General features: G+C 71.7%; 60 protein-coding genes and 1 tRNA gene (1 of these 61 cut by a window edge). 36 read left to right on the top strand and 25 right to left on the bottom strand.

From position 1 onward, the window contains the following. Positions 1-37: 37 nt before the first annotated feature. Positions 38-1,396 carry a 6-phospho-beta-glucosidase gene (locus BIU90_RS05575; RefSeq protein ID WP_071299260.1) on the bottom strand — a complete coding sequence of 453 codons (1,359 nt, stop codon included), beginning with the start codon at positions 1,394-1,396 and terminating at the stop codon, positions 38-40. Next, on the bottom strand, positions 1,393-2,172 hold the full coding sequence (locus BIU90_RS05580) for a DeoR/GlpR family DNA-binding transcription regulator (RefSeq protein ID WP_071299362.1): 780 nt from the start codon (positions 2,170-2,172) through the stop codon (positions 1,393-1,395). Before BIU90_RS05580 ends, BIU90_RS05575 begins: the two co-directional genes overlap by 4 nt. 199 nt (positions 2,173-2,371) lie before the next feature. Here BIU90_RS05580 and BIU90_RS05585 point away from each other — a divergent pair, with 199 nt between their 5' ends. The 6 genes from BIU90_RS05585 (at position 2,372) to BIU90_RS05610 (ending at position 8,174) form a co-directional block, all read left to right on the top strand. Then, on the top strand, positions 2,372-3,325 hold the full coding sequence (locus BIU90_RS05585) for a carbohydrate kinase family protein (RefSeq protein WP_071299261.1): 954 nt from the start codon (positions 2,372-2,374) through the stop codon (positions 3,323-3,325). A 66-nt stretch (positions 3,326-3,391) separates the two neighbouring features. After that, a complete protein-coding gene (locus BIU90_RS05590) occupies positions 3,392-4,750 on the top strand; it encodes an extracellular solute-binding protein (protein WP_071299262.1) in 1,359 nt (452 codons plus the stop codon). Positions 4,751-4,760: 10 nt separating this feature from the next. After that, positions 4,761-5,717: a carbohydrate ABC transporter permease gene (locus BIU90_RS05595; protein WP_083403737.1), complete on the top strand. Its 957-nt coding sequence runs from the start codon at positions 4,761-4,763 to the stop codon at positions 5,715-5,717. Next, complete coding sequence (locus BIU90_RS05600) at positions 5,714-6,538, top strand: carbohydrate ABC transporter permease (RefSeq protein WP_071299263.1); 825 nt, start codon at positions 5,714-5,716, stop codon at positions 6,536-6,538. Before BIU90_RS05595 ends, BIU90_RS05600 begins: the two co-directional genes overlap by 4 nt. A gap of 97 nt (positions 6,539-6,635) precedes the next feature. Then, on the top strand, positions 6,636-7,673 hold the full coding sequence (locus tag BIU90_RS05605) for a phosphotransferase enzyme family protein (RefSeq protein ID WP_071299264.1): 1,038 nt from the start codon (positions 6,636-6,638) through the stop codon (positions 7,671-7,673). 57 nt (positions 7,674-7,730) lie between these two features. After that, positions 7,731-8,174, top strand: coding sequence for a hypothetical protein (locus BIU90_RS05610; protein WP_139195130.1), 444 nt, complete (start codon positions 7,731-7,733; stop codon positions 8,172-8,174). On the opposite strand, the gene BIU90_RS05615 is transcribed toward BIU90_RS05610, so the two are convergent. Continuing rightward, complete coding sequence (locus BIU90_RS05615) at positions 8,171-8,941, bottom strand: SDR family NAD(P)-dependent oxidoreductase (protein ID WP_071299266.1); 771 nt, start codon at positions 8,939-8,941, stop codon at positions 8,171-8,173. The two genes, BIU90_RS05610 and BIU90_RS05615, sit on opposite strands and share 4 nt — an antisense overlap. Before the next feature lie 69 nt (positions 8,942-9,010). On the opposite strand from BIU90_RS05615, the gene BIU90_RS05620 reads away from it, so the two are divergent. Continuing rightward, positions 9,011-9,664, top strand: a complete 654-nt coding sequence (locus BIU90_RS05620; RefSeq protein WP_071299267.1) for a TetR family transcriptional regulator — start codon at positions 9,011-9,013, stop codon at positions 9,662-9,664. On the opposite strand, the gene BIU90_RS05625 is transcribed toward BIU90_RS05620, so the two are convergent. Next, positions 9,597-10,484: a helix-turn-helix domain-containing protein gene (locus BIU90_RS05625; protein ID WP_254786952.1), complete on the bottom strand. Its 888-nt coding sequence runs from the start codon at positions 10,482-10,484 to the stop codon at positions 9,597-9,599. The two genes, BIU90_RS05620 and BIU90_RS05625, sit on opposite strands and share 68 nt — an antisense overlap. A 113-nt stretch (positions 10,485-10,597) precedes the next feature. Here BIU90_RS05625 and melA point away from each other — a divergent pair, with 113 nt between their 5' ends. From melA to BIU90_RS05645, 4 genes are all read left to right on the top strand, one after another. Continuing rightward, the gene (melA, locus tag BIU90_RS05630) at positions 10,598-12,022 is read left to right on the top strand and encodes an alpha-galactosidase (RefSeq protein WP_071299268.1); all 1,425 of its coding nucleotides are present in this window, start codon (positions 10,598-10,600) and stop codon (positions 12,020-12,022) included. An 83-nt stretch (positions 12,023-12,105) separates the two neighbouring features. Continuing rightward, complete coding sequence (locus BIU90_RS05635; protein ID WP_254786953.1) at positions 12,106-13,410, top strand: ABC transporter substrate-binding protein; 1,305 nt, start codon at positions 12,106-12,108, stop codon at positions 13,408-13,410. Then, complete coding sequence (locus tag BIU90_RS05640) at positions 13,394-14,350, top strand: carbohydrate ABC transporter permease (RefSeq protein ID WP_071299269.1); 957 nt, start codon at positions 13,394-13,396, stop codon at positions 14,348-14,350. The genes BIU90_RS05635 and BIU90_RS05640 overlap by 17 nt, the downstream gene beginning before the upstream one ends. Beyond that, on the top strand, positions 14,350-15,222 hold the full coding sequence (locus BIU90_RS05645; RefSeq protein WP_254786954.1) for a carbohydrate ABC transporter permease: 873 nt from the start codon (positions 14,350-14,352) through the stop codon (positions 15,220-15,222). Before BIU90_RS05640 ends, BIU90_RS05645 begins: the two co-directional genes overlap by 1 nt. 16 nt (positions 15,223-15,238) lie before the next feature. On the opposite strand, the gene BIU90_RS05650 is transcribed toward BIU90_RS05645, so the two are convergent. From BIU90_RS05650 to BIU90_RS05675, 6 genes are all read right to left on the bottom strand, one after another. Further along, positions 15,239-16,081: a hypothetical protein gene (locus tag BIU90_RS05650; RefSeq protein ID WP_071299271.1), complete on the bottom strand. Its 843-nt coding sequence runs from the start codon at positions 16,079-16,081 to the stop codon at positions 15,239-15,241. Further along, positions 16,078-16,896 (bottom strand): heavy metal-binding domain-containing protein, encoded by an 819-nt coding sequence (locus tag BIU90_RS05655; RefSeq protein WP_071299272.1) that lies wholly within the window; start codon positions 16,894-16,896, stop codon positions 16,078-16,080. The genes BIU90_RS05650 and BIU90_RS05655 overlap by 4 nt, the downstream gene beginning before the upstream one ends. 24 nt (positions 16,897-16,920) lie before the next feature. Then, complete coding sequence (locus tag BIU90_RS05660; protein ID WP_139195131.1) at positions 16,921-17,964, bottom strand: heavy metal-binding domain-containing protein; 1,044 nt, start codon at positions 17,962-17,964, stop codon at positions 16,921-16,923. A gap of 292 nt (positions 17,965-18,256) precedes the next feature. After that, a complete protein-coding gene (locus tag BIU90_RS05665) occupies positions 18,257-18,661 on the bottom strand; it encodes a hypothetical protein (protein WP_139195132.1) in 405 nt (134 codons plus the stop codon). Positions 18,662-18,763: 102 nt separating this feature from the next. After that, positions 18,764-19,588 (bottom strand): hypothetical protein, encoded by an 825-nt coding sequence (locus BIU90_RS05670; protein WP_071299275.1) that lies wholly within the window; start codon positions 19,586-19,588, stop codon positions 18,764-18,766. A 119-nt stretch (positions 19,589-19,707) separates the two neighbouring features. After that, positions 19,708-19,962, bottom strand: coding sequence for a hypothetical protein (locus tag BIU90_RS05675; RefSeq protein ID WP_139195133.1), 255 nt, complete (start codon positions 19,960-19,962; stop codon positions 19,708-19,710). A 71-nt stretch (positions 19,963-20,033) separates the two neighbouring features. Here BIU90_RS05675 and BIU90_RS05680 point away from each other — a divergent pair, with 71 nt between their 5' ends. Beyond that, the gene (locus tag BIU90_RS05680) at positions 20,034-20,246 is read left to right on the top strand and encodes a hypothetical protein (protein WP_071299277.1); all 213 of its coding nucleotides are present in this window, start codon (positions 20,034-20,036) and stop codon (positions 20,244-20,246) included. Between the two features lie 98 nt (positions 20,247-20,344). On the opposite strand, the gene BIU90_RS05685 is transcribed toward BIU90_RS05680, so the two are convergent. Continuing rightward, positions 20,345-21,238, bottom strand: coding sequence for an NAD-dependent epimerase/dehydratase family protein (locus tag BIU90_RS05685; RefSeq protein ID WP_071299278.1), 894 nt, complete (start codon positions 21,236-21,238; stop codon positions 20,345-20,347). A 107-nt stretch (positions 21,239-21,345) separates the two neighbouring features. Then, positions 21,346-21,870 carry an ATP-binding protein gene (locus BIU90_RS05690; RefSeq protein ID WP_071299279.1) on the bottom strand — a complete coding sequence of 175 codons (525 nt, stop codon included), beginning with the start codon at positions 21,868-21,870 and terminating at the stop codon, positions 21,346-21,348. 343 nt (positions 21,871-22,213) lie between these two features. On the opposite strand from BIU90_RS05690, the gene katG reads away from it, so the two are divergent. Then, positions 22,214-24,583, top strand: a complete 2,370-nt coding sequence (gene katG / locus BIU90_RS05695; RefSeq protein ID WP_217640899.1) for a catalase/peroxidase HPI — start codon at positions 22,214-22,216, stop codon at positions 24,581-24,583. 75 nt (positions 24,584-24,658) lie between these two features. Here the strand turns inward: katG and BIU90_RS05700 are convergent, their stop codons facing one another. Next, the gene (locus tag BIU90_RS05700) at positions 24,659-25,396 is read right to left on the bottom strand and encodes an alpha/beta hydrolase (RefSeq protein WP_071299280.1); all 738 of its coding nucleotides are present in this window, start codon (positions 25,394-25,396) and stop codon (positions 24,659-24,661) included. Positions 25,397-25,484: 88 nt separating this feature from the next. Between BIU90_RS05700 and BIU90_RS05705 the strand changes: the two genes are divergently transcribed. Continuing rightward, the gene (locus BIU90_RS05705; RefSeq protein WP_071299281.1) at positions 25,485-26,060 is read left to right on the top strand and encodes a TetR family transcriptional regulator; all 576 of its coding nucleotides are present in this window, start codon (positions 25,485-25,487) and stop codon (positions 26,058-26,060) included. A gap of 36 nt (positions 26,061-26,096) precedes the next feature. Here BIU90_RS05705 and BIU90_RS05710 read toward each other — a convergent pair whose 3' ends face one another. Then, complete coding sequence (locus tag BIU90_RS05710) at positions 26,097-27,140, bottom strand: NAD(P)-dependent alcohol dehydrogenase (RefSeq protein ID WP_071299282.1); 1,044 nt, start codon at positions 27,138-27,140, stop codon at positions 26,097-26,099. A 139-nt stretch (positions 27,141-27,279) separates the two neighbouring features. Between BIU90_RS05710 and BIU90_RS05715 the strand changes: the two genes are divergently transcribed. Next, positions 27,280-27,636, top strand: a complete 357-nt coding sequence (locus tag BIU90_RS05715) for a hypothetical protein (protein WP_071299283.1) — start codon at positions 27,280-27,282, stop codon at positions 27,634-27,636. Positions 27,637-27,725: 89 nt separating this feature from the next. Here the strand turns inward: BIU90_RS05715 and BIU90_RS05720 are convergent, their stop codons facing one another. After that, the gene (locus BIU90_RS05720) at positions 27,726-27,995 is read right to left on the bottom strand and encodes a GlsB/YeaQ/YmgE family stress response membrane protein (protein ID WP_071299284.1); all 270 of its coding nucleotides are present in this window, start codon (positions 27,993-27,995) and stop codon (positions 27,726-27,728) included. 225 nt (positions 27,996-28,220) lie between these two features. Between BIU90_RS05720 and BIU90_RS05725 the strand changes: the two genes are divergently transcribed. Further along, the gene (locus tag BIU90_RS05725; protein WP_071299285.1) at positions 28,221-28,766 is read left to right on the top strand and encodes an ATP-binding protein; all 546 of its coding nucleotides are present in this window, start codon (positions 28,221-28,223) and stop codon (positions 28,764-28,766) included. After that, positions 28,763-29,704, top strand: a complete 942-nt coding sequence (locus tag BIU90_RS05730) for an alpha/beta hydrolase fold domain-containing protein (RefSeq protein ID WP_071299286.1) — start codon at positions 28,763-28,765, stop codon at positions 29,702-29,704. The genes BIU90_RS05725 and BIU90_RS05730 overlap by 4 nt, the downstream gene beginning before the upstream one ends. A gap of 48 nt (positions 29,705-29,752) precedes the next feature. Here the strand turns inward: BIU90_RS05730 and BIU90_RS05735 are convergent, their stop codons facing one another. Further along, a complete protein-coding gene (locus BIU90_RS05735; RefSeq protein ID WP_071299287.1) occupies positions 29,753-31,474 on the bottom strand; it encodes an AMP-binding protein in 1,722 nt (573 codons plus the stop codon). A gap of 193 nt (positions 31,475-31,667) precedes the next feature. Here BIU90_RS05735 and BIU90_RS05740 point away from each other — a divergent pair, with 193 nt between their 5' ends. After that, positions 31,668-32,039, top strand: coding sequence for a hypothetical protein (locus tag BIU90_RS05740; RefSeq protein ID WP_071299288.1), 372 nt, complete (start codon positions 31,668-31,670; stop codon positions 32,037-32,039). A gap of 99 nt (positions 32,040-32,138) precedes the next feature. Here the strand turns inward: BIU90_RS05740 and BIU90_RS05745 are convergent, their stop codons facing one another. Then, positions 32,139-32,333, bottom strand: coding sequence for a hypothetical protein (locus BIU90_RS05745; RefSeq protein ID WP_139195134.1), 195 nt, complete (start codon positions 32,331-32,333; stop codon positions 32,139-32,141). A 142-nt stretch (positions 32,334-32,475) separates the two neighbouring features. On the opposite strand from BIU90_RS05745, the gene BIU90_RS05750 reads away from it, so the two are divergent. The 8 genes from BIU90_RS05750 (at position 32,476) to BIU90_RS05785 (ending at position 43,138) form a co-directional block, all read left to right on the top strand. After that, complete coding sequence (locus tag BIU90_RS05750) at positions 32,476-33,975, top strand: MFS transporter (protein WP_071299290.1); 1,500 nt, start codon at positions 32,476-32,478, stop codon at positions 33,973-33,975. Beyond that, entirely contained in the window at positions 33,968-34,945 is a 978-nt protein-coding gene (locus BIU90_RS05755; RefSeq protein ID WP_071299291.1) for an alpha/beta hydrolase, read from the top strand. The genes BIU90_RS05750 and BIU90_RS05755 overlap by 8 nt, the downstream gene beginning before the upstream one ends. 212 nt (positions 34,946-35,157) lie before the next feature. Further along, entirely contained in the window at positions 35,158-36,531 is a 1,374-nt protein-coding gene (locus BIU90_RS05760) for a cytosine permease (RefSeq protein ID WP_071299292.1), read from the top strand. A gap of 144 nt (positions 36,532-36,675) precedes the next feature. Continuing rightward, the gene (locus BIU90_RS05765; protein ID WP_071299293.1) at positions 36,676-38,232 is read left to right on the top strand and encodes a hydantoinase/oxoprolinase N-terminal domain-containing protein; all 1,557 of its coding nucleotides are present in this window, start codon (positions 36,676-36,678) and stop codon (positions 38,230-38,232) included. Next, positions 38,229-39,371 carry a DUF917 domain-containing protein gene (locus BIU90_RS05770; RefSeq protein ID WP_083403738.1) on the top strand — a complete coding sequence of 381 codons (1,143 nt, stop codon included), beginning with the start codon at positions 38,229-38,231 and terminating at the stop codon, positions 39,369-39,371. Before BIU90_RS05765 ends, BIU90_RS05770 begins: the two co-directional genes overlap by 4 nt. Next, positions 39,368-40,483 carry a DUF917 domain-containing protein gene (locus BIU90_RS05775; protein WP_071299294.1) on the top strand — a complete coding sequence of 372 codons (1,116 nt, stop codon included), beginning with the start codon at positions 39,368-39,370 and terminating at the stop codon, positions 40,481-40,483. The genes BIU90_RS05770 and BIU90_RS05775 overlap by 4 nt, the downstream gene beginning before the upstream one ends. 28 nt (positions 40,484-40,511) lie before the next feature. Further along, a complete protein-coding gene (locus BIU90_RS05780) occupies positions 40,512-41,609 on the top strand; it encodes a DUF917 domain-containing protein (RefSeq protein ID WP_083403739.1) in 1,098 nt (365 codons plus the stop codon). Further along, complete coding sequence (locus tag BIU90_RS05785) at positions 41,606-43,138, top strand: CdaR family transcriptional regulator (RefSeq protein ID WP_083403740.1); 1,533 nt, start codon at positions 41,606-41,608, stop codon at positions 43,136-43,138. Before BIU90_RS05780 ends, BIU90_RS05785 begins: the two co-directional genes overlap by 4 nt. Before the next feature lie 13 nt (positions 43,139-43,151). Here BIU90_RS05785 and BIU90_RS05790 read toward each other — a convergent pair whose 3' ends face one another. From BIU90_RS05790 to BIU90_RS05800, 3 genes are all read right to left on the bottom strand, one after another. Further along, positions 43,152-43,565, bottom strand: a complete 414-nt coding sequence (locus BIU90_RS05790) for a DUF2087 domain-containing protein (RefSeq protein ID WP_071299295.1) — start codon at positions 43,563-43,565, stop codon at positions 43,152-43,154. After that, entirely contained in the window at positions 43,562-44,023 is a 462-nt protein-coding gene (locus tag BIU90_RS05795) for a VOC family protein (protein WP_071299296.1), read from the bottom strand. Before BIU90_RS05795 ends, BIU90_RS05790 begins: the two co-directional genes overlap by 4 nt. 130 nt (positions 44,024-44,153) lie before the next feature. Continuing rightward, positions 44,154-44,753: a hypothetical protein gene (locus BIU90_RS05800; protein ID WP_071299297.1), complete on the bottom strand. Its 600-nt coding sequence runs from the start codon at positions 44,751-44,753 to the stop codon at positions 44,154-44,156. A gap of 91 nt (positions 44,754-44,844) precedes the next feature. On the opposite strand from BIU90_RS05800, the gene BIU90_RS05805 reads away from it, so the two are divergent. Together BIU90_RS05805 and BIU90_RS05810 are read left to right on the top strand one after the other, a co-directional pair. Further along, the gene (locus BIU90_RS05805; RefSeq protein WP_254786955.1) at positions 44,845-45,081 is read left to right on the top strand and encodes a hypothetical protein; all 237 of its coding nucleotides are present in this window, start codon (positions 44,845-44,847) and stop codon (positions 45,079-45,081) included. A 163-nt stretch (positions 45,082-45,244) separates the two neighbouring features. Then, positions 45,245-46,501 carry an MFS transporter gene (locus tag BIU90_RS05810; protein ID WP_071299371.1) on the top strand — a complete coding sequence of 419 codons (1,257 nt, stop codon included), beginning with the start codon at positions 45,245-45,247 and terminating at the stop codon, positions 46,499-46,501. A 30-nt stretch (positions 46,502-46,531) separates the two neighbouring features. Here the strand turns inward: BIU90_RS05810 and BIU90_RS18610 are convergent, their stop codons facing one another. Then, on the bottom strand, positions 46,532-46,708 hold the full coding sequence (locus BIU90_RS18610) for a hypothetical protein (protein WP_175470143.1): 177 nt from the start codon (positions 46,706-46,708) through the stop codon (positions 46,532-46,534). A gap of 132 nt (positions 46,709-46,840) precedes the next feature. Here BIU90_RS18610 and BIU90_RS05815 point away from each other — a divergent pair, with 132 nt between their 5' ends. Further along, on the top strand, positions 46,841-47,548 hold the full coding sequence (locus BIU90_RS05815; RefSeq protein WP_071299298.1) for a DUF6584 family protein: 708 nt from the start codon (positions 46,841-46,843) through the stop codon (positions 47,546-47,548). A gap of 353 nt (positions 47,549-47,901) precedes the next feature. Here BIU90_RS05815 and BIU90_RS05820 read toward each other — a convergent pair. After that, positions 47,902-47,974 (bottom strand) — tRNA-Val (locus BIU90_RS05820). Between the two features lie 31 nt (positions 47,975-48,005). Further along, a complete protein-coding gene (locus BIU90_RS05825) occupies positions 48,006-48,590 on the bottom strand; it encodes a hypothetical protein (protein ID WP_071299299.1) in 585 nt (194 codons plus the stop codon). A gap of 85 nt (positions 48,591-48,675) precedes the next feature. Here BIU90_RS05825 and BIU90_RS05830 point away from each other — a divergent pair, with 85 nt between their 5' ends. The 7 genes from BIU90_RS05830 (at position 48,676) to BIU90_RS05860 (ending at position 54,268) form a co-directional block, all read left to right on the top strand. Next, a complete protein-coding gene (locus tag BIU90_RS05830) occupies positions 48,676-49,143 on the top strand; it encodes an HD domain-containing protein (protein WP_071299300.1) in 468 nt (155 codons plus the stop codon). Beyond that, positions 49,140-49,517, top strand: a complete 378-nt coding sequence (locus BIU90_RS05835; protein WP_071299301.1) for a holo-ACP synthase — start codon at positions 49,140-49,142, stop codon at positions 49,515-49,517. Before BIU90_RS05830 ends, BIU90_RS05835 begins: the two co-directional genes overlap by 4 nt. A 114-nt stretch (positions 49,518-49,631) precedes the next feature. After that, the gene (locus BIU90_RS05840; protein WP_071299302.1) at positions 49,632-49,922 is read left to right on the top strand and encodes an acyl carrier protein; all 291 of its coding nucleotides are present in this window, start codon (positions 49,632-49,634) and stop codon (positions 49,920-49,922) included. Then, a complete protein-coding gene (locus BIU90_RS05845) occupies positions 49,919-51,184 on the top strand; it encodes an acyl-CoA dehydrogenase family protein (RefSeq protein ID WP_083403742.1) in 1,266 nt (421 codons plus the stop codon). The genes BIU90_RS05840 and BIU90_RS05845 overlap by 4 nt, the downstream gene beginning before the upstream one ends. Beyond that, a complete protein-coding gene (locus tag BIU90_RS05850; RefSeq protein ID WP_071299303.1) occupies positions 51,181-52,128 on the top strand; it encodes an amino acid--[acyl-carrier-protein] ligase in 948 nt (315 codons plus the stop codon). Before BIU90_RS05845 ends, BIU90_RS05850 begins: the two co-directional genes overlap by 4 nt. Next, a complete protein-coding gene (locus tag BIU90_RS05855) occupies positions 52,125-53,711 on the top strand; it encodes an alpha/beta fold hydrolase (protein ID WP_071299304.1) in 1,587 nt (528 codons plus the stop codon). Before BIU90_RS05850 ends, BIU90_RS05855 begins: the two co-directional genes overlap by 4 nt. A gap of 17 nt (positions 53,712-53,728) precedes the next feature. Beyond that, positions 53,729-54,268, top strand: a complete 540-nt coding sequence (locus tag BIU90_RS05860) for a hypothetical protein (protein ID WP_139195135.1) — start codon at positions 53,729-53,731, stop codon at positions 54,266-54,268. Between the two features lie 20 nt (positions 54,269-54,288). Here BIU90_RS05860 and BIU90_RS05865 read toward each other — a convergent pair whose 3' ends face one another. Both BIU90_RS05865 and BIU90_RS05870 read right to left on the bottom strand, forming a co-directional pair. Further along, the gene (locus BIU90_RS05865) at positions 54,289-54,660 is read right to left on the bottom strand and encodes a hypothetical protein (RefSeq protein WP_071299306.1); all 372 of its coding nucleotides are present in this window, start codon (positions 54,658-54,660) and stop codon (positions 54,289-54,291) included. Positions 54,661-54,662: 2 nt separating this feature from the next. Beyond that, a protein-coding gene (locus BIU90_RS05870; RefSeq protein WP_083403743.1) for an alpha/beta fold hydrolase crosses the window boundary here: on the bottom strand, positions 54,663-54,898 show its final stretch. The gene runs 727 nt beyond the window's last position; 236 of the gene's 963 nt are visible here — the last part of the coding sequence; its start codon lies off the right edge, out of view; it ends in the stop codon at positions 54,663-54,665.

The following is a 54,898-nucleotide window of genomic DNA, read 5'->3' on the forward strand; positions in this document are numbered from 1 at the left end:
CCGGTGCCAGCTGGCACCGGCCCTCCAGTCCGTCTCGCTACTTGGTGAGGACCGCCGCCACCTCGGGGATGCGGTCGACGTAGCCGCGCACCAGGTCGCGGGCGACGCTGACGCTGTCGACCAGGGGGTGCAGCGCGAACGCCTTGAGGGCCTCGTCCTTCGACCCGGTGAGCGCCGCCGCGATGGTGTGGCGCTCGACGGCCTTGACCTGGGACATCAGCCCGATCTGGTGCAGGTCCGGCTGGTCGGTCGTCATCGGGTGCACGCCGTTCGCGTCCACCATCGTCGGGACCTCGACCACGGCATCGCGCGGGAGCCCGGCGATCGTGCCGTTGTTCCGCACGTTGAGGATCATCGTCTGACGCTCGTTGCGGCTGATCGCGGCCATGACGCCCAGCGCCACCCCCGCGTAGCCCTGGTGCGACGGGTCGGTCTCGCGCTCCTTCGGGTCGAGCGGTTCGTCCTGCGTGCCGCCCTTCGCCTCGGCCATGTACGACGCGCTGCGCCGCTCGACGGTCTCGCGCCAGAGCTCGGCCACGCCGTTGCCCGCGGCGCTCGCCCGGTCGTAGAACGCGGACTGGCTCTCGGCGAGGAAGTCGCCGCGCGTCTTGCCGGACCCGACGATCGAGCGCACGGCGTCACGGTTGAAGTAGTAGTAGAACAGGTACTCGTTCGGGATCGAGCCGAGCGAGCGGATCCAGTCGAGGCCGAAGACGTGCCCCTCCTCCATCGCTCCCAGTCGCTCGTCGTCCGCCATCAGCTCGGGCAGGACGTCGCGGCCGTCGTACATCACCCGGCGCATCCAGCCCAGGTGGTTCAGGCCGACGTAGTCCATCTGCACGCGGGTGTGGTCGAGCCCGAGCATGCCGGCGACCCGACGCCCGAGTCCCGACGGGGTGTCGCAGATGCCGAGGACCCGGTCGCCCAGGACCGTCTGCATGGCCTCGGTGATGATGCCCGCGGGGTTGGTGAAGTTCATCACGTAGGCGTTCGGAGCCAGGTCGCGGATGACCTTCGCCGCCTCGACCATGACGGGCACGGTGCGGATGGCGTACGCGAGCCCGCCGGGGCCGGTGGTCTCCTGCCCGAGCACGTTCAGGTCGAGGGCGACGTGTTCGTCGCAGCGACGTCCTTCGAGGCCACCGACGCGGAGCGCTGCGAACACGTAGTCGCTGCCCTCGACCGCACGGTGCAGGTCGGTGGTGGGCTTGAGGACCGGCGCGTCGGGGAAGTCGGCGGCGAGCTCGGTGAGGATCGCGACCATGGCGTGCAGCCGGTCCTCGTCCACGTCGTACAGTGCGACCTCGTCCACCCGCGGCGACCCGGTGTCGCGGAGCAGTGCCTGGTACACGTACGGCGTGCGGAACCCGCCGCCTCCGAGGATGCAGAGCTTCATGTCGTGATGACCTCTCCGCCGGCGTTCCGGCTGTGTGCGAGTGTTTCGTCGGGGGCGCCGGTCGTGGTGATGACCACGTCGACGTCGGTCAGGGAGCAGAGCCGGAGGGCACCGCTGCCGGGGAACTTGGCCTCGGACGCCAGCAGGACGACGCGCTCGGCAGCGGCGATCATCGACTGCTTGATCGGGGCCTCCACCGCCATGTTGTCCACCACGTGTCCGTTGGCCCGGACGCCGGTGCACGACAGGAAGAGCAGGTCCGCGCTGACGTGCTCGAGCGCTGCCTCGGCCAACGACCCGACGAGCGTGCGGTAGTTGCGGCGGACGACGCCGCCGAGCAGCACGAGCCGGACGGCCTCGTCGTCGCGCAGCACGTCGAACACGGCGAGGTTGGTCGTGATCACGGTGATGTCGCGCCCCCGCAGGAGCTCGGCGATCTGCGGCGTCGTCGTGCCGATGTCGAGGATGACGACCTGGCCGTCCTGCACCATCGCCGCGGCCGCCACCGCCATCCGCCGCTTCAGGTCGAGGTCGCCGGCGGCCTCGAACGGGGTCTCGATCGGTTCGCCGTCGTCGCCGTCCTGCGCGGTCTGCCGGGGCGCGAGCACGGCACCGCCCCAGGTCCGCACGAGTTCGCCGTTGCGGTCGAGCATCTCGAGGTCACGGCGGATCGTCGCGGCGCTGACGGAGAGTGCGTCGGCGAGCTCCTGCACCGAGGCGGCACCGTCGGCCCGCAGCGCCTTGATGATGCGGTTCTGCCGCTCTCGCAGGATCATGGCGCCACTGTAGCCGAACTCGCGCACACTCACGCAAGATCGCGCATCCAAATCGTGATCTGGAGCAGACTTAACAAATCTGGTGCAATCGAGTAACGTCCTCGCAACACCAAGCACGCAGGCTTGAGCATCACCAGCGGATCCGTCCCGGAATGCGCACGACCTGCGCAGGCACGATCCGCAATGACGAGGAGCCGCCGTGACCGACGCAGAACCGACCGCCCTGCTGTTCGCCGGGGACGTCTTCTGCGACCTGGTGTTCGCCGGCGTCACCGCTCCGGAACAGGGAGCGGAGGTCTTCGCCGACGCGTTCACCGTCACGCCCGGCGGTGTCGCGAACCGCGCGGTCGCAGCTGCTCGTGCCGGTGCCCCGACGCGCCTGCTGAGCCGACTCGGGGACGACGTCCTGGGCCAGCACGTGTACCGCACCCTCACCGCCGAGCCGCTGCTCGACACCACCCTGCTCGCGGTCGTGCCCGGACACCAGAGCTCGGTGTCCGTCGCACTCACCGGCCCCGAGGACCGCAGCTTCATCACCTACGAGGAACACCTCGACGCCCTGACCGTGCCCGACGACCTCGGGCCGATCGCCGCCACCCACGTCGGCATCGCCCACGAGCTGCCCGCCTGGGTCGCCGAACTCCGTGCTGCCGGAACCACAGTGGTCGGCGGCGTCGGCTGGGACCACACCGGCGCGTGGTCCGGCGGCGTGCTGGACCGGCTCGCCGAGGTCGACGTCTTCGTGCCGAACGACGTCGAGGCGATGCGGTACACGCGCACCGACTCGGCCCTCGACGCCGCGAAGGCCCTGGCCGAACGGGTCCCGCTGGCCGTCGTCACCCGCGGTGGCGACGGGGTCGTGGCCGTCGACTCGGCGAACGGCACGGTCGTCACTGCGCCGACGATCCGCGTCGACGTGGTCGACCCGACCGGAGCGGGCGACGTCTTCGTCGCGTCGTTCATGGCCGGTGGTCTGCGCGGCTGGGACCTCGAGACCCGCCTGCGGTTCGCCGCGGCGAGCGCCGCCTACGCGGTCACCGGTCTCGGTGGTGCCGCGAGCGCTCCGCATCCGGAACAGCTCCGTGCGTTCCTCGGGCGCACGGACGCCCCGGGCGACTGGTCGTTCCTGGACGCCGACGCCCTCACCCACTGACTGTCCCACCCCGCCCCCACCCGAAGCACCCGAAGCCCGAAGCCCGACTCGAAGGACTGGTCCACCATGAAGCACTCCCGCAAGGCGACGATGGTCATCGGCGTCGCCGCAGCCCTGGCCCTCGGGCTGACCGCGTGCACGCCCGGCGGATCGGCCGCTCCTGCCGCGTCCCAGAGCCTGGGGCCGGTCTCGAAGGACGTCGGGTCCGGCAAGACCACCCTGACGGTGTGGGACCAGAACACCGACACCGGCATCAACGACGCGCAGCAGGCCCTGAACGACGCGTTCGAGAAGGCGCACCCGAACATCACGATCAAGCGGGTCTCGCGCTCGTTCGCCGACCTGAAGACGACGCTGAAGCTCGCCCTGTCCGGGGACAACCCGCCGGACGTGGTGCAGGCGAACCAGGGCTACCCGGACATGGGAGCGTTCGTGAAGGCCGGGTTCCTGCGGCCGGTGGACGACTACGCGAAGCTCTACGGCTGGAACGACTACTACCCGTCGAGCCTGTTGAAGCTCAACTCGTTCTCCAGCGACGGGAAGACCTGGCAGGGGGACGACCTGTACGGCGTCTCGCAGACCGGTGAGCTCGTGGGGCTCTACTACAACAAGTCCGTGCTGCAGAAGGCGGGCATCGACGCCCCGCCGAAGACCGTTGCCGAGCTGACCGCGGACATGCAGCAGGTGAAGTCCTCCGGGGCGCTGCCGCTGAGCTACGGCGACGTCGAGAAGAGCCCGGGCATCCACCTGTACGGCCTGGTGCTCTCCGCCCTGGCCGGGCACGACGCGGTGAACGACCTGGTCGCTGGCAAGTCCGGCAGCTGGACCGGCGACGAGGAGGTCCAGGCGGCGAAGACGATCACCGACTGGGTCGACAAGGGCTACGTCACCCAGGGTGCGAACGGCGTCTCGCGGGACGACGCCGTGGCCGCGTTCGGCAAGGGCGAGTCGGCGTTCCTGATCACGGGCACCTGGTACCTGGCGACCCTCGAGGCGGCGTCGAGCGCGAAGGACATCGGGTTCACGGCGCTGACCCCGTCGGGGGCGTCGAGCCCGGTGACGATGGGTGGTGAGGGTCTGGCGTGGGCCATCACCTCGAAGACGAAGAACGCGGACGCCGCGGCTGCGTACGTGGACTTCGTGACGAACGCGAAGGCGGCCGAGACGCTGGTCGCCAAGGGCAACCTGCCGACGGTGGTGCCGGACGACGACACCCCCGCTGCCGGGACGATCGCGGCCGACGTCACCAGCAACTACAAGACGATCTCGTCGTCGAACAGCATCACGCCGTACCTGGACTACGCCACCCCGACGTTCTACGACACGATCACCGCGGCGATGCAGGACCTGGTGGCCGGCAAGGCGACCCCGGAGCAGTACACGAAGACGCTCCAGGACGACTACGCCGGCTTCGTGAAGAAGTAGCGAGGACCTCGTGACCCAGTTCACCGGGACCACGGCGGGCGCTGCCGACCGCAGCGCCCGCCGGGGGCGGACCCGCACGACGACCGGCGGCGTCCGGAAGCGTCGGCGCAGCCTCGTCGCCTACCTCTACGTCCTGCCGGCGTTCGTCGTGTTCGCCGTGTTCCTCGGGGTGCCGTTCCTGCAGAGCATCCAGTACTCGTTCTACGACTGGGACGGCCTGTCCGCGGCGACCTGGGCGGGGTTCTCGAACTACGTCGGCGTGTTCACGGACACGCAGCTGCGGGCCTCGTTCGGTCACGCGCTGGTGCTCATGGTGTTCTACGCCGCGGTGCCGGTCGTCGTGGCGCTGTTCCTGACGGTGCTCATCTCGCGGGCGAACGGGCTGCGCGGCATGTCGTTCTTCCGCACGGTGCTGTTCCTTCCGCAGGTGATCGCGTCGGTCGTCGTCGCCACCATCTGGGTGTCGATCTACTCGGCCGACGGGCTCCTCAACGACGGGCTGCGGCTGGTCGGGCTCGGGCAGTTCGCGCAGGTGTGGCTCGGCGGGTACGACACGGCGCTGCCGGCGATCGGGTTCGTCGGCACCTGGTTGAACGTCGGGCTCTGCCTGGTGCTGTTCCTGTCCGGTGTGGGCAACATCCACCCCAGCCTGTTCGAGGCCGCCCGCATCGACGGGGCCGGCGCCGTGCGCGAGTTCTTCTCGATCACGCTGCCGTCGCTCCGCGGGCAGATCGCTGCGGCGCTGACGCTCACCGTGGTGTCGGCGTTGAAGACCTTCGACCTGGTCTACGTCACCACGAGCGGCGGCCCGGGGAACTCGACGTCGGTGCCGGCGTTCGAGGCCTACAACCGGGCGTTCCAGACCGGGCAGGTGGGATCGGCCGCCGCGGTCGCGGTGTCGCTGACCGTCGTCATCATGATCGTCACGGCCCTGATCAGCCGTCTGCAGCCGAAGGACGTCGCATGAGGATCTCCCTCCGCGAGAAGACCGTGAACTACGTCATCCTGTCGCTGTTCGCCCTGTTCGCGATCATCCCGCTCATCGGGGTGCTGCTGTCCTCGGTGACGCCGCCCGCGCAGAACTCCGGCGGCTTCAGCGTCCCGACCCGACTCGACCTCGGCAACTTCGGCGCCGCGTGGAACCAGGGCCACTTCGCCTCGTACATGCTCTCCAGCGTCCTGGTCACGGTCTCGGTGGTCGTGCTGACCACCGTGCTCGCGGTGTTCGCCGGCTTCGCGTTCGCCCGGCTCGACTTCTTCGGCTCGAACGTGCTCTTCTTCGTGATGCTGGCAGGGCTGATGCTCCCCGCCGAGGCGTTCATCATCCCGCTCTACTTCAACCTGCGTTCGGTCGGCCTGACCGACACGTACGCGAGCCTGATCCTGCCGCAGACCGCGCAGTCCCTGGCGTTCGGGATCTTCTGGATGCGCAGCCAGTTCCGCAGCTTCCCCGGCGAGGTCATCGAGGCCGCGCGGCTCGACGGTGCCCGGGACGTCCGACTGCTCTGGCAGGTCATCGTCCCCGCGGCCGTCGCACCGATCATGACGATGGCCCTGCTGATCACGATGTGGACCTGGAACGAGTTCCTGCTCCCCCTCGTGCTCATCACCAGCGAGGACCACCGCACCGCACCGCTGGGTCTGGCGTTCTTCAAGGGCGCGCACCTGACCGACTACTCGCTGCTGTCGGCCGCCGGGGTGATCGTCGCGCTGCCGATCGTCGTCCTGTACTTCTTCCTGCAGAAGCGCTTCATCTCCGGGATGCTCGGCGGGTTCGCCGACCGCTGAGCGCGACCGCGCTGCAGACGGGAGGCCCGGTGCCAGCTGGCAATGGACCTCCCGTCCGGCGGATGCGAACCACAGCCGGACACGGTTGGCTGTGCCCATGGGGATCACGATGCTGTGGGAGACCGTCGACGCGGACCGGGCACTGCGCGACCGGTTCGGGTTCACGAGCGAGCAGGCGGCGGCTGACTGGGCGGTCGCGACCGTCCGGGCGCGATGGGGTGTCCGCGCGACCGGCTGCTCGCGGATCGTGATGAGTGACCGGAACGCGCTCGCCTGGCTCGACACCGATGACGACCCCGTGCTGCTGAAGTGGTGCGTCGAACCGTCGCGCTTCCGGCGGTTGGCGGTCGCCGCCGACGTCGCGGCCTGGCTCGGCGCGCGCGGGCTGCCCGTGTCGGCGCCGGTCCCTGCGGTCGACGGGTCCGTGCAGGTCGACGGGTCCGTGCAGCTCGACGGGTCCGTGCAGCTCGAGGTCGACGGGGTGTCAGCCGGACTGCAGCGGGTCGTCGTCGGCGACCTGCTCGACGTGGCCGACCCGGCCGAGGTCCGTGCCACCGGTGCCGCACTCGCCCGCGTGCACCATGCTCTGGCCGAGTACCCGCGCCCAGCCGACGTCGGCGCGCTGCGACCCGCGCCGCTGCCGCTCGTCGACCAGGTCGCCGGGTGGCTCGACCACGTCCCCGAGCACCTGCCAGCCGAAGCGGTCGACCTGCTGCGCGCCCTGCTCGCCGCTGCCCCGACGGCGTCGATGCCGCTGCAGGTCGTGCACGGTGACGTCCGGTCCGCGAACGTGCTCCTGGCGGACGGTGTCGTGGTCGGCATGCTGGACCTCGAGGAACTGCGCACCGACCACCGCGTCGTCGAGCTGACACGTGCTGCGGTGATGCTCGGCACCCGTTACCGGGACTGGGGTCCGACGCCCGAGGCCGCTCGGCGGACGTTCCTCGACGGGTACACCTCCGTCAGCCCGCTCACCCCGACCGAGGCCGCGTGGTGGGACCTGCTGGTGCTCTGGACGTCCCTGGCACTCGTGCCGCCCGGCGACGACCCGACGCTCTGGCGCGCCGCCGCTGACGAGCAGGTCGCGCGGCTGCGCGAAGGCGGCCCGTCGTGGTCCGCAGACCGCACCGTGTGAGGTTTCGAACGTGCGGGATCGTCCCTCACCGTGGCGGGCGCGCCGAGCGTCCAGGACATGACAGCCCCCACTGCGCGTCCCACGACCCGCACCGCCAGCCCCCTCCCCGCGGGACCCCGTCGGGCCTTCGCGATCCTGGTCGGCCTGACCGTCCTGTTCGTCTTCCTGCAGTCGCTCACCGCCGGGGAGTTCATCTCCGACGGCCTGCCCGAGTCCGCCAAGCAGACCTGGACCGACGTCCACGGCTCCATCGCGTACCCGATCATGGTGTTCGCGCTGGCCGCCGCGGTGGTCGGCTTCACCCGGCTCGGAGCCGCACGCCTCGCGGCCGTGGGAGCCGGGGCGCTCTTCGTCCTGAGCGTCGTGCAGTGGCTGCTCGGACACACGATCACCACGCTCGGCTGGGACTGGGTGACGCCCTGGCACGTGGTGCTGGCCTTCGTGGTCTACGGCGTGGCGGTCTGGCTGTCGGTCCGCACCGCCGCGATGCGACGCGGCTAGACGACGGACCAGCCGCCGTCACTCGGCAGCACCGCGCCGTTGACGTTCGCCGAGTCGTCGCTCAACAGCCAGGTGATGGCAGCGGCGAGCTGCTCCGGCTGCGCGACCGGCGGGATCGTCACCTGCATGACCGGACCGACCCGCGACGCCGCGTACTCGCTGCGCATCGGCGCCTCGATGTTCGTCGCGACGGCTCCCGGCGCCACGGCGTTGGCGCGGATGCCCTGCGGACCGTGGAAGAACGCGACGCTCTTCGTGAACCCGGCGATCGCGTGCTTGGACGCCGTGTAGGCGGCGCCGGCGGCCGAGGCCCGGAGTGCCGCCTCGGAGGCGACGTTCACGACGGCGCCCCGGCCGGCGGCGATCATCAGCGGCAGCACGGCCCGCGTCAGCCGCATCGGGCCGGTGACGTTGACGCTGAAGACGCGCTCCCAGGTGGCGTCGTCGACCTCGCTCGGCGGCAGGAACGCGTCCATGATCCCGGCGACGTTCGCGAGCCCGTCCACGTGTCCGCCCGCGGCGGTGAGCAGCGCGTCGATGGTCGCAGCGTCCGTGACGTCGCCCACGACGGTCTCGACCGCGAGTCCGGCGCCGTCGACGAGTTCGGCGCGCAGGGCGTCCAGCCGCTCCGCGACGACGTCCGTCGCGACGACGCGGCCACCCTCGTGGGCGATCCTGGCGGCCGTGGCGCGTCCGATGCCGGATCCTGCTCCGGTGACGATGATGGTCCTGCCGGTGAACCGTCCGGCGGTGCTGCTGTCGCTCATGGGGTCTCCTCACTGAGAGGCGCGCGATGCGCCGAGCACAGTTGTAGCACTCAGTGCCGAAAGGATGCCATGAACCCGATCGAGGACCGTCCGACCGGACGTCCGCGCACGATCGACCCGGACGCGGTGTCGCTCACCGCGCTCCGGCGCTTCGACGAGGACGGGTTCGACGCGGTCTCGATGGACGACGTCGCGGCTGCCGCCGGCATCAGCCGTCGCTCGCTGTTCCGGCTGTTCCCGAGCAAGGCAGCCCTGGTGTGGGGCGGCCTCGACGACTTCGCGGTGCGGTTCACCGACGCCCTGCGCTCCCGACCGGCGGCGGAGCCCTCGGGGCCGGCGCTCCGCGCTGCCTACCGGATCGGGGCCTCGTTCCCGGACGACGCGCTCGAGGTCACCCGGCACCGGCTGCGCGTGATCCGCGCGAACCCCTCGCTCGAACGCGGCGGCGAGGCCACCGTGAACGCGCTGACCGGGGCGATCGTGCAGTTCGTCGCCGAGCGGGACGGTCGCCCCGCCGACGACCTGGTGGTGACGGTGCGTGCCAGTGCAGTGGCAGCGGCCGCCAGTGCCGCGCTGACCTGGTGGGCGGTGCACGGCGAGGGCCGGCCCGCGCAGGCGATCGACCGGGCGCTCGACGTGCTCGGCATCGACCAGGTCAGCCTCGAGCACCCCGGCGCTGCCCCGACCGGTACGCCCCCGGAGCCGTCCCACACGCCCGGGTGAAGTGGGCGTAGAAGCTCGACTGCGACCCGAACCCGGCCGCGTGGGCGATCTCCGCGGTGGTCAGGGACGTCGTCGCGAGCAACCGCTGCGCCTCGGCGACCCGGCACCGGGTGAGGTACTCGACGATGGTGGAGCCGACGTCCTGCCGGAAGACGGTCATCGCGTGGTGCGGGTGCAGGTGTGCGGCAGCGGCGACGTCCGCGACCTCGATCGGGTCCCGGAACCGGTCGACGACGAAGCGGACCATGTCGATGACCCGGTGCATGGCGTCCGCCGTGCCGTGGCCACCGTCCGGTCGCAGGTCGAGCGCGTCGCGGTGGTGGCGCAGGAGCCGCCGGACGAACGCCTGTGCCTCGAGGCCGGCGATGAGCTCGGCACCGTCGTCGGTGAAGTCGTGCTGCCACGACCCGAACATCGACTCGACGTCCCGGCCGGCGGCGGTCGCGGGGACGAGCACCGGACGGTTCAGCAGCAGCGCGCCGAGGTCGTGGTCGGGCAGCCCCCACGCCAGGACCTCGCCGAGCGGGATGTGCGCCCAGAGGAACTCCCCGCCGCCGTCTGCGCCGACTGCGCCGCCCCCGCCCCCGTCCCCGTCCCCGTCCCCGTCCCCGTCCCCGACGAGCTGGTGCGGTGTCCACCCCCAGAACAACGCGACCTCGCCGGCACGGACGGACACGGGCGCCCCGCCGAACCGGTAGTCGAGCCGTCCGTCGAGCACCAGGTTGATCTCGAGGTCGTCGTGCCGGTGCGAGGACAGCATGGTGGGCGCCGGGCCACGGTGGCTCCAGTACGCCGCTTCCATCGTCTCCACGTCGAGCACACCCCGACCCTACGTGCGCACCCCGCACCCGCGCCGGACGGATCGGAGGATCCTGGAACCCCCGCCTCCGAAGCCGGAGGACCGACGGGGGGTGCCCTCCCTAGCGTCGGACCATGACCAAGATCACCATCATCGGCGCCGGCGGCTTCGTCTTCCCCTTCCGTCTCATCGGCGACCTCGTCTCCTTCCCCGCACTGCAGGACGCGACGCTGCACCTCATGGACCTCGACGCGGGCAGGGTCGCCCGCACCGCGAACGCCGCGCGGGAACTCGTCGCGCACCACGGCCTCGGCGTCGAGGTCCTCGAGACCACCGACCGTCGCGCAGCCCTCGACGGCGCCGACGTCGTCATCATCACCTTCCAGGTCGGCGGCGTGGAGTCCTACAGGTGGGACGTCGAGATCCCGCGGCGGTACGGCATCGACCAGGCCGTCGGCGACACCGTCGGCCCGGGCGGGGTCTTCCGCTTCCTGCGGTCCGTGCGCGCCTACGAGGACATCGCCCGCGACGCCCTCGAGCTCTGCCCCGACGCCCAGTTCATCAACTACGCGAACCCGATGGCGATGGCCACCGCGTTCCTCAACGCCAAGGGCCTCCGCACCGTGGGGCTCTGCCACAGCGTGCAGGGCACCACGCGGATGCTCGCCCGCACCCTCGACGTGCCCTACGACGAGGTCGAGTACGTCAGCGCCGGCATCAACCACCAGGCCTGGATCCTCGAGTTCAAGCGACGGAACGGCGAGGACCTCTACCCGCGCCTGCGCGAGGTGATGACCGCGAAGCACCAGCGCGGCGTCGCGGCGTCCGACCTGCACGACGACGACGGCGACCACAGCGAGGCAGCCGCGGCGGCGAGCAACTACGAGGGCGGCAACGAGCAGGTCCGCACGCAGCTGATGCGATCGTTCGGCTACTTCGAGACCGAGTCGAGCCACCACGCCAGCGAGTACGTGCCCTGGTTCCGGAAGGACCCGGAGACCGTCCTGGAGTACATCCCGGAACGCTGGGACTACTACGAGATCTGCCTGGCCCACGACGAGCAGGGTGACGTCGACCAGCAGCTCGAGCGACTCAAGGCCGACCTGACCCCGAGCGTCGAGTACGGCGCGTCGATCGTCAACGCGATCGTCACGGGGGTCCCGGCAGTGGTCTACGGCAACGTCCCGAACGCCACCGGCGTGATCAGCAACCTGCCCTCGGACGCCTGCGTCGAGGTCGCGTGTCTGGCCGACGGCAACGGGGTCGTCCCGACGTCGTTCGGGGAGCTCCCGCCGCAGCTCGCCGCGATCAACCGGACGAACACGAACGTGCAGACGCTCGCGGTCCGCGCGGCGCTCACGGGGAACGTCGAGCACGTGCACCACGCCGTCGCGCTCGACCCGCTGACCGCGGCACACCTGACGCTCGACCGCATCGCCGCGATGACCGACGAGCTCCTGCACGCGCACGCGGCGCTGCTGCCCGAGTCCCTCCGCCCGGCGACGGCGGCTCCCGCCGCGCAGGACGCCGACCGGGAGGCCCGACCCGCCCTGGTCTGACGAGTCGCGCCCGGCCGGTGGTCACCACCCCGGCCGGGCGCACCACACCGGTCCACGCCATCGAGCACGCAAAGGAGCGCGCCATGTCGACCACCCCACCACACCAACTCGCGAGACGAGGGTTCCTCGCCCTCGCCGGCATCACGCTGACGGGCGCACTCGCCGCCTGCGCCGGACAGGGCACCGCCGCGTCCGGCGGGACGAAGCACATCCGGCTGTCAACCTGGAACATCCCGACCGACATCACGAGCTACCAGTCGATCGCCGACGAGTTCGTCGCGGCACACCCCGGCACGAGCGTCGCGGTCGAGGTCACCACGGGGCAGTTCCACCAGTGGTTCATCACCCGACTCGCCGCCGACCTCGCGCCGGACGTCATCCGGATCACCCCGCAGCAGATCGGCCGGTACGCCGCGAACGGCAGCCTCGTCGACATCTCCGGGTCGATCCCGGCGGACTACCGGAAGGACTACAGCGACCCGTTCTGGGCGATCGGCGCACGCGGGGACGGCATCTACGGCGTCTTCCAGCACACCGACAACTTCATCACCTACTACAACCGCGAGGTGATGGCGAGGATCGGCGTGACGCCGCCGGAGCGCCTCGAGGACGCCTGGACCTGGTCCGAGTTCCTCGACGTCGCGAAGGAGGTCAAGCGGGTCACCGGGAAGTACGCCTTCGGCTACGGGTGGTCCGCACCGGAGACCGCGTACCGCTGGCTGCCGATCGTCTACCAGAACGGCGGCTCGTTCCTCGGCGAGGACGGCCTGACCCCGTCGATGGACTCCGACGAGGCGATCGAGGCCCTCGCCTTCGGCCGCAAGTGGTACGCCGACGGGCTGGCCACCACCGGCAACATCGCGAAGAGCGGCGGCGGCGACGTCTCCCGGAACCTGTTCCTGACCGGGCAGATCGGCATGATGCTCAACAACCCCGAGTCGATCATGCAGCTCGACACCGACATGCAGGACAACTGGGGCACCGCGCCGATGATCCGGAACTCGGGCGAGGCGAGCGACCTCGGCGGCAACGCGCTCGCCGTCACGAAGTCGTCGAAGCACCCGGAACTCGCGGCCGAGCTCGTCGCGATGATCACCTCCCGCAGCAAGATGCGGCAGTTCTGCCACGACGGCAACTGGCTACCCGCCAGGAAGTCCCTCGACGCCGCCGACATCGGCTACGCCGCGAACACCGACACGATGCAGCGGTTCATCGACCAGGGCACCACGATCCCGCTCGCGATGGTGAAGGCCGAGAGCGGGCAGTACTTCTCGTCGTTGAACGCCGTGTTCGCCGACTACCTCGACCTCTGCCTGCTCGGTCAGCTGAGCCCCAAGGAGGCCTCGGCCCAGATGATGGAGGCGATGCGCAGTGTCACTGCGAACTGAGACAGCACCCGCGCGGACGACGTCCGCCGGCCCCGCGACCGGCGGGGTCGCCACCGGCGGAGCACCGCGCCGACGCAAGGGGCGCTTCGTCCCCTACGTGTTCATCGGTCCGGCCGCGCTCCTCTTCCTCGGGTTCTCGCTCATCCCGATCGTCACCGCGATCGCGCTGAGCTTCCAGGACTCCAGCACGTCCCTCGGCGACGGCACGTGGGTCGGGGCGGAGAACTTCGTCGACATGGGCTCCGACCCGCTGATCGGCACCGCACTCCGGAACACCCTCGTCTTCACGATCGGCACCGTCCCGACGGCGATGGCCATCGGCTTGACCCTCGCGGTCGCCCTCAACCGGCCGCTCCCGGGCCGCTCGGTGTTCCGCGCGCTGTTCTTCGTCCCGATGGTCGCCGCCGGCGTCGTCGTGGGCGTGATCATGTCGTGGATCTTCAACGGGGACTACGGCGTCGTGAACAACCTGCTCGAGTCCCTCGGGCTCGGACGTGTCCCGTGGCTGACGGCTCCGGGATGGGCGATGGCGACGCTCGTCATCGTGGTCGTGTGGACCCGGATCGGGTTCTGCATGGTCATCTACCTCGGCGCGCTGCAGTCGGTGCCGGCCGAGCTGAAGGAGGCCGCCGCGATCGACGGGGCCTCACGGTGGGTCCGCTTCCGGACGATCACGTGGCCGCTCCTCCGACCGACGACGTCGATCCTCCTCATCCTCAACGTGGTGTTCTCCCTGCAGGCGTTCGACGTCATCTACGTGATGACCGGCGGCGGCCCCGGGTTCTCCACCACGGTCCTCATCCAGTACGTGTTCCGGTCCGCGTTCATCGACGCACGCATGGGGTACGCGGCGGCGCTCGGGCTGGTGCTCGTGGCGATCCTGCTCGTCTTCACCCTGTTGCGGCAGCGGGCCAACAAGAAGGCAGAGGAGGCCATCTGATGGCACTGTCCGTTGCGGAGGCGACCCGAGCCTCCCGTCCGGGTCGACGTCCGGTGAAGCCGGGTCGCTGGGTCCTCGTCGCCGCGCTCACCGCGCTCGCGATCCTCATGGTGTTCCCGCTCTACTGGATGCTCGTGTCGGCACTGACGCCCGGCGGGCAGTCGCAGAGCGGCACCTTCTACCTGTTCCCGGCGCACCCGTCGTTCGACAACTACGCGCAGGTCTTCAGCACCCAGCCGGTGTGGCGGTGGCTCGGCAACTCGGCGCTCATCACGAGCGTCGGCACCGCGCTGAGCGTCGTCGTGTCCCTGATGGCCGGGTACGCCCTCGCCAAGTTCCGGTTCATGGGCCGCGGGCTGCTGTACTCGGCGTTCCTCGTCACGATCATGATCCCGATCCAGGTCACCCTCGTGCCGAGCTTCCTGGTGATCGCGAAGATCGGGCTCGTCGACTCCCCGTGGGCCGTCATCCTGCCGACGGTGTTCGACGTCGTCGGCATCTTCATCGCGCGCCAGTTCATGCTCGGGGTGCCCGACGCCCTGATGGAGGCCGCGCGACTGGACGGCGCCGGCGAGTTCCAGACGTTCTTCCGGGTGGTGCTGCCCTCGTGCGGGCCCCTGGTCGGCGTGCTCGTGATCCTGGGGTTCATGACCCGGTGGAACGACTTCCTCTGGCCGCTCGTCGTGCTGCAGGGCAACGAGAACCTGACCGTCCCCGTCGCGCTGTCCACCCTGACGAACAACCCCGCGTTCAGCTCGCCGTGGGGTGCCGTGATGGCGATCGCCACCGTCACCGTGCTGCCCCTGCTGGTCGTGTTCCTCGCGTTCCAGCGCCAGTTCGTCCAGGGGATCGCCTCCACCGGGATCAAGTGACCGGGCCGGTGCGCGGTCAGCGCAGCTCGAGGCCCGGGTCCGCGGCTCGGAACCGGTCCGCCAGGAACCGCCCGTTCACGACGACCTCGGACGCGTTCCGCTCGACGGCCGCATCGCGCATCGCCCGGGCAGCGGTCTCGAGCACCCCCAGCTGCCGTTGCAGTGCCTCGAGCGGCGTGGACCCGTCGGACAGCCGGTGGGTCGCCGCCCAGTCCCCCGGCAGCGCCGCGTACGCCCGGAGCGTGTCCGGCAGGTAGACGGTCGCGGTGCGCGTGACGACGACCTCGGCGTCGCTCGCCAGGTCACCGGCGACGCGCGTCAGCGCGTCGGTGAGCAGGTCCACGATGCGGCGCACGGTGGTCGCGGCGTCGGCCGGGAGGAGCGTGGCGGCCGCCGCCGACAGCGCGGCCAGGCCGCCGTGGACGTCCGCCTCCGTGACACGGAACGCGTCGACGGAACGGATGCCGAGCCTCCCGAGCGATGCGGCGACCGCCGCCGTGTCGCCGGCTGCATCCGCCGCGAGCGCCGCGACCTCGCCGGCGAACAGGCCCAGCCAGGTCCCGAGGGGTGGGTGCCGCCTGGCGATGGTGACCCCGCCGGAGACCTGCGCGGCCTCGGTGACGAGTCGTCGGCCGTCGAGCTGCAGGCTGAGCGTCTCACTCGCCCCCGTGAGCCGGACCGCGCGGACGGCGCCCGGTCGACCGGCCAGGCGGTCGCCGAGGGACCGGCTGCGGTCGACCTCGAGGACCTGGTCGACCACGGCCGGGGGCAGGGCCCGTCCCGCAGCCGCGGCGAGGCCGTCGAGCAGGGCCTGCGGGTCGTCGCCGGCGTCGAGCGGTGCGGTCGGTCCGTCGGTCATCGATCGGTGAGGGGCAGGACGAGCGTGGGCGTCTCGATGACGTGGTCCGGCCGCAGGGAGCGCACGGCGGTGCCGATGGCGAAGAACTCCGTCGTGTGCCCACCCCAGCGGTGCGGGAGCGACAGGAGCTGCACGCCGACGATGCCCTCCGCGTCCAGCTGCTCGGCCTCGGTCTGCATCCGTCCCATCGCGAGCTCCCGCGCGTCGTAGAGCGCCTCGGTGTACTGCGGGATCTCGGTGTTCATCCCGATGGTCGTCATCGACGCCATCATGCCGCGGTGGGCGATGTGGTAGACGCACGTGCCCATCGTCAGGCCGAGCGGCGCGTAGCCCGCCTGGATCAGCGTCCAGAAGTCCTGCCCCGACAGGTCGGACGTGAACGGCAGCCGCTTCGTGTTCCGCCACGTCCCCGTGGGCGGCGGGGCATCCGCGACGACGGCAGTGCCCACGGCGATGAACTCGGCGAGGTCGTTCCCGTACTCCTTGAACTCGATCTCGAGCCGGACCCCGACGATGCCGTCCGCACCGAGCCGGTCGGCCTCCGCCTCCATCCGGGTCATCGCGAGCTCGCGTGCCTGGTACATCGCCTGGCTGAGCTTGTCGAGCTCCATGTTCTTGGTCCAGCGCCCGGTCTGGATGCCCACGTGGTAGACGCTCGAGCCCAGGACGAGGCCGACCGGGCGGAAGCCCGCCTGGCGGACGAGCAGGAACTCGTTCACAGACAGGTCCGAGGTGAAGAGCCGTCCCGCACCGTCGGCGAGCCGGGCGCTGGCGTCCGCGGGGAGCGGCACGCTGCCGAGGTCTGGGGTGCTCATGGTCGGGCCTCTCGTGAGTCGGGTTCAGCGGTGCCGGGCGGCCGAGCGGACGCCGGGGTCGGTCAGCGGGATGACGGACGTGACGCCGCGCCGTGCGGTGGACTGCGCGGAGCGGCCCCGGAACGCGTGCATCGGTCCGGGGGCGATCGCTGTGCCGATGAACAGCGCCTCGGCGTGCAGGTCGGACTCGTCCCCGCACGAGGTCTCGAACTCGCCGACCGAGCTGTCGGTGACCACCAGGTCCGAGGCGCCGAGCCTGCCCGCGCGGTTGGTGAGCTGCTGGCGGGCGTCGTCCCGGGCGGCCTCCAGCAGGTGGGTGAGGCCGTCGACCTCGGTGTTGCCCGACCACGTCGAGCGCTGCTGCTTGAGGAGCGCGTCCTCGTGCTTCGTCGACACCGAGAGTCCGAGCGCCATGCCCCGGGGGACGTAGCCGGACTGCAGCAGGGCCGTGGTGTGTTCGGCGGAGAAGCCCGCGGTCCACGGGCCTCCGGCTCGGTGTCCCGATGCTCCCGTTCGCGGGCCTGGTGCTCCGGCTCGCGGGCTGATGGACGTGTCGAGGGTCCGGACGGCGGTGCCGGTGGCGGTGAACTCCCAGATCTGCCCCTCGAGACGGCGGCGGCGGACCTGCACCCCGACCACACCGTCCGCGGCGAGCAGCCCGGCCTCGGCGAGCATCCGGTCGTGTGCGCCGTGCCACGCCTGCGCGAAGGCCTGCACGTAGGAGCCGAAGCCCGCGTTCCGCCCGCCACTGCCACCCGTGGTGAGCACCGGCGTGGTCCAGCCCCCGAGGATCCCGCTGCCGAAGCCGCTGCCACCGGGCCCCGTGGCACCGCCGAAGCCGTAGTTGTACCCGAGCGGGGACGCCATCGCCCAGATGCCACAGCCGCCGCCGGTCCAGCCGAGCTGCACGACGAGGGACCCGAAGACCTCGCCGACGGGCTGCAGGGCGACGGAGGCGATCGCAGCGGCGCCCGGTGCGGACAGCAGGGAGCCGGCGACACCGCTCTCGCGCTGGCGCGCGGCACGGGCGTGTGCGGCGGGCGGGAGTCCGTCGGACCACGTCGTCATGCGCACCACCCCCGGGAGCCGTCGTGCGTCGGGATGCCGCACGTCGATCAGCTTGGCACTCGGGAGGTCGGGTCCGGCGGTGGCTGTCGACAGTCTCAGTCCGCGGTGCCGTGTCCTCGCGGTTGCGGGCTCGGAGCACTCGGTCGCCGGCCTCGAGCCATCAGATGCCGGTGCTCATCGGTCGAGGACTCTGAGCCCCTGGCGGAACACCCACCGCCACGCCCAGGATGCACGAGGAGGCCGCATCCTGCGCGCAGAGCGATGCACGCCGCCGGCAGCCTGACCGAACGGCTCAGTTCGGCTGTGCAGCGAGATGGACGACGGTCGCAGCGATGGCGAACAGGGCGACGATGGTGACGACTGCCCCTGCTCCAGACGACCACGCGCGGCGACGGGCACGCCGGCGGCGTTCAGCAACCGAGGCCCAGAGAACCAAGCTGACGACGGCCGCGATCGGGAAGCCGACGGAGGCGACCGATCCGGCGGCCTCGTTGCACCCCCCGCCACCGCACGCGTCGAAGGCGAACATCGCGAACACGACGCCGATCCAGCCGACCACGAGCGTCGGCAGGCTCAGTCCGAACAACGTCAGCGTGACGGCGAGGTCTCCCCAGCCCGCAGAAGGCTTGACGGAGTGCCTGTGACGATCGGGAGCCCCGAGGGGAACGAGCTCCTCATCGTCGTCGTCCTGCCTCATGGCTACAAGTGTGCCGTGGAGCCCCGTGTCCCGTTGGATCGGCTCGGGCGATGGGTGCGGATGCGTGTGCGGCTGCGGTTGAGCGGGCGGTCGCGCCCCCGACTAGGGCTTCGCCCCGTTCCCGAACGACCCGTGCAGTGTCGTCCCGGCGAACGCCGTTCCGTCGATCACCGCGTGTACCCGCGCGAGCGTGGCGTCGTCCGCCGGCGAGACACCGATCGTCAGCGAGCCGTAGTCGACGCGCATCGTCTGCGGGATGCTCGCCTCGAGTCCGGTCACGCCAGGGGTGGCGGCGAGCGTCGCCAGTCCGGACGCGACACCGAGGGCGGTCTCGTCAGGGATCCGCTGGTCGAACGTGCCTGCGTAGGTGACGGTGGACAGGACGTGCCCCGGCCCGGCCGGCACCTGCAGCGTGAGGGTGACACCGGTCCAGGCGATCCGCTCCGCCATCGCGACCGGAACCGCGGACGCTTCCGACGGGGTCGCGTCCGGGTCCATCGTGACCACGAAGGCGCTCGAGAAGGAGTGCGTCTCGGTCGCGCCGGCCGGGGGTGTGGGACGAGCCGAGGGCGTGGGCACCGGCGGGAGCCCGGGGTCGTCCGGGGAGACACCGCCGATCGGCGGCGGTGCGCCCGGGCCGGCGTCGCGGTTGTCCCATGCGTCGAGACCAGGGGGTGTGACGTCGGTTCCGTCCGCGGCGGTGTAGCGCTGGTGCAGCTCGACCCGGTTCGTCGCGCTCGCGACGCCGGGGCTCGCCTGCACGGTGCGGAGCGCGTCGTCGAGTGTGGACGCGACCTGCGGGTCCAGCTGTGGGACCGCCGCCGTCGTGGCGGAGGAGGCCGCGCCTCCCGGACCGGCTGCGCACCCCGTGACCGAGACGAGCGTGATCACGAGGGCTGCGGTGACGGCGGCGGTTCGCTGGAGCATCTTCCGACCGTAGGGGCACAGCCGACTCGACGCATCGACCGTTCGGCACAGGTCGCGTGAGACGGTGCTCGACCTGACGCAACCGAATCCGGACGAGCATTCACTCGATGGGCGATGGGCTACTGAGACGGTCCGCCGTCTGTCGCTCGAGCGCTCAGAACGCCCTCTACGATCCAGCACGCCAGGCCCACCACGATCAGAGTGCCACCGATCCAGATCGCGGCGACACCCCCGGCTTCGACGTTGCCGGCGATCACCGAACCACCAGTGAGTACGAAGAACAACCCGACACCACCGATGACCGCGCTGAGCATCTTGGGCCGAGGTGAACCTTTCGCCTGGGTGATGCCGAGGAGATCGAGAACGCGTCTCATGCGGCGAGCGTACGGCGTGCGACAGCCTCGTGATCGATCGGCCGACAAGACGCCGAGCACAGAGTCGGGCAATGAGTTCCTTGACCTTCTTCTGGGTTGCCGTCGCGACTCTCGTCGTGTCCACGGCGCTCTTGATCGGCGGCTTCGTCGCGGCGTTGCGAGCAGGACTCATCGGTCGGGACGACGCATGGAAGACGCCACCGGCTCGCCGATGGTTCGTGTCCGGGTTCGTGATGCTCGGAGTCACCGCCCTCCTTCTCGCAGGCTTCCTCTTCCTGCTCTGACAGAGCAGCTCAAGCGCAGCGTGCGTCACGCTGCCCGCTCGACCATCGGCTCCCGGTCCAGAGCGGGAGTGGCTCGGTAGAGAAGTTGTCTGTACGCGTCAGGGATGTCGAGGAATTCGGAGGTCTCGCCATGTGAAGCCGCCTCGTGGTGGGAGTGCTGCCCGGATGTGATCGCTGTCGAAGTGGGCCTTCGGTGCCAGGTCGTCGGGCAGTTCGCCGGCGGGCTGCGCCGCATCCGTGACGCCCTCGGCGAGCATCCGCACCTGTGCCTTGGCGACGAGCGGAACCCGCATCGTCCACTCGGTGACCTGCGCGAGCACCCGGTGCGCCCACACCGGCGCCGGGAACACCCGCACCGGCCGGCCGACCACGCCGGCGACGCGGCGGACGGCCTCGCTGAGCAGCAGCGCCTCGCCGCCGCGGACCGCGACGGTCCTGCGTGAGAGGCGTCCCTCCAGCGCGCCGACCAGCACGTCCACGATTTCAGCGACCGGGATCGGGCTGATCGTCTTCTCGCGGAGACCGACGGAAGCGAACAGCGGCACGGTCTGCACGGTGTGGCTGAGATGGTCGACGAGGTGGTCACCGTGGCCGTAGATCATGCCGGCCTTGAGCACGGTGTAGTCCAGCCCGGAGGCGCGGACCATCTCCTCCGCAGCCCACTTCGTCTCGTGGTACGGGGACCCGGTGCCCGGTCGTGCCCGCAGGAAGCTCAGGAGGACGACTCGCTGCACCCCTGCCCGGTGCGCTGCTTCGAGCACGGCGGCGGTCCCGCGGATGTGCACGCGCTCGAACGACTGGTCACCGATCTCGCGGTTGATGCCCGCGCAGTGCGCCACGGTGTCGACGCCCGCGAACGACTTGGCGAGCGCGTCGACGTCGTCGATCTCGATCCCCGTCCGCCGAGACACGATCACCACGTCCTCGGGGTCGTACCGCTCCGCGAGATGCCGTCCGACGAAGCCGGTCCCGCCCGTGATCGCAACCCGCATGTGTCGTTCTCCCCCCAGGGACGCTGCGCGTCCCTGAGTCGAACTCTAGAACGTCCGGGACCGTCCGATGGCGCCCCGCATCGGGCGGCGTCCCGGGAGCGGATGCTCTACCGAACCGTCGCGGCCTCGATTGCCTGGACGGTGGCAGCGATGGTCACCGGGTCACTCGTGGAGGCCGCGTCGACGACCAACGGATCTTCGTCAGCGGGTGCCTCGAAGCTGGCGCCGTGTTCTTCGAGCACCGCGTCGGTGACGTCGGGTCTTTCCGGATCGGTCCTGTTGGCCAGGACCCGCTGCCGCTGCAACTCCCGATCGACCTGCACCCACACGAGCACGAACGGGGCACCCGCCGCTGATGCTGTCGTGCGCCACTCATCACGGATGAAACGCGGTGATCCGGTGTCGTCGACGACGACGTGGCTGCCGTCGGCAAGGAGCGCGCGGGCACGCTCGTGAGCGATCCGATTGGTGGCCGCCCACTCCTCCGACGGAATGCCCTGCCCACCGTGCAGACCACGCTCCTCGTTGATCTGGTCCAGACTCAGCAGCTCGGCCGGCAACGCGTCGGACATCCCAGCAGCCAACGTGCTCTTCCCCGAGAACGACAGTCCACACGTCAGCACCAGCGCCATGCGTCGGACCCTACCGAGATGGAGCGGCTCGTCGTCGAGGCAACGTCAAGGCCACTGCCTGGCCGCTTCGATCGCGCCCGATGGCCAGTGCACGTGAACACGCAGAGGTCGGTGACCCCGCCATGCTCCCCGCCGAACGCACCGCTGGGCCGGATGTTCGAGTTTTCGAGTCACCGGGCGCACTCTGCGGACAGTTCTCCCAGGGCGTGCGCGAACGCTGGACTCGGACGCGTCGCCACGGGGCACCTGACGCGCCACACCGCATGACCGTCATCACGGACGATCGTCCCCGGGGACGACCGTCACCACGGACGACGGTCATCAGGGACGACAAGGAGCAGCAGTGACCGATCACCGCACCGCCGACACCAACGGGACCTCCACCGGAGGATCCCCCACCACGCCGACCGATCCGGACGGCACGAACACCTGCAGTTTCCACATGGGGGGCTCCCTGCCGGCGGGTGGTGACCACCTCGGCGGCGCGTTCGGGCAGTCCCCCACGCTGTCCGACTGGTACCCGCAGCGCCTCCGCGTGGAGCTGCTGCACCGCAACGGCGTCGACGCGGACCCGCTGGGCGCCGACTTCGACTACGCCGCGGCGTTCGCGCAGATCGACCTCGAGGAGCTCAAGGCCGACATCAAGCGCCTGCTGACCACCTCGGTCGACTGGTGGCCCGCTGACTACGGCAACTACGGCCCGCAGATGATCCGGATGGCGTGGCACGCGGCCGGCACCTACCGGATCGCGGACGGCCGGGGCGGCGCGGGGACCGCCATGCAGCGGTTCGCGCCGATCGGCAGCTGGTGGGACAACGGCAACACGGACAAGTCCCGTCGCCTGCTGCAGCCGATCAAGCACGAGTACGGCAACGCGCTGAGCTGGGCGGACCTGATGGTGCTCACGGGCAACTGCTCGCTCGAGCTGATGGGCCTGCCGACGTACGGGTTCGGCGGCGGTCGACTCGACGCGTGGGAGCCGGACGACGGCACGTGGTGGGGCCCGGAGGTGTGGAACCCGCACGAGGCGCACCAGGGCGACGACATGGTGAACCGGGACGAGCGGTGGACCGGGCAGAACGGCGACGCCGACTACGACCTGCAGAGCCCGCTCGCAGCGTCGCACCAGGCACTCATCTACGTGAACCCCGAGGGCCCGTACGCCAACGGTGACCCGATGGGGTCGGCGCGGGACATCCGGATCACGTTCTCGCGGATGGCGATGAACGACGAGGAGACCGTCGCACTGATCGCGGGTGGCCACGCCTTCGGCAAGAGCCACGGGCAGGTCCACGCGTCGGACATCGGCCCGTCGCCCGAGCTCGCCCCGATCGAGTCGATGGGCCTCGGCTGGCACAACCCCGTCGGCACCGGCAACGCCGAGTACACGTCGACGAACGGCATCGAGGGCAGCTGGACCCCGAACCCGACCCAGTGGGACAACGCGTACCTGGAGAACCTGTTCCGCTACGACTTCGAGCAGACGAAGAGCCCGGCCGGAGCCCTGCAGTGGACGCCGACCGACCCGGACGCGCCGAAGACCCCGGACGCGCACGTGCCCGGGCAGATGAACCCGCTCATGATGATGACCTCGGACATCGCGCTCAAGGTCGACCCGGCCTACCGCGAGGTGTGTGAGCGCTTCCTGGCGGACTTCGACCTGTTCACGACGGCGTTCTCCAAGGCCTGGTACAAACTCACGCACCGTGACATGGGGCCGAAGTACCGCTACCTCGGCCCGGAGGTCACCATCGCGGACGACCTGCTCTGGCAGGACCCCCTCCCCGACACCGAGGGCGCACTCCTGGACGACGCGGACGTCACCGCGCTCAAGCAGGCGGTCCTGGCGACCGGGCAGAGCGTCTCCGACCTGGTCTTCACCGCGTTCTCGGCCGCGTCGACGTACCGCGACAGCGACAAGCGCGGCGGGGCGAACGGCGGCCGGATCGCCCTCGCGCCGCAGAAGGACTGGGCCGTCAACCGGCGGACCGTCCCCGTGGTCGAGGCACTGCGCGGCGTGCAGGAGGACTTCGCACGGACCTCGGGCAAGCACGTCTCGCTTGCGGACCTCGTCGTCCTCGCCGGCAGCACGGCGGTCGAACAGGCCGCCCGGGCCGCCGGCACGGAGACGACGGTGCCGTTCACCCCCGGCCGCGTCGACACCACGCAGGAGCTCACCGACATCGAGATGTTCGAGTGGCTGCGTCCGGTCGCGGACGGCTTCCGGAACTTCGTCTCCGAGCGCTTCACCGACTTCGCCCCCGGCGTCGCACCCGAGGCCGTCTTCCTGGACAAGGCGAACCTGCTCACCCTGACGGCACCCGAGTGGACGGTCCTGACCGGTGGGCTCCGCGTGCTCGGGGCGAACTGGGACGGCTCGGACACGGGTGTGTTCACCGACCGGGTCGGCGTGCTGAGCACCGACTGGTTCACGCACCTGACGGACACCGACGTGGTGTGGACGAAGACCGACGACACCGAGTCGACCTTCACGGGATCGGTCCAGGCGACCGGCGAGCACCGCTGGACCGCTTCGCACGCGGACCTGGTGTTCGGGTCGAACGCGCAGCTCCGCAGCATCGTCGACGTCTACGCGGGCAGCGACGGCCACGAGCGCTTCGTCGCCGACTTCGTCCGCGTCTGGGACAAGCTCATGATGCTCGACCGGTACGACGTCAAGGGCCACCGCCGGTACGGACTGATGGCCGCCTGATCCGTCCCCACTGACGGACGGGAGGTCCGGTGCCAGCTGGCACCGGGCCTCCAGTCGGTCAGGCGGTCTCGTCCGTCAGACGGCCGTGAAGGCCGCGATCGCGTCGACCACCAGGTCGGGTCGCGTGATGAACGGGTGGTGGCCGGTCGGCACGTCGACGGAGCGCGTCGCGCGCGCCGCGTGCGAGCGCTGCAGGCCGGTCGTGGTGCTGCGGTCCTCGGTGCAGACCAGGTACGTCGAGTCGACGCCCTGCCACCCGGCGGTCGTGGTGGGCGTCGCGAACGCACCGACGCCCTGCGGGGTGACACGACTCCAGGCCGCGCGCTGCGTCGCGTCGTCGGCGTCCTGCAGGAAGCGCGCGCCGAAGGAGACCGCGTCGTACCCGGTGACCCCGATGACGCCGGGAGCGACCTCGGCGACGGCGACCGGGTCGGGCTCGTCGGCCATGATGCCGCCCTGCGGGACCCCGACATCGGGCAGGTAGGACGACACGTACAGCAGGTGTTCCACTGCGGGGTGGTGACCGGCCTCGGCGATGACGGTGCCGCCGTAGGAGTGCCCGACGACGATCGCCTGGTCGACACGGTCGAGCGCCCGTCGGAGCGCCGCGGCGTCCTCGACGAGTCCGGCGCCCCTGACCTCGCCGGGCGTCGTGGACTCGCTGGCCCGACCGCCCTGACCGCCCTCTCCGCACGACGGCAGGGCCAGCGCGCTGCTCCGGATGCCGGTGCGCTCGCGCAGCAGGTCGGCGGCGGGCTGCCACCACCAGGCGCCGTCCCGCACCAGGGCTCCGTGCACGAAGATGACGTCCATGGTTCCTCCTGGATCGACGACGGTCTCCGATCCACGGTACATGTAGTGATCGTTACGTGAAACGGCGACGGCATGGGACGATGACGGCATGGGACGACACCCACAGCCGGCGATCGGCGAAGCGCTGCTCGAACGCTGCACGGACCACGCGCTGCAGCACGGCCTGCCGGACCGCCTCGAGCCCCTCGTGCAGGCGACCGGCAGCTCCGCCCGCATGCTGCTCTACCACTTCGGCACGCGCGACGCCCTGTTGCTCGCGGTGCTCCGGCGTGCTCGTGAACGACAGCTGGCGGACTGGGGCGACCTGCTGCGTCTGCGTCCGGACGAGCCGTTCACGACGACGCTCGGCCGGGCGTGGGTGGCGATGAGCGGCCCGGAGGGCGCCGGGTACCTGCGGGTGTTCAGCGCTCTCCGCGAGCACGCCGAAGCGTCCCTGTGGCCCGGGTTCCGGCGCCTCGCGACGACCGACTGGCTCGACCCGCTGGCGGCCGGCCTGTCGAGCCTCGGACGTCCGGATGCGGCGACCCTCGTGCTGGCCGTGATCCGTGGCCTGTTCCTGGACGTCGAGGCGACCGGGGACCTGGTCCGGGCGGACGCCGCGTTCACCGCGCTCCTGCGGGCACTCGACCCGGATGCGGCGGCCCTGCCGACACGGGACCGCTGACCCGCTGACGTGCCGCCGGCCGCGGCCGGCACTGGGTCACATCGTGGGGACGATCACCGCACGACCCGACAGCTCCCCCGCCTCGAGCTTCCGGTACGCCTCGAGCGCGTCGTCGAGGGAGTACCGCTCGACGTCCGGCACGATCTGGCCGGCGCGGTACATCGAGACGACCTCGTGCAGGTCCTCGATGGTGCCCCAGTAGGTGTTCGTGATCGTGGACTCGTACGGCGTCGTGAAGAAGTTCCACTCCGTCGTGCCGCCGGCGATCCCGACGACGGTCAGCCGACCCCCGACGGCCATGGACGCCTGCGCGCTCTGCACGGTGGGGGTGGCGCCGACGAAGTCGAACGCCGCGTCCACCCCGCGACCACCGGTGAGCTCGCGGATCGCAGCGACCTGGTCCGGCCCTCCGGGAACGGTGACCGCGCCCCGGGCGGCAGCGCGGTCCATCGCGTCCTGCTTCGTGTCCGTCGCGATGACGGTCGCGCCGGTGAGCGCGTTGAGGATCTGCACGGCGATCTGCCCGAGGCCACCGAGCCCGACCACGAGGGCGAACCGCCCGCCGCCCGCCAGGTTCGGCAACGCGTTCTTGATCGCGTGGTACGGGGTGAGTGCGGCGTCGCTGAGCGGGGCAGCCACGATCGGGTCGGCGTCGCCGAGCGGCACGAGGTTGCGCGCGGGCACGGTGACGTAGTCGGCCATGCCGCCGTCGCGACCGAGTCCGATGCCGGCGTACGGGTTGGTGGCCGCGTTCTCGCAGTACGTGTCCTGCCCCTTCGAGCAGAACGAGCAGTGCCCGCACCCGACCGGACCGTAGACCAGGTACGCGTCGCCCGCGGTGAACCCCGTCACCCCGGCACCGACGGACTCCACCCATCCGGAGGTCTCGTGGCCGAGGGTGAACGCGGGAGCCTGCGCTCCGGGCTGCCCCTCCTGGAACTCGCGGTACACGGCGACGTCCGAGTGACACGCACCCGCTCCCGCGACCTTGAGGAGCACCTCCCCGGGGCCCGGCGTCGGCTTCGCGACCTCGGTCAGGGACGGGAACGTCTGGTACTGCTCGAACGTGACTGCACGCATGGGATGTCCTCCTTCGACACCGTCAGGCTACGCCTGTCGCCCAGTGCGACGGGTGTTGTCCAACTCTGCGGAGCCGGCGCAGCACACCGTCCCCCGTCCTCGCAGGTGAAGAGGAACCGTCGCGGCGTTGACTGGCGGAGTGAAGTACGTCGTGTACGGAGACAACAAGATCCTGACCGGGGACGCGATCGCCGAGGCGGTCCTCGCCTACGCCGCTGCCCTCGGCGAGAACTCCACGACGGACATCGTGGAGATCCCGACCTCGGACGAGCACGGTACGGCCGCGACGGCCCAGGTCCTGCTGGGGCCGGCGTCGCAGCTCATGGTGGAGTCGGCGCCCGACGACGAGCTGGAGCCCGAGGACGACGACCTCGTGCAGGAGCTCGTCCGCCGGACGGCCGAGGTCGGCGGGGCGCGGTTCGTCGATGCCGCGTCGTCGCACTCGGACGACCCGGCGGCCCGACGTCTGCGCGCGGGGCCGCCGACGGTGTCGTGACCCCGGGCGCGGCACCTGCGGACGTGACGAGGCCCGCATCCCTGGCGGGATGCGGGCCTCGTTGCTGCCCACGTGGGCGGAAGGTCGAGCTACGCGCGGCTGCCCTTGCGGCCGGTGATGAAGCCCCAGATGAGGAGGACGACGATCGCACCGACGATCGCGATGATCCACGACTGGATGCTGAAGAAGCCGTTGTAGCCGACGCCGAACACGGCGCCGCCGATCCAACCGCCGATGAGGGCGCCGATGACGCCGAGGACGAGGGTGGCGAGCCAGCCGCCGCCCTGACGACCCGGGAGGATCAGCTTGGCGATGGCGCCGGCGATGAGGCCGAGGAGGATGAAGCCGAGAAAGCTCATGGGGGGTCCTTCCAGAGGTGGGTCGAGTTGCTGCACCCCGCCCGCGTGGGCGTTGTACCCCAGACATGCAACTCTCTTTCCGCGCACTTCGCCCAGATCCGGGAATCCGAGCGCGTCGCAGACCCCTCGTGGTACCCCGTTCTCTGCAGCCGCGTCCCCCGATCGCCGTTCCGACCGCACGCGCTGGCACGGTCGTGTGACGCCGTCGCGTGGCACAGTGAGGACATGACCGCGACGACGCGTGCCCCGGCCGCCCGGCCGGTGCTGACGCTGTTCTGCGGGTTGCCGGGGTCCGGCAAGACGACACTCGCCCGGCGACTCGAGGCCGCTGGCGCCGGGGTCCGCATCGCGACGGACGAGTGGCAGGGCGCGATCGGGGTGCCGCACGCTGACGGCGACTTCCACGAGGCACTGCAGGTGGTCCTGTACCGCCACGCCCTGACCCTGTTGCGCGCCGGCGTCGACGTGGTGCTCGAGGACGGCCTGTGGACGGCTGCCGAGCGGCACGAGAAGGTGACGGACGCGCGGGCCTGCGGCGCCCGGGTCCACCTCCACGTGTTCGACGTCGACCACGCCACGCTGTGGGAGCGGCTCCGCGACCGGAACGCCGCCGCGGAGCCGGGCTCCGCCCCGATCAGCGAGCACGACCTCCGGCATGCCGAGCGCGTCTTCGAACCCGTCACCCCCGAGGAGCTCGCCCTGGTGGACGAGGTCCTCCGTCACACGGGCGGCACGGGGCCGTCCGAACCGACCGACAGGAGCCCCCGATGAGCCAGACCCACCCGACGCACCCCGACCTGCGCGCGATCCGGTTCCTGCCGGGGTTCTCGTGGGGTCCACGGCTGACCGGGCTGCTCCGCCACGTCCGCCCCCGACCCGCTGACCTCGGCCCGGAGGTCACGGCGACCGAGCTGCACCTGCCGGGTGCCGGAGGCAACCCGGACGTCGCGGTCCGCCTGTTGCGTCCCGCGCTGGCCGACGGCCCGGTGCCGGTGCTGCTGTGGGTGCACGGTGGTGGCCTCGTCTCCGGGACGCCGGAGCAGGACGACCGGGCGAACGCCGCGTTCGTGCGGAGCCTCGGGATCGCCGTCGCCGCGGTCCGCTACCGCTTGGCACCGGATGCCACCGCACCGGCCGCCGCCGAGGACGTCCACAGCGCACTGGTCGCCCTGCGACAGCGGGCAGCGCGACTCGGGCTCGACCCGGACCGGATCGCGATCGGCGGCGCGAGCGCCGGGGGTGGGCTCGCGGCGGCTGCGACGATGCTGGCCGTCGACCGGCAGGGTCCGGTGCCGGTCTTCCAGCTCCTGGTGTACCCGATGCTCGACGACCGCACCGTGACACGGACCGACGTCGACACCAGCGGCGTGCACGTCTGGACCCCGGGCAGCAACCGGTTCGGCTGGACGTCGTACCTGGGTGTGGAGCCCGGCAGTCCCGGGGTGTCCGAGTACGCCGCGCCGGGACGTCGGACCGATCTGCACGGACTGCCGCCGGCGTGGGTGGGTGTCGGGTCGAACGACCTGTTCCACGACGAGGACGTCGCCTACGCCGAACGACTCCGGGCCGCCGGTGTGGCCTGCGAGCTCGAGGTGGTGCCAGGAGCCTTCCACGGCTTCGACGCGCTCTTCCCGAAGGCAGGCGTCTCACGCGCCTTCTGGCTCGCGCAGGCGCGCTCCCTCAAGGTCGCGCTGACCGAGACGCACTAGCAGCCTCCCGTCTCTCGGTGGGCCGCGTCGGGCTGGCGCCGCGTCAGCTCACGCTGGACGCGGCGGGGTGCGCTGGCTGCGGAGCTCCGGGAAGTCGTCCTCGCGCCACTCGCCCGTCGCTCGTGTGCCGGTCGCGGCCGCGCGCTCCTCGAGCTCGCGGAGTTCGACGCGACGGATCTTGCCGGAGATCGTCTTGGGGAGCTCGGCGAACTCGACCCGGCGGGCCCGCGCGTAGACCGGCAGCGTGTCCCGGGCGTGCTCGAGCACCTGACGGGCCGTGTCGGCGGTCGGTTCCCATCCCGCGGCCAGGGTGACGTAGGCCTTCACGATCGCCAGGCGTGCGTCGTCCGGGGCGGGGACGACGGCGCTCTCCGCCACCGCGGGGTGCTGCAGCAGGGCGCTCTCGACCTCGAACGGCGAGACCTTGTAGTCCGACGACTTGAAGACGTCGTCGGTGCGTCCGATGAAGGTGAGCTGGCCGTCGGCATCGCGTGCGGCGATGTCGCCGGTGTGGAAGTGGCCGTCGCGCATCGCATCGGCGGTTCGCTCGGGTTCGCCGAGGTAGCCGGACATCAGGTTCACGGGACGGTCGGTCAGGTCGAGGCAGACCTCGCCTTCGTCGCCGGGCTGCCCGGTCAACGGGTCGAGCAGCACCACACGGACACCGGGCAGCGGCGTGCCCATCGCCCCGGAGGTGACCAGCGCTCCGGGTGCGTTCCCGATGATCGCTGTGGTCTCGGTCTGCCCGTAGCCGTCGCGGATCGTCAGCCCCCATGCGTCCCGGACGCGCTCGATCACCTCGGGGTTGAGTGGCTCGCCGGCGGACACGAGCTCGCGCATCGCCCGGGGCCGCTCCCCCAGGTCCGACTGCAGCAGCATCCGCCAGGCGGTCGGCGGCGCACAGAACGTGCTCACCTCGGCCCGGTCGAGCTGCGCGAGGAGTCCGGCCGGGTCGAACCGTGGGGTGTCGTGCACGAAGACGGTGGCCTCGGCGATCCACGGCGCGAAGAAGCAGCTCCACGCGTGCTTGCCCCAACCGGGCGAACTGATCGCCAGGTGCACGTCACCCGGTCGCAACCCGAGCCAGTGCATCGTGCTGAGGTGTCCCACCGGGTACGAGGTCTGCGTGTGCACGACCATCTTCGGCTTCGACGTGGTGCCGGACGTGAAGTAGACCAGGCACGGGTCGGACGTGCTGGTCGCGACGACCGGCCGGTGCTCGTCGGCCGGGGCGGGTTCACCGAGGTGGTCCGGGTACGGCGTCCACCCATCGGCGGTGCCACCCACCACGATGCGCGAGAAGTCGCCGTGCACGCCGTCGTACTTCGCCGTCTCCCCCACGTTCGTGACGACGTGCCGGACGGAACCCCGGTCGACCCGGTCCTGCAGGTCGGCGGTGTCGAGCATCGTCGAGGTCGGCAGGATGACCGCGCCGAGCTTGATCACGGCGAGCATCGTCTCCCACAGCTCGAGCTGGTTGCCGAGCATCACCAGCACGTGGTCGCCCTTGGCGACACCCGCCGCGTGCAGGACCACGGCGAGCCGGTCGGAGCGTGCCGCCATCTCCGCGTAGCTGAACCGGCGGTCCCCCTCGGCGTCCGCGAGCCACAGCGCCGTGCGGTCGTTGCCCTCGGCGATGACGTCGAACCAGTCGTCCGCCCAGTTGAACGTGTCGCCGAGGTCCGGCCACGCGAAGGGGACGCTGGCGTCAGCGGACAGGAGCTGGTCGCGGGCGGCGCGGTAGGCAGCCGTCACGTGCGGGGAGGACATCCGTCGATTCTGCCGGACGGGAGCCCCTGCCGGTGCGTCATCCGCCGGGCGGTCGGAGCCCCGGGCGCTACGGTGTCAGCGAGTCGACGGGACCGTCGACCGATCGGGGGACGACCATGACGGCACTCATCTGGCTCGCGGCGGTCGCAGCGGGGCTCGCCACCGTCGCCGCGCTCGCACGGCAACGGCGCCGGTGACCGCGCGCGTGGTCGCCCGCGTGGTGGTCGTCGCCCTCGTGGTCCTCGTCGTGGTCGCCGTCGTGCGCTACGGGGCGCTCTTCGCGTCCGCGACCGAGGGCGACGTCCCGCCGGCCGGCTCGGCGCCGCTGCCCACCGGGGTGACGGTCGTCGACGCGACGAAGGCGTGCGCGTCGGGCGGCTGCTGGACGGAGCTGACGGTCCGACCACCGTCGGGGACGTCGTCCGAGCGACTCGTCGCACGACTGGACGGCACACGGATCACCGGGTCGCTGTGGGACCCGCGGACCGTCAACGTCGCGGCGGAGACCGATGGCGACCAGGTGGTCGTCCGCGCGGACTACTGGACGGTCACGCCGACCCCCTGAAGCCGCTTCGGGCTCGACTCGCCTTCCGCCTGACGCCGCACGACCCATCCCGACCCGACATCGGCCGTCGCGAGGATGCGTGCGGTGCGCGGGGGCCGGTCACAGGCGCTGGCGGCGACGGACCCGGAGCACCACGGCCCACTCCGTCGCGAGGCCCAACGTCATCGCGGGGACCGCCAGCGCCCAGTCGACGTGCCGTCCACTCGGCCAGGCGAGCATCGCTGCACCGGTGAGCACCAGGAGGACACCGCCCCACAGCTGTGCGTGGTCCGTCCACCGCATCCCCGGTCGCATGCGCCAGAACGTACACCCACTGGCGCGGTGGCCCACCCGTGCGGTACGGTCTCGGCAGAGGGAAAAAACCGTCGGCTCCGGCTGACGGAAGCGTGCACGCGTCTCACGGGAGTCGCCACTTCTTCATCGAAGGAGCGCGCCCATGACCCGTCCGTCCCCGTCCGACCGCCCGCCCGGGCCAGGTCGTCTCCGCGACGCCTGGGTCGCGCTCGCCGGACTGTCCGCGGTCTTCCTGTTCGAGATGCTCGACAACTCGGTGCTGAACGTCGCCCTGCCGACCATCGCCCGCGACCTCGACGTCCCCACCACGGCGCTGCAGTGGGTCTCCGGCGTCTACTCGGTGACGTTCGGCGGCCTGATGCTGCTGTTCGGGTCCATGGCCGACCGCTTCGGCCGCCGCCGCTGCATGCTCGTCGGGCTCGTCCTGCTGGCCGTCGTCAGTGTCCTGACCGTCTTCGTCACGGACGTCGACCAGCTCATCGCGATCCGGGCCGCCATGGGGATCGCCGCCGCGATGACGACCCCGGGCTCGATGGCCCTGGCGTTCCGCCTGTTCGACACCGAGGACCTGCGCGTCCGGGCCCTCACGGTGATCTCCACCGCCGGGCTCGTCGGGCTGGCGGTCGGGCCGACGATCGGCGGGTTCGTCCTCGCCGTGGCACCGTGGCAGGTGCTCGTCGTCGCGAACGCCCCCATCGCTGCCGTGGCGTTCGTCGGCATCCGCGCCGGCATCGCCCGCGACCACGTCGACGACCTGCACCGCGCCCCGGTCGACGTCGTCGGGGCGGCCCTCGGCACGGCGACGATCACGGGCGTGCTGCTGACCCCGACCCTGTTCGTCGACGCCCTCCCGGCGTGGTCGACGTGGGGAGCCGCCGCCCTGACGGCCCTCGCCGCGGTCGGCTTCGTCATGCGGGAGCGCACCGCCCGGCACCCGCTGCTCGAGCTCCGCACCCTGGCGCGGCCCCGCGTGGCGAGCGGTCTGGCGTACAAGGCCGCCGCGGGCCTGGCGGTCGCCGGCCTGTCGTACCTGGTGACGCTGCAGCTGCAGTTCGCCTGGGGGTGGCCGCCGGCGCTCGCCGCCGTGGGCACCCTGCCGCAGGTGGTCGTGCTCCTGGCGAGCGGTCGGTTCGTCGGCCCGCTCGTGCGGCGGATCGGTCTCGACCGGGCCGCCTGGTGGAGCAGCGGCGCGATCGTCGCCGGGCTCGCCGTCTTCACCATGTGCTCGCGGATCGGCTACCCGTTCGTCCTCGTCGCCCTGGTGCTCGTCGCCGCCGGGATGCGCGTCATCGGCGCCGTCGCGGGCACCGCCGTCCTGCAGGGGTTGCCCGCCGACCGGACCTCGACGGGCGCTGCCCTGGTCGACACCGCGAGCGAGATCGCCACGGCGGTCGGCATCGCCGCCACGGGCACCGTGCTCGCCGCGGTCGTCGGCGGCAGCATCGCCACGACGGACTGGACCCAGTCCCACCTCGACTCGTTCGCGACCGCGCTCACCGCCGCCGGAGCCGTCGTCACCGCCCTCGCCGCCATGCTCGTCGTCGTCGGTGCCACCCGCGCCCGAGTCGGAACCAGCACGAGCACCCACGCCGGAACCAGCACCACCACTGCATCGACCACCCAGGAGTCCTCCCGTGTCTGACACCCTCGCCCGCCCGCCGTTCGACCCCGAGCTCGTCCCGTTCCTCGACGCGCTCGCCGCACGGGGACCCTTCACGGTCACGACCGAGATGCTGCCGCGCATGCGACAGCTCGACGTCCCGCTCGACGTCGTCGACGAGCGGCTCCGTGCGCGCGGCTGGGAACGTCGGAGCGTGAGCGTCCCCGGCCACGGAGGCGACCCGATCGACCTCGCCGTCATCCAGCGCACCGACCGGTCCGGGCCGGTGCCCGCCGTCTACACGATCCACGGCGGCGGCATGGTCTTCGGGCACCACCTCGGCAACCTCGACTCGTACGACGACTGGCTGCTCGAGCACGACGTCGTGCTGGTGAGCGTCGACTACCGCCTGGCTCCGGAGCACCCGGACCCCACCCCGGTCGAGGACTGCTACGCCGGACTGGTCTGGGTCGCGGACCACGCGGACGAGCTCGGCATCGACCCCGACCGGATCGTCATCGCCGGGCAGAGCGCTGGGGGTGGACTCGCCGCAGGCACCGCGCTGCTGGCCCGGGACCGCACGGGCCCGTCGCTGCTGGCGCAGGTCCTGGTCTCGCCGATGCTCGACGACCGGGACGACACCGTCTCGACCCGGCAGATCGACGGGGTCGGGGTCGCGGACCGTGCGATGACCGGGTTCGGCTGGGACGCCTACCTCGGGGACCGTCGCGGCACGGACTCCGTCTTGCCCGCAGCGGCCCCTGCGCGCGCCCAGGACCTGTCCGGTCTGCCGAAGACGTACATCGACTGTGGGAGCGCCGAGGTGTTCCGTGACGAGACCGTGTCCTACGCCAGCGGGCTGTGGGGAGCGGGCGTCGACGCCGAGCTGCACGTCTGGCCCGGCGCGTTCCACGGGTTCACGAGCATGGTCCCGCAGTCGACGATCGCGCGGCGGGCGACCGCCGAGCTGGCCGCGTGGACCCGGCGGCTGTTCGCGGACGCGGCGCGCTGAGCACCCGGACCCACGGACGGACGGGAGGCACGTGGCGGCCGTGCCCCGTGCCTCCCGTCCGTCATCGTGGCGCGAGGTGCGCGCCCTGTGCAGCCTGCCCGACGACACGCGCCCGAAACGACAGTCTGCACGTGTACGCCCGCGCGGCCCGTCACTACGGTTGCCTCCATCCCCGGCCGCCCCGGTCGGGACCCCTTCCCCAGGAGCATCCGATGGCCAGTGCAGCGTCAGCACCACCAGCCCCGTCCGTCGTCGTCGACGACTACTCCCTCTCCCGCGTCCCCACATCCGCCCGCTACGGCTGGTTCCAGGTGGCGGTCCAGCGGTTCGGACAGATCTCCGCCCTGTCGCAGTTCCTGCTCGGCGCCACCCTCGGCTTCGGCATGGGCTTCTGGGAGGCGTTCTGGGCGATCACGCTCGGCGCGGTGATCCTCGAGATCGTGTCCGTCTTCGTCGGCGTCATCGGCATGCGCGAGGGCCTCAACACCTCGGTCATCGCGCGGTGGACGGGCTTCGGCAAGGCCGGCTCCGCCCTGGTCGGGTTGGCGATCGGTCTGAGCCTGATCGGGTGGTTCGGCATCCAGTCCGGTGTGTCCGCGGCGGGCCTGGTGACGATCCTGCCCGTGCTGCCCGCCTGGGCCTGGTCCCTGGTGTTCGGTCTGCTCGTCACGGCGATCGTGCTGCGCGGGTTCCACTCGATGCAGTGGCTCGCGAACGTCACGGTGCCGCTGTTCCTGATCCTGGTCGGCTGGGCCGTCGTGGTCGAACTGAGCAAGCACTCCCTGGCGGAGCTGGCGGCGAAGGCACCGGCGGGCCCGGAGCTGAGCTTCGTCGCCGGCACCACGCTGGTCGCGGGCGGGTTCATCGTCGGCGCGGTCATCACGCCGGACATGACCCGGTTCAACCGCTCCGTCGGCGACGTCGTCAAGCAGACCGCCCTCGGTGTCACGCTCGGCGAGTACGCGATCGGCCTGGCGGGCGTGCTGCTCGCCCACGCGGTGGGGTCCTCGGACATCACCCGGGTGATCACGTCGAGCGTCGGCTGGGTCGGCATCCTGGTGATCCTGCTCGGGACCTTCAAGATCAACGACTGGAACATCTACAGCTCGAGCCTCGGCGTGACGAACTTCATCGACGTGGTCTTCGGGCGCCAGGTGAACCGCGGCGTCGTGACGATCGTCCTCGGGGTGGTCGGCTCGGTGCTCGCGGCAGTCGGGTTCCTCGACGCGTTCACACCGTTCCTCATCGTCCTCGGCGTGGTCTTCCCGCCGATCGCGGGGATCATGGTCGCCGAGTACTTCATCGTGAAGCGCTGGCGCGGCGAGCTCAGCGCGAGTGAGGCCCTGCCGGCGACCAGCCCCACGTGGGTCCCCGCGACCCTGGTCATCTGGGCGATCGCGGCGGTCGTGGGCTACTTCGTCACCGTCGGCATCCCGTCGATCAACTCGGTCGTCATCGCCTTCGTGCTCTACGTCGTCGCGGGCAAGGCCGGCTGGGTGCGCGGTGTCGGCGTCAGCCGCACCGAGTCGACGCCCGCCGTGGCGCACACCGCCGAGCCGGCCCCGGCCCCGGCGCCGGCCCCCTGACCCCCGCTCCCCCAGACCGGCGGTCGGCTCGCCCCCAAGCGCCGACCGCCACCCCCGGGCCGGCCGTGCCGTGGCCTCCTGATCCGACGCCCGCACGGCCGGCCCACCTCGACAACCGTCAGCACCACACCGAAGGGTCTCCCCATGCGCATCGGCATCGACGTCGGCGGCACGAACACGGACGCCGTCCTCATGGACGGCAGCACGGTCGCCGCGGCCGTCAAGCGGTCGACCAGTCAGGACGTCACCTCCGGGATCGTCGCCGCGCTCGCGGGGCTCCGTGAGCAGCGGGCGTTCGACTCGTCCGACATCGACGGCGTGATGATCGGCACGACCCACTTCATCAACGCGCTGATCGAGGCGCGTGGCCTCGCGCCGACGGCGGCCGTGCGGCTGGGTCTGCCGGCGACCGCGTCCCTGCCGCCGTTCACGGACTGGCCGGAGCACCTGGTCGGGGCGGTCCAGGGTCGGCCGTTCCTGGCGCACGGCGGCCACGAGTTCGACGGTCGGGTGATCTCGGAGCTGCAGCCGGACGAGCTCAAGCGGCACGCTGCGGCGATCGGCGCCGCTGGGATCCGTTCTGTCGCGATCTCGTCCGTGTTCTCGCCGATCAACGACGAGTTCGAGCAGCGGGCCCAGGAGCTGATGGCCGCGGAGCTCGGCCCCGACGTCGCGTTCTCGCTGTCGAGCGAGATCGGTCGCATCGGGCTCCTCGAGCGTGAGAACGCCACGATCATCAACGCCGCGCTCCGCGAGCTCGCCGACCACATCGTGGACGGACTGTCGAGCTCCGTGTCCGCCAGCGGCATCGACGCGCCCCTGTTCCTCAGCCAGAACGACGGCACCCTGATGGACGTGGAGTACGCCCGCCGCTACCCCGTCGCCACGTTCGCGTCCGGTCCGACGAACTCGATGCGCGGCGCAGCGGTCCTGTCCGGCTTCGACACCTGCGCCGTCGTCGACGTCGGTGGGACGACCAGCGACGTCGGGGTCCTCACCGGCGGGTTCCCGCGCGAGGCCACCGGCGAGGTCGCCGTCGCCGGGATCCGCACGAACTTCCGGATGCCGGACGTGCTGTCGGTCGGCATCGGTGGCGGGTCCCGCATCCGCCGGGACGGCGCCCTGGTCGGTCCGGACTCGGTCGGGTACCGGCTCACCGACGAGGGCATGGTCTTCGGCGGCGACACCCTGACGGCGACCGACGTCGCCGTTCGGGGCGGCCGCGGCGACATCGGCGACGCCGCCCGCGTGGCCGGCGTCCCCATCGCAGTGGCCGAACGCGCCCTCGCCGTGATCGCGGAGCGTGTCGCCGACATCGTCGAGCGGATGCGTACCTCGTCCGCGCCGCTGCCGGTCGTCGCGGTCGGCGGTGGGTCCGTCCTGCTGCCCGACACCCTGCCCGGTCTCGGAACGGTGCACCGACCGGAGCACTACTCGGTCGCGAACGCCATCGGCGCCGCGATCGCGCAGGTCTCCGGCGAGGTCGACAAGGTCTACGCCATCAGTGACGGCAAGCGGGCCACCGTGGTCGACGAGGCCCGACAGGAGGCCGTCGACCGGGCCGTCGCCGCGGGTGCCGACCCGTCGAGCGTCGCGATCGTGGACTTCGACGAGGTACCGATCCCCTACCTGCCGGGCAACGCGACCAGGATCCGCGCCAAGGCGGTCGGCGACCTGGCACTCGGAGCCCTGACCCGATGAGCACCGTCGAGTCCCCCAGCACGACCCGGTCCCCCAGCACGAGACCGCTCACCGAGATCGGCGCGGACTGCGCGGCGCTCGCCCGCGGCGCCGCGATCCTCGGCACCGGCGGCGGCGGCGACCCCTACATCGGACGGCTCCTCGCCGAGGCCGCGGTCCGCGAACACGGACCCGTCCAGGTCGTGCAGGTCGAGGACCTGCCGGCCGACGCCGTCGTCCTCAACGTCGCGATGATCGGCGCACCGACCGTCATGGTCGAGAAGCTGCCCGCCGGCGCGCAGTTCGCCCAGGCGATCCGGAGCCTCGCGACCCACCTCGGCGTGACCCCGACCCACGTCGCGTGCATCGAGGTCGGCGGGGTGAACTCCACCAGTCCGATCGTCGCAGCCGCCGAGCTCGGGCTGCCGCTGGTCGACGGCGACGCCATGGGCCGGGCGTTCCCCGAGGTCCAGATGGTCCTGCCCACCCTGTCCGGCATCAGCGCGACACCGATGGCCCTCGCGGACGAGAAGGGCAACACGGCCGTCTTCGACACCGTCGACAACCGGTGGGCAGAACGCCTCGCCCGCACCGCCACCGTCGAGATGGGCTGCTCGGCGATCACCGCCCAGTACGCCATGACGGGCGCGCAGGTCCAGCAGTCCTACGTACGCGGCAGCCTGTCGCTGTGCGTCCGACTCGGCGAGACCCTGGTCGCGGCCCGGGCCGCCAACGACGACCCGGTCGCCGCCGTCGCCGCGGTGCTGGGCGGCAGCGTCGTCTTCGAGGGCAAGGTCGCGGACGTCGAACGCGCGACGGTCACCGGCTTCGCCCGCGGCACCGCCCGCATCGCCGGTTCCGGTCCGGACACCGGCCAGGAGGCCGTGCTGCGGTTCCAGAACGAGCACCTGCTGGTCGAGGTGGCCGAGTCCGTCCGCACCACCACCCCCGACCTGATCGTCACGTTGGACGCCGAGACCGGCGAACCCGTCACCACCGAGGGGCTCCGGTTCGGCGCACGCGTGCGGATCGTCACCGCCCCCGCCGACCCGCGGTGGCACACCCCGGCCGGCCTGGAACTCGCCGGCCCGCGGTACTTCGGCTACGACACCCAGGCGGTGCGCCACGACGGCACCGTCAGCGAGGGAGAACGCGCATGAGCTGGACGATCGACGTCGACGACCTGCCCGACCTGGCACGCGGCGCCGCCCTGCTCGGGACCGGCGGCGGTGGCGACCCCACCATCGGCATGCTGCTCGTCAAGGCCGCGATCGCCGAACACGGACCGGTCACGATCCTCGACCCGTCGGAGGTCGACAACGACGCCCTCGTCATCCCGACCGCGCAGATGGGCGCCCCGACCGTCGTCCTGGAACGGATCCCCGCCGGCCCCGAGCCCCTCGGCGCGCTCCGTCGACTCGAGCAGCACCTCGGACGCACCGCCACGGCGACGATGCCGATCGAGTGCGGCGGCATCAACTCGATGATCCCGCTGCTCGTCGGCGCCACAGGCGGGCTGCCCGTCGTCGACGCGGACGGCATGGGACGGGCGTTCCCCGAGCTGCAGATGGAGACCTTCTCGGTGTACGGCGTCCCCGGGTCGCCCCTCGCCATCAGCGACGAGAACGGCCACGGCGTCGTCATCGACACCGGCACGGACAACCGCCAGATGGAGTGGCTCGCCCGCGGCGTCACGATCCGGCTCGGCGGCGTCGCGTACATCGCCGAGTACGCCATGACCGGCAGCCAGGTCCGCGCGACCGCCGTCCCCCGCACGCTCTCCCTCGCCCTGTCCGTCGGCCGCGCGATCCGTCAGGCCCGCGAGGACCACCGCGACCCGGTCGAGGCCCTCGCCGAGGCCTTCGGACAGACGATCTACACCCACCTGCGCGAGCTGTTCGACGGCAAGGTCGTCGACGTCGAACGCCGGACCGTGGACGGCTTCGCCAAGGGTCGGGCGTCCGTCGAGGGCGCCGACGGGTCCGTGCTCGAGATCGCGTTCCAGAACGAGAACCTCGTCGCCCGCCGCGACGGCCGCCTGGTCGCCGTCGTGCCGGACCTCATCTGCGTGCTCGACGCCGAGACGGCCGAACCGATCACCACGGAGCGCCTCCGGTACGGGCAGCGCGTCCGGGTCATCGGCGTCTCGACCCCGGACCTGATGCGCACCCCCGAGGCGCTCGCCGTGTTCGGTCCCGGGTGCTTCGGACTCGACGACGCGTTCGTCCCGGTCGAGGACCTGCACCAGCTCGCCGCGGTGGCGGGAGCCTGATCCGGACCCGGGACGGCATCATGGACCGATGCACCAGCGTGGACCGACACACCAGGGCGACCAGCGTGACGGAGCCGTGACGGGCCTCCAGTCCGATGACGCAGCGGACCTCGGCCGCGGCGCCGCCCTGCTCGGCTGCGGTGGCGGCGGCCAGGTCGACCACATGGTGCACGCGCTGCGCATCGCCCTCGGGACGGCCACCGTCCCGGTCGTGCCCGTGGACGGTGCCGTCCGCTCGGTGATCGCCGTCGGGCTGATCGGGTCGACGACCGTGCTCGAGGAGAAGATCCCGAGCGGGCGTGAGCTGCCGGACGCCCTGGCGGCCGTCGAACGCTGGACGCGGCAACGGGCCGACGCGGTCGTCGCCGCGCAGATCGGCGGGGTGACCGGACCGGCTGCCGCGCTCACCGCCCATGCAGCCGGACTCCCCCTGGTCGACGCGGACCTGGTCGGCCGCGCGACGCCACGCGTCGACCAGCTCAGCCTGTTCGTGGACCCGCTGCCCTCGGTCACCGCCGCGGCGGTCACGTCCAGCGGGCTGCGGATCGTGGTCGACGCACCAGACCCACGCGATCTGGAGACCGTCTGGCGCGAGGCGGTGTCCCACAGCGGTGGCTGGGCGGCGTTCGCGATCGGCCCCGTCGACGCCGCTGTGCTCGCGGAACGCTGTGTCGCGGGCAGCGTGACGCGTGCTGTGCGGACGGGCCGCGCAGCCGCCGGAGCGAGCGACGTGGACGCTCTCGCCCGGCAGGTCGGCGGCCGGCTCGTCAGCCGCGGGCGGGTGCTCGACGTCCAGCGCGGCGGCGACCTGCTGTCGTTCGTCCACGGGTCGATGGTGCTCCGCGACGACCGGACCGGCGCGGTCGTCCGGGTCGAGGCCGGCAGCGAGTGGGTGCACTGCCTGGTCGACGGTGACCCCGTCGCCAGCAGCCCGAGCTGCATCGTGGTCGTGGACGCGCGGACCCGCGCGCCGATCAGCACCGACCGGGTCCGCGTCGGGGACGACCTGGCGGTCCTCGTCCTGCCCGGCGCGTCCTGGTGGTGGGACGCCCCGCACCGGCTCGACCGTGTCGGTCCCCGTGCGTTCGGGATCGACGCAGACACCGTCCCCGAGGTCGCGGCGTGATCCCGGTCTCCGAGCTGCTGCCGCTCATGCCCGCCGCAACCATCGTGCTCGCCGGCCCGACCTCCGGCACCGTCGGCGGGGTGCGGGGCATCGTCGGGTCACCGGAACAGGTCGGCCGTGCGGTCGCCGCCGGGGACGGTGTCGTCGCCCTGCTGACGCCCCTCGAACGGTTCGACGCGCGCTTCGACGTCCTGCTCCGCCGGGCAGCCGCCGCCGGGGTCCCCGCCCTGCTGGTCGGACGCACCGTCGACACGCCGCCGCCCGGACGCGGCACCCTCGCGCTCGCCGACCGGCTGGGCGTCGCCGTCATCGCGACCGACGACCCGTGGACGGCGTCGGTCCGCGTCCACGAGCTCATCGGCTCCGGCGACGCACCGGCCGCGCGCGCCGCCCTCGCCGCCGCGCGCATCGGGCTGGACGCGGGGCCGGACCTCGACGAGCTCTTCGCCCGGCTCGGGTCCGAGCTCGGGCACGAACTGCGGTTCCTCGACTCCTCCGGCCGTGCGCTCCGCGGGGCCGGGGTCGCACCCGACACCGCCGCGGTGCTCGCACGCACCGTCGGGACGAGCGACCCGGTCTGGGTGACCGAGGAGGACGGCGCGGCCGTCGTCGCCGTGCCCGTCCCGACCGGGATCGGCCCCCGCGCCTGGCTCGCCGTGCGGCTGACCGCGCCGCTCCGCGCGGAACGCGCCACCGTCGCGTCAGCGCTGCGCGTCGCCGCCGTCGCGACCGGTCACCGGCTGGTCCTGACCCGACTCGACGACGAACGCGACGCCCGCTGGCGGATGGCGATGCTCGACGACCTCCGCGCGGCCGAGGGGGTGCCCGCGCCGTCGCTCGTCCAGCGGACGATCGCCGCCGGGTGGGAGCTCGACGCCTGGCACATCGGCATCCGGCTCGTCGCACGGACACCGGTCGACACCGTGGCCCTCCGCGGTGCCGTCGAGACCGCTGCCGACGCACACGGGCTCACCGTCACCGTCGTGGAGCAGACCGACGGCTGGGCGCTCTGGACCTCGGCCGACGACGAACCCGACCGGCTCGCCGTGGCCGCCGTCGCCACCGCTGTGCGGTCGGCGCAGAACGACCTCCGCGGCGCGGTCGACACGGCCGCCGGCGTCGGCAGCCTGCACGCCGGGCCGGCCGGTCTCGTGCGGACCCTCGGCGAGGCCGGCGACGCTGCCCGTCTCGCCGCGAGCCGGCCGGAGTCGGGGTACTTCGTGCACGTCGACCGCCTCGGTCTGGCGCAGCTGCTGCTGGCCTGGACGCAGACGGACACGTTCCTGCCGGCAGCGGAGCAGCTGCTCGCGCCCCTCGAGCGCGGTGGCGGCGCGCTCCGGGCAACGCTGGCCGCCTACCTGGACGCCGAGTCGTCCGTGGCCGAGACCGCGGCCGTGCTCGGGGTGCACCGGAACACCGTCTGGGACCGGATCACCCGGATCGAGCGGCTGATCGGGGTCGACCTCAAGGACCCGGAGACGCGACTCGCGCTGCACCTGGCGACGCGGGCGCTGGGCGCTGCGGGGTGACGGGTCCTCCTGCTCAGCGTGTCTGGAGCTGGTAGGCGGCACCGTCAGGGGTCCGGACCAGCACGCCGGTGTCGACCGCGTCGCGCCGGACGAGCGCGACGTCCTCGACGAACATCGCCAGCGCAGCGTTCAACGTCTCCTCGGTGATGCTGCGCCGTGCCGGCAAGCGGTCGAACACGATGCGCACGATCGCGGTCGAGACCTGTTGGCGCTTGCTCGCCTCGATCGGCAGACCGGTGATCCGCCCGACGTGCAGGACGGCCCGGTCGGACAGCAGCAGCTCGATCGCTTCCTTGGCCTCCACGAGCATCCCGCGGTCGACCGTTCCGTCGGGGCCGACCCAGTCGAACCGGTCCGCCGGGATGTCCGGGGTCATCGTGGCCGCGACGACCTGTCGTGCGCGCCGGAGCGCGGAGTGCGTGCTCACTGTGGTCCCCCTTGCACCAGTTCCAGCGTCGCGCCGTGCTCGTCACGCAGATAGCTCATCCGGGACCCGGCGCGGGGTCCGGCGGTCATCAGGTGCGGTTCACCGGGCGGGGTCCAGCCGTACGCGGCCGCACGATCGATGATCCGTGCGAGGTCGTCGACGCGCAGGGCGAGGTGCATCGAACCGGGCGTCTCCGGACCGGGCACACCATCGGCTCGACGGTCCGGCGACTGGTACGCGAGCAGCTCGACCTCCAGGTCACCAGCGACGAGGAAGGCGTGCTGGATGTCCGCCCCCGCCACGCCCGTGACGTGGTGCGCGGCGTCGCCGTGCGTGTGCGAGCGGCGGGTCGGTTCGAAGCCGAGCACGTCGCAGAAGAACGACGTCGTGCGGTCGAGGTCCGCCACGGTGATGCCGACGTGTTCGAACGCCAGCACCTGGGAACTGCTCTGGGTCATGCGTTCGTCCCTCGGTACATCGGTTGCGTGGTCGCGACCCGCGACCACGAAACGTGGGTCAGCGGGAGCGTGACGGTCTGGAGGCTCTGGTTGCGGTGATTACAGAGCGTGCCGTCCCGTCTGGAGTACATCACGACCGCGGACGTGACGGTCCTGGCTCGAAGAGTCGGTGCGGTGTCCGCGCCGTGCAGACCGACCGCCCCGGAGGGAGCTCGTCGTGCTCGAGCTCGTAGTCGCACTCACCACATGTCGTGCCCGTCGCGTCCCGTTCTGTGGGGTGTTCGACCCATGGATGTGTGCACGCGGGGCACACGCTCTCCCGGAGGCGTCTCGACACGGCGCGGTGGTCGAGGACCACCGGCGTTGACCCGTCCCACGGACGCCAGCGCCACCGGCGGCGGACCGCGATGGGCGTCGTGCCGACGTCGAGGAGGACCTGGCTCCGCACGGAGGTGATCACGACGACCTCGCACGGGATGACGCCCCGGAGCCTCACCGCCGTCGCGGTCACGTCGATGGTCTCGAGGACGAGTTCGCCCGTCCCGCCGGTGACGTCGACGACGACGTCCACGGCATCCGGCACGGTCAGCGTGACGGGGAGTCGGACCGTCCGCGCGCTCGTGTCGTGGTCGACGACCGACCCGTGCAGGACGAGCCGTCCGCCGTCCACGCGCACGGCGGTCACGTCGAAGACGGCGTCGTCGAGCTCGTCGAGGGAACGAAGTGGCACGGTGGCATCCTCGCAGTCCTGGTCCGAACATCCTGCCGTCGCCACGACGAGCGAGCCGTCTCCGAAGCAGCTCCGACCTACACTCGACGATGTGACCGGACCGCGCTCCCTGCGACCACCGAAGCCCTTCCAGGGTGAAGCAGTGTGGATCGTGCAGCACGACGAGAGTCCGCACAACACGGTCCTCGGCGTCTTCGCCACGGGCGACGAGGCGTACGCCTTCATGGAGACCGTGAAGGACGACTACGAGAACGGCGTCATCTGTTCCTACTTCCCGATCGGGTACCGGTCCACCGACGGAGAAGTGCTCTACCGAGCCGAGATCTGACGCCAGCAACCGCGGGCTGACCGCCTCACGGCCACGTCGAGGGCTTGCGTCGCCAGCGGTGGTCGAGGCATCATTCCGAGGGTCCGCGGTTCCGCCGGGACCGTCGATGTGCAGTCCGACCTGTCTGCCGACGGCCCTCGCACACCGCGTGGAGGCATCGTCCATGACGACTGCACGCTCTCGGCTCCGTTCGACGCTCGACTCGGTTCGATCACCTGCCCGGCGCTACCGCGACGTCATCCGCCGCCCCGGCGCGATCGCGTTCTGCACGACGGCCGCTGTCGCGCGCCTCGGTGTCGCGATGACCGGACTCGGACTGCTCTTCTCCGTGCGACAGGCAACCGGATCGTTCGTCGCGGCAGGTGCGGCCACCGGGGCGTTCGCCGTCGCGGAGGCCGTGGCTGGGCCGCAAGCAGCCCGCCTCGCGGACCGATGGGGGCAGACACGCGTCCTCCCGGTCGTCGTGGCAGTGCACGTGCTCGCGTTGGCGATCGCGCTCGTGACCGTCGGCCGTGCGCCCCTCCCACTCACGCTCGCAGTGGTCATGGTCGCCGGCGCTGCGGTGCCGCAGCCCGGCGCGCTTTCGGCAGCGCGGTGGTCGGCGCTGGTCCCGGAGCCAGCAGCCCTGCGGATCGCGTTCTCCCTGGAGGCGACGATCAACGACGTCGTGTTCCTCACCGGGCCGGTCCTCGTCACCCTCGTCAGCACACGCATCGCTCCCGGGGCGGGCTCGGCTGCCGCCGCGATGCTCATCGCGACCGGCTGCGGGATGCTCGCCCTCCAACGGCGGACCGCGCCGCCCCCGGTAGGGTCGGACACGACAACGGTGCGCAGCGGTCAGGGATCGCTGCGCAGCCCAGCCTTCTTCGCGGTACTCGGAGTCAACCTCGGACTGGGATGCGTCTTCGGCTCCGTGGGACTCCTGGTGACGGCCGCGACGACTGCGGAGGGACTGCAACCCTTCACCGGTCTGGTCCTGTCCGTGTCGAGCGCCGCCAGCATCGTCGCCGGCCTCGTGTACGGGTCACTGCGGTCCGCCCCGCGGCCGCAGCTCGTGCAACTCCTGGCGACGGCGACGGTCACAGCAGGAGTCCTGATCGCGGTGTGGTCGCCGACGGTGCTCGGGATGACGATCATGCAGTTCGTCGGCGGCTGCGCGATCGCTCCCCTGCTCGCCTCGTCCTCCCAGATCACCCAGGCCATCGTCGACGCCTCGGCCCGGACCCAGGGGTTCACCTGGATCAACTCGGCCTCCGCCGCTGGCATCGCCGTGGGTGCCGGACTCATCGGTGGAGCGATCGAACTCCATGGGGTCCGCTCAGCCGCAGTGCTCCTCACGATCCTCACGCTCGTGGCACTCGCCTCCGCCGCGCATGCGGCACGTGCGAGCCGCACCCACGCACCGACCCCGTCCCGGTAGCCGATCGTTCAGACGGCCCTCGTCGTGCTGTCAGCCGCCGTGCCCGCCGGCATCGGGAGGAGAGACCTGGCTGCCCTGGATCGTCGGTGCCGCCCCGTCCGGGAGCCCTCGGCCGTGCTTGCTCGTGAACCAGCCGAAGTACTGTCCGACCCAGAAGACGACGAGCACGACGACGCTGATGATGACGACCCAGAGCTCGGAAGACATGTCCGCAGGCTAACTGACGGTTGCTCGCATCGCAGCGGGCAAGGCGCTGACGCGCCTGACGGCCCGGCCGTGCCCCGGACTGGAGGCGCGGCACCCGCCCGCCACGCGCCTCCAGTCCGTCATGCTGTCCGGATGGAGGACGAGACGCAGGTCGCGAAGGCGGACGCACTGTGGTTCCGGGGCGACCGCGCCGCTGCGCTGGCTCTCCTCCGCGCCCGCGCACGGTCGCGACCGGATGATCACCGCGTCCGCCTCGCCCTCGCCGAGCGGTACCGCTCCATCGATGCGCCAGACCAGGCGGGGCGCTGGGGCATCACGGTCGAGGGATGGACAACCGAGAGGGAACGGGACCGCGCGGCGCGACTCATCGCCGCTTCTGGCGCGCAGGGATCCGATCTCGCGTCGTTCCTCGCGTTGCCTTCAGGGCCTCTCCCCCGCGCCGTGGAGGAACTCCTGCCCGCGGTCGACGAGTACCGCGAGCGGTTCCGGCAGACCGCGCGTGATCGCTCCACGGCGCCCGAGCCCTCTCCGCTCGAGGACGCCTCGGACGCCGCCCTGGCCATCGGGGCGCTCGTCTTCATCCTCACGGTGCTCGCCACGTGGGCGGCCTCGGCCCTCGCCGGCGATGCCACCGTCTTCGCCCGGTGGGGCTCCGTCACCGCGGTCTGCGTGATGACGCTGTCACCCGCGTTCCGCTGCGTCCGATGGGTCCGTGCCCGCCGGTGGGGCCGAGCGGTCGGGTACGCGGCCGTCACCGTGGTGCTCGCCACAGTGATCGTCGGGCTGATCGCGAACGGCGTCGCCCACGACGGTGCGATCGTGTTCCGCTGGGAGCGCTGAACGCCCGATGCGCCGAGCGTCAGTCGGGCACGGGTGCGCTGTGCTCGGCCTGCATCGTCGCCTGGTGACGGCGCTCAGATCCCGTCGACGATCGCCGCCAGGAGGCGGCTCGGCGGGCGCGCAATCCATCGCCAGCTCCAGAGCATCCTTCGCGGCCACCATCCTGGGGCTTCGCGATCGGCTCGGCGCCGCATGACGCTCGAGCGTTCCGAGCGCGACCACGGCTTGCCGACGTGTCTTGGAGCACGCTTCCTTCGCGGTGCGGCGCGGGAACTCACGATCCGATGCTAGAGGGCAGCTCCGCCAGGGCGGTCCCTCCACAGCCCGACACCGCACCGGCATCACGCGCCAGGTGGGCCCTGCCGGGATCGAACCGACGACATCCACGGTGTAAACGTGGCGCTCTACCAGCTGAGCTAAAGGCCCTTCGGGGCAATGCTACTGCGCGGCGACGTCGTCACGGGTGGTACGCCACCCAGCACCACCGGCCACCGAAGTCGGTGCGCAGCGCGCCGAGGAGTTCGGGGATCAGGTCCCTGCAGCCGCCTGATGTGACGATGCCGACCGAGCTGACGACGATGCTGCCGGAGGTGTCCTGGTCGCCCGTCAGCGCGGTGCCCGCGCAGTTCCCGCACGTCAGGGTCGGCTCGGGCCCCTCCAGCCAGTCGTTGAACGCCGCCCAGAACGGTTCGTCCTCGAAGGGCGTTCCGCAGGACCGACAGTCGGACGGCCCGGTGGTGTCCCCGAGGAACCAGATGCGGTGGTCCTCGTCGTGTGGGACGTGGACGGAGATGAAGTCCCACAGCGGGTCGTGGCCAGGGCGACCCGAGTCGTGCGGCTTCGCGGTGAAGCCGGGTCCGATGAGGTCGGCCGGCAACGGGGAGCGCGGCGTGCTGGTGTTGTGCGGAGTGGGGTCGACCGCGTCGGGGTGCGGGACAGCGAGACGTCGTCGTCGGAGGAACGACCGCACCTGCGCGGCGACCGCGTTCGCGTCGTCAGGGGCGACGTCGAGCGCGAGCACCTGGTGCCGGTCGTCGCTCACGGATCGCTCGTCCGGTCCACGCGTCCACCGTGGTGCCGGACCCCCTGCCCGACGTGACGAAGCCGACCCGTGCCACGCTGGGGCCATGACGGACATGGTGACGACGGCGCGCGGGGTCGCGACCGAGGCGCACGCGGGACAGGTGGACAAGGTCGGCCGGCCGTACATCGAGCACCCGGCGGCGGTCGCGGCGCGGCTGACCACCGTGGACGAGCAGGTCGTCGGCTGGCTGCACGACGTCGTCGAGGACACGGACACCACCCTCGCGGCACTCCGGGCGACGGGCTTCACCGTCGAGCAGGTGATGGCGGTCGACGCGATGACGAAGCGCCCCGGTGAGCCCCTCGCCGACTCGATCGCACGGGTGATGGCCGACCCGATCGCGCCGCGGGTGAAGCGCGCCGACGTCAGCCACAACGCCGACCCGGCGCGGCTCGCACTGGTGCAGGACACGGCGACACTGGCCCGTCTGCAGGCGAAGTACGAGCGGACGGCGGCGCTGCTCGGCACGACGCTCGACGCCGTCCTCGCCGAGTTCGGCGTCCGCCCGTGACCCAGATCCGCACCGGCTGCGACCTGGCCTCGGCCGACGACGTGCGTGCCGGCATCAGCGCCCACGGCGAGCGCTACCTGTCCCGGCTCTTCACCCCGCGTGAGCGTGCCGACACCGGCGACGACCCGGAGCGCCTGGCCGCCCGCTTCGCCGGGAAGGAGGCGGTGGTCAAGCTCCTGCGTCCCTCCCGGTCCGACCCGGTGCCGCTCCACGACGTCGCCATCGTCCTCGACGAGCACGGTGCGCCCGTCGTCGAACTCACGGGCACGGCGGCCGAGCTCGCCGCCGCCGCGGGGATCGAGGACATCGCGGTGTCGCTGTCCCACGAACGGGGGCTGGCGCTGGCGAGTGCCGTTGCGCTTTCCCAACACTGAGCGCGGGCATCACCGGCGAGCCTGTCACCCTGCTCAGGGACGTACCCCGACGGTGCGGGTTCCCGCACCCGGGTGGCGGTTTCCCGGGGCGACTCCGTTCGTATCGTTGCTCGCATGCAACAGGACCAGAACCCCGGATCGACCTTGACCGTGCTCGCTGACCCGACCGCAGAACCGGCGGTCCGACAGGCGCTGGCGGACCACGGCCGCCTGAGTGTCGACGCCTGGGAGGTCGCTGCGGACGCCGACCTCTACGCGCTGGGACTCTCCTCTCACGCGACGGTCAACGTGATGCTCGCGGTCGAGAACGAGCTGGACACCGAGTTCCCGGACGCCGTCCTGAACCGGGCGACCTTCGGCTCGGTGTCCTCGATCGTGGCCGCGGCCACCCTGGCGACGTCGTGACCCTGACGCAGCCGGACGCCGCGGCACACGAGCACCGGCCCGACGCAGACACGAACGACCGCGTCGAACGGACCGTCGACCGGTTCGCGGAGCGCACCGCAGCGGTCGCCGCCGTCGCCGCGCAGCACGCGGAGGAGGTCGACCGCGACGCCCGTCCCCCGCGCGAGGCGATCGCCGCGATGCGCGAGTACGGCCTGCTCGCAGCAGCCGTCCCGACCGAGCTCGGCGGCGAGGGTGCCTCCGTGTCCGAGCTGTCGACGATCGCGACCGAGCTCGGGCGCGCCTGCGCCGCCACGGGCATGGTGTTCGCGATGCACCAGGGTCAGGTCATGGCCCTCTGGCGACACGGTGGTGACGGCGCCGGTGTGCTCGCCGTGGTCAGCGCGGTCCGCGACGGGGCCCTCGTGGCGTCGTCGACGACCGAGAAGGGCGTCGGTGGCGATGCCCGCCGCTCGACCTGCGCGATCGAGACGGTCGAACCGGGCGACGCACGGCTGACCGGGACGCACCGCGACGACCTGACGACGCGGATCCGCCTGCGCAAGGACGCGCCGGTGATCTCCTACGCGACCGAGGCCGACGTGCTGTTCGTCACCGCTCGCCGCGACCCCGAGGCCGCGGCGTCCGACCAGCGCCTGGTGGCCAGCTGGACGAAGGACACCGTGCTGACGCAGACGTCCACGTGGGACACGATGGGCCTCCGTGGCACGTGCAGCAACGGGTGGGTCCTGGACACCGAGACCACCTCGGACGCCGTCTTCCGCGACGACTACGCGAAGATCTCCGCGCAGACCGTCCTGCCCGTCTCGCACGTCCTCTGGGCGTCGGTCTGGCTCGGCATCGCGGCGTCCGCGGCCGAGCGTGCCCGGGCAGCGGTGCGCAAGCAGGCGCGGGCGAACGTCGGCACCACCCCGCCCGGGGCACTCCGGCTCGCCGAGCTCCTCGTGGACCTGCAGGCCCTGGCGGACACCGTCCGCCACGCGGCCGAGCGGTTCGACCGCATCGCGGACGACCCGGAGGCCCTGGAGTCCAGTGCCTACGCGCTCTCCGCCAACGCCCTGAAGATCGGCGCCTCCGAGCGGGTCACCGACCTCGTCACGAAGGCCCTGCGCATCGTCGGCATCGCGGGGTACGCCGCGTCCGGGCCGATGAGCATCTCCCGACACCTGCGCGACGCCCACGGTGCGGCCGTCATGGTGAGCAACGACCGCCTCCTGCAGAACGACGCGGGGCTGTCCCTGATGACCGGAGCGATCCTGTGACCCTCACCGACACCACCACCGCCACGACGAGTCCGCTGGACGCCGCGCGTGCCGCACTCCGTGCCCGCCTGCTGACGGACGGCGTGCTCATCGACCTCGGCTCCCCCGGCCTCTACGGCCGCACCGGCGTCTTCGAGCGCGTGTACGCCGCCGTCGACGCCGCCGGCGTCCGGTCGATGGCGGACCTCGACACCGAGGTCGTCCGGTTCCCCCCGGTGGAGCCACTCGCCGCGTTCGAGCGCACCGACTACATCGCGTCGTTCCCGGACCTGGCGGCGTCGATCTCCGGCTTCGTCGGCGACGACCGCAAGCACCGTGAGCTGCTGGCGGCCCGCGAGCGCGGCGAGCGCTGGGAGGGCTTCCTCGACCCGGCCGACCTGATGCTGACGCCGGCTGTCTGCCATCCGCTGTACGGCCTCCTGACCGGCACCCTGCCGGACGGAGGGCGCATGTTCGACATCCTCGGCGACTCGTTCCGCCGCGAACCCTCGCTCGACCCGATGCGACTGCAGGCCTTCCACATGCACGAGTTCGTGCACGTCGGGACCGCGGCGTCGGCGCAAGCGCACCGCGACGGACGCATCTCCGTGATGCGCGAGCTCCTGACCTCGTTCGGACTCGAGATCGACGTGGTGCCGGCAAACGACCCGTTCTTCGGTCGCGTGGGCAAGATCCTCGCCCGGAACCAGGTCGAGCAGTCGCTCAAGTTCGAGTTCGTCACGCCGGTCTACGGCGACGCCGGCGACCCGACCGCCATCGGTTCGGCGAACCTGCACGAGGACCACTTCGGCGCCTCGTTCGCCATCCGCTCCGCCGACGGCGAGGTCGCCCACAGCGCCTGTGTCGCCTACGGGTTGGAACGCGTCACGATCGCCCTGTTCGCCGCGCACGGCACCGAACCGGCCTCGTGGCCGGCCGAGGTCCGTCGCGCGCTGGCACTGTGACCACGACACACGGGTGGTCGGGGACGCCGGCGATCCGTGTCGCGGTGCAGACGCCGCCGTCGGCGCGTGCCGGCGTGGTGATCTGCCCGCCGCTCGGCCAGGAGCACGTGATCGCCTACCGCACGCTCCGCCTGCTGGCAGACCGCCTGGAGGCTCGTGGCGTGGCCTCGGTGCGCCACGACCCGTCCGGACGTGGTGACTCCCAGGCCGACGACGACCCCGACGCGTTCGTCCGGTCCGCCCGGCAGGCCGCGGCCGTGCTCCGCACGACCGGCATCGAGCGCGTCGTCTTCGTCGGACTGGCGTCGGGGGCGCTCGTCGCATCGGCCGCGGCCTCGGACGACGACGGCCTCGTGCTCTGGGACGCACCGGAGTCGGGCCGCGCATGGCTCCGACGACAGCGTGCGCTCGCGACGATGACGATCGGCGCGGACCGCGTGGTCGACGGCCTCGAGACCCTGGTCGGGATCGACCTCGACGCCGACCAGGTCGCCGCCGTCGCAGCGCTCCGCCACCACCCCCGTGGTGCGGACACCCTGGTGCTCGTCCGGCCCGGAGCCCGCGCCCCGAAAGCGCTCGGCAGCCTCGACGTGGTCGAGGTCCCTGGCAGTGCCGAGCTCCTCGACGGCACGAGCATCCACGCCCGCATCCCCGAGGTGGCGGTCGACGCCGTCGTCGCGTGGGTCGACGAGCACGTCCCGACGCAGGCGGTGTCGACCCGTGCGCCCGTCGTCGACGCCGTGCTCGACCTGGGCGACGGCATGTCCGAACGCATCCGGTCGCTCGGGCCCCACGCCCTGTTCGCGATCGAGACGTCGCCTGCGCGGTTCGATCGGGACACCCCCGTCGTGCTGCTGCACAACGGCGCCGCCGAGCACCGTGTCGGTGCAGCCGACTACCAGGTGCAACTGGCGCGCTCCCTCGCCCGTGACGGCGCCCGCGTCGTGCGCCTGGACCGCCGCGGCACCGGTGAGAGCACCGCGGTGGCAGCGGACGAACGCGACCACCTCTTCGGGCAGGAGTGGGTCGACGACCAAGCTGCGGTCCTGGCGGCGCTCGGCGCCGACCACGATCGTCTCGCCCTCGTCGGGATGTGTGCCGGCGCCTGGGTCGCAGGACGGTCCGCTGCGGAGCGCCCCCGTCTGGTGGTCGAGATCAGCCCCAACGACTACCGGCGGAGGCCGGCGTCGCCGGGCAGCTACAGCGACGCGGTCCGCGCAGTCGACTCGCCCTCGCCGGCACGGCAGTGGGTGCGCGACCGGTACAACGTCGTCGTGCCGAAGGCGATCCGGGACCGCATCGCACGTCGCGACCGGTCCGGAGGCGTCGTGGAGCACGTCCGTCCGCTCGTGACGGCCGGCACCGACGTCGTGCTGATCGCCGCCGATGTCGACGCCGCGCTGTTCCAGACCCTCGGCGGCGGTACGGCGCTGCAGCGGTACCGCCCGGGCGGCGTCCACGGGTCGGTGACCCTGGTGCACGTGCCCGACGGCGACCACTCGCTGTTCTCCCCGCACATGCGGCGGCGGGTCGTGTCCGAAGTCCGCGCACGGGTCGCTGCGACGTTCCCGGCGCGCGTCTGACCGTGTAGGCAGAGGGGGTGCGACGAGCGACGACGGCGGTGACGGCAGCGGCGCTCGTGGTGCTCCTGACCGGGTGCTCCTCCCCGCAGCACGGACCGCCGTGGCCCCGTCCGACGGACCTCGCCGCCCGCGCCGAGGCCGCCGGTCTGCACGACGTGTGGGGGCAGCGTCTCGCCGAGCACATCCACACCCACCTGACGATCACCGACGGCGGGGAGCCGGTCGTCGTGCCCGGGAACATCGGGCACTCGGACGCGCAGCGGTTCGCCGCCGAGATCCACACCCACGACACGTCGGGCATCATCCACGTCGAGTCCCCCGAGCGTCGCGAGTTCACGCTCGGCCAGTTCTTCGACGAGTGGGGCGTCTCGCTCGGCCCTGGTCACGTCGGCGGACTGCATGGCGACCTGACGGTGTGGGTCGACGGGTCTCGGTTCTACGGCAACCCGCGTTCGATCGCGCTGCGCGACCTCGAGCAGGTCGACCTCGTCGTCACGACCTTCGGCGAGGCTCCGCACCGCCCGGCCGCGTTCGACTGGCCCCCGCAGTACCACTGACCCGCGACCCGGCGCCGTCGTCAGGCGAGCAGCCGGAGCACCATGCCCGCCTCGATCGTGACCGCGACCTGCAGCAGCGGCGTCCCGAGGAGCACCCAGCCGAAGACCGGGCGGAGTCCCTGGAGCGCGAGACGGAACACGCCGCACACGACGCAGAGGACGTCGCACACGGGCACCCCGAGCAGGGCGGGCACCTCGACGGCCGGGACCGTCGCGCAGTACACCTCGCACGACGCGGGCGTCGTGAGCAGGTTGTGCAGGTCGATCGAGAAGGCGACGTGGGCGAGCACCAGGACCAGGACGCCGGCGACGGTGACGGCCTTCGGCAGGACCGGTCGTCGCGCGGGCCCCGGCACCGTCCACGCGATCGGCGGGAGCTCACCACGTGACACGGTCAGAGCGTACGGCCCGGTGCCAGGGCCGTGACGACGGCGTCGGGGTGCTCGACGTGGGCGAAGTGGCCGCAGTCGTCGAGCAGCACCGTGCGGACGTCCGGCAGCACCGCCGCCAGGTGGTCCAGGTCACTGACCCGGGCGAAGACGTCGTCTCGACCGGCGACGGCGGTCACCGGTACCGGGATCGTGCGCCAGCGATCGGTGTCGTAGGCAGCGCCGGACGCGGCAGCGCCCA

Origin of the sequence: Curtobacterium sp. MCBA15_001, assembly GCF_001864835.1 — a bacterium.
Taxonomy (GTDB): domain Bacteria; phylum Actinomycetota; class Actinomycetes; order Actinomycetales; family Microbacteriaceae; genus Curtobacterium.

Excerpts from the sequence above, each read along its gene's own strand:
- BIU90_RS05575 (WP_071299260.1), bottom strand. The coding sequence starts at position 1,396 with ATGAAGCTCTGCATCCTCGGAGGCGGCGGGTTCCGCACGCCGTACGTG.
- BIU90_RS05580 (WP_071299362.1), bottom strand. The coding sequence starts at position 2,172 with ATGATCCTGCGAGAGCGGCAGAACCGCATCATCAAGGCGCTGCGGGCC.
- BIU90_RS05590 (WP_071299262.1), top strand. The coding sequence starts at position 3,392 with ATGAAGCACTCCCGCAAGGCGACGATGGTCATCGGCGTCGCCGCAGCC.
- BIU90_RS05600 (WP_071299263.1), top strand. The coding sequence starts at position 5,714 with ATGAGGATCTCCCTCCGCGAGAAGACCGTGAACTACGTCATCCTGTCG.
- BIU90_RS05605 (WP_071299264.1), top strand. The coding sequence starts at position 6,636 with ATGGGGATCACGATGCTGTGGGAGACCGTCGACGCGGACCGGGCACTG.
- BIU90_RS05610 (WP_139195130.1), top strand. The coding sequence starts at position 7,731 with ATGACAGCCCCCACTGCGCGTCCCACGACCCGCACCGCCAGCCCCCTC.
- BIU90_RS05615 (WP_071299266.1), bottom strand. The coding sequence starts at position 8,941 with ATGAGCGACAGCAGCACCGCCGGACGGTTCACCGGCAGGACCATCATC.
- BIU90_RS05620 (WP_071299267.1), top strand. The coding sequence starts at position 9,011 with ATGAACCCGATCGAGGACCGTCCGACCGGACGTCCGCGCACGATCGAC.
- melA (WP_071299268.1), top strand. The coding sequence starts at position 10,598 with ATGACCAAGATCACCATCATCGGCGCCGGCGGCTTCGTCTTCCCCTTC.
- BIU90_RS05635 (WP_254786953.1), top strand. The coding sequence starts at position 12,106 with ATGTCGACCACCCCACCACACCAACTCGCGAGACGAGGGTTCCTCGCC.
- BIU90_RS05645 (WP_254786954.1), top strand. The coding sequence starts at position 14,350 with ATGGCACTGTCCGTTGCGGAGGCGACCCGAGCCTCCCGTCCGGGTCGA.
- BIU90_RS05650 (WP_071299271.1), bottom strand. The coding sequence starts at position 16,081 with ATGACCGACGGACCGACCGCACCGCTCGACGCCGGCGACGACCCGCAG.
- BIU90_RS05655 (WP_071299272.1), bottom strand. The coding sequence starts at position 16,896 with ATGAGCACCCCAGACCTCGGCAGCGTGCCGCTCCCCGCGGACGCCAGC.
- BIU90_RS05660 (WP_139195131.1), bottom strand. The coding sequence starts at position 17,964 with ATGACGACGTGGTCCGACGGACTCCCGCCCGCCGCACACGCCCGTGCC.
- BIU90_RS05665 (WP_139195132.1), bottom strand. The coding sequence starts at position 18,661 with ATGAGGCAGGACGACGACGATGAGGAGCTCGTTCCCCTCGGGGCTCCC.
- BIU90_RS05670 (WP_071299275.1), bottom strand. The coding sequence starts at position 19,588 with ATGCTCCAGCGAACCGCCGCCGTCACCGCAGCCCTCGTGATCACGCTC.
- BIU90_RS05675 (WP_139195133.1), bottom strand. The coding sequence starts at position 19,962 with ATGAGACGCGTTCTCGATCTCCTCGGCATCACCCAGGCGAAAGGTTCA.
- BIU90_RS05680 (WP_071299277.1), top strand. The coding sequence starts at position 20,034 with ATGAGTTCCTTGACCTTCTTCTGGGTTGCCGTCGCGACTCTCGTCGTG.
- BIU90_RS05685 (WP_071299278.1), bottom strand. The coding sequence starts at position 21,238 with ATGCGGGTTGCGATCACGGGCGGGACCGGCTTCGTCGGACGGCATCTC.
- BIU90_RS05690 (WP_071299279.1), bottom strand. The coding sequence starts at position 21,870 with ATGGCGCTGGTGCTGACGTGTGGACTGTCGTTCTCGGGGAAGAGCACG.
- BIU90_RS05700 (WP_071299280.1), bottom strand. The coding sequence starts at position 25,396 with ATGGACGTCATCTTCGTGCACGGAGCCCTGGTGCGGGACGGCGCCTGG.
- BIU90_RS05705 (WP_071299281.1), top strand. The coding sequence starts at position 25,485 with ATGGGACGACACCCACAGCCGGCGATCGGCGAAGCGCTGCTCGAACGC.
- BIU90_RS05710 (WP_071299282.1), bottom strand. The coding sequence starts at position 27,140 with ATGCGTGCAGTCACGTTCGAGCAGTACCAGACGTTCCCGTCCCTGACC.
- BIU90_RS05720 (WP_071299284.1), bottom strand. The coding sequence starts at position 27,995 with ATGAGCTTTCTCGGCTTCATCCTCCTCGGCCTCATCGCCGGCGCCATC.
- BIU90_RS05725 (WP_071299285.1), top strand. The coding sequence starts at position 28,221 with ATGACCGCGACGACGCGTGCCCCGGCCGCCCGGCCGGTGCTGACGCTG.
- BIU90_RS05730 (WP_071299286.1), top strand. The coding sequence starts at position 28,763 with ATGAGCCAGACCCACCCGACGCACCCCGACCTGCGCGCGATCCGGTTC.
- BIU90_RS05735 (WP_071299287.1), bottom strand. The coding sequence starts at position 31,474 with ATGTCCTCCCCGCACGTGACGGCTGCCTACCGCGCCGCCCGCGACCAG.
- BIU90_RS05745 (WP_139195134.1), bottom strand. The coding sequence starts at position 32,333 with ATGCGACCGGGGATGCGGTGGACGGACCACGCACAGCTGTGGGGCGGT.
- BIU90_RS05750 (WP_071299290.1), top strand. The coding sequence starts at position 32,476 with ATGACCCGTCCGTCCCCGTCCGACCGCCCGCCCGGGCCAGGTCGTCTC.
- BIU90_RS05760 (WP_071299292.1), top strand. The coding sequence starts at position 35,158 with ATGGCCAGTGCAGCGTCAGCACCACCAGCCCCGTCCGTCGTCGTCGAC.
- BIU90_RS05765 (WP_071299293.1), top strand. The coding sequence starts at position 36,676 with ATGCGCATCGGCATCGACGTCGGCGGCACGAACACGGACGCCGTCCTC.
- BIU90_RS05770 (WP_083403738.1), top strand. The coding sequence starts at position 38,229 with ATGAGCACCGTCGAGTCCCCCAGCACGACCCGGTCCCCCAGCACGAGA.
- BIU90_RS05775 (WP_071299294.1), top strand. The coding sequence starts at position 39,368 with ATGAGCTGGACGATCGACGTCGACGACCTGCCCGACCTGGCACGCGGC.
- BIU90_RS05780 (WP_083403739.1), top strand. The coding sequence starts at position 40,512 with ATGCACCAGCGTGGACCGACACACCAGGGCGACCAGCGTGACGGAGCC.
- BIU90_RS05795 (WP_071299296.1), bottom strand. The coding sequence starts at position 44,023 with ATGACCCAGAGCAGTTCCCAGGTGCTGGCGTTCGAACACGTCGGCATC.
- BIU90_RS05810 (WP_071299371.1), top strand. The coding sequence starts at position 45,245 with ATGACGACTGCACGCTCTCGGCTCCGTTCGACGCTCGACTCGGTTCGA.
- BIU90_RS18610 (WP_175470143.1), bottom strand. The coding sequence starts at position 46,708 with ATGTCTTCCGAGCTCTGGGTCGTCATCATCAGCGTCGTCGTGCTCGTC.
- BIU90_RS05815 (WP_071299298.1), top strand. The coding sequence starts at position 46,841 with ATGGAGGACGAGACGCAGGTCGCGAAGGCGGACGCACTGTGGTTCCGG.
- BIU90_RS05830 (WP_071299300.1), top strand. The coding sequence starts at position 48,676 with ATGACGGACATGGTGACGACGGCGCGCGGGGTCGCGACCGAGGCGCAC.
- BIU90_RS05840 (WP_071299302.1), top strand. The coding sequence starts at position 49,632 with ATGCAACAGGACCAGAACCCCGGATCGACCTTGACCGTGCTCGCTGAC.